This window comes from Candidatus Litorirhabdus singularis (genome assembly GCF_026262625.1).
Lineage (GTDB): Bacteria > Pseudomonadota > Gammaproteobacteria > Pseudomonadales > Halieaceae > Litorirhabdus > Litorirhabdus singularis.
Genome location: NZ_SHNN01000006.1, coordinates 57,672 through 115,342, shown reverse-complemented (window position 1 = coordinate 115,342; position 57,671 = coordinate 57,672). Strand labels below are relative to the sequence as shown.

The 57,671-nt window shown below is 53.0% G+C and carries 42 protein-coding genes (2 of these 42 cut by a window edge); 29 read left to right on the top strand and 13 right to left on the bottom strand.

Translation table 11 applies throughout. The annotated features are described in order from the left end of the window. The 7 genes from hrcA to epmB form a co-directional block, all read left to right on the top strand. On the top strand, nucleotides 1-653 hold the 3' portion of the coding sequence (hrcA, locus tag EYC98_RS20710) for a heat-inducible transcriptional repressor HrcA (protein ID WP_279247317.1). The gene continues 382 nt to the left of window position 1, outside the view; the window shows 653 of its 1,035 coding nt (coding positions 383-1,035); its start codon lies beyond the left edge, outside the window; it ends in the stop codon at nucleotides 651-653. A gap of 195 nt (nucleotides 654-848) precedes the next feature. Continuing rightward, on the top strand, nucleotides 849-1,463 hold the full coding sequence (gene grpE, locus EYC98_RS20705) for a nucleotide exchange factor GrpE (RefSeq protein ID WP_279247316.1): 615 nt from the start codon (nucleotides 849-851) through the stop codon (nucleotides 1,461-1,463). 104 nt (nucleotides 1,464-1,567) lie between these two features. After that, nucleotides 1,568-3,502, top strand: a complete 1,935-nt coding sequence (dnaK, locus tag EYC98_RS20700; protein ID WP_279247315.1) for a molecular chaperone DnaK — start codon at nucleotides 1,568-1,570, stop codon at nucleotides 3,500-3,502. Nucleotides 3,503-3,663: 161 nt separating this feature from the next. Beyond that, entirely contained in the window at nucleotides 3,664-4,794 is a 1,131-nt protein-coding gene (gene dnaJ, locus EYC98_RS20695) for a molecular chaperone DnaJ (protein ID WP_279247314.1), read from the top strand. Then, complete coding sequence (dapB, locus tag EYC98_RS20690; RefSeq protein ID WP_279247313.1) at nucleotides 4,791-5,603, top strand: 4-hydroxy-tetrahydrodipicolinate reductase; 813 nt, start codon at nucleotides 4,791-4,793, stop codon at nucleotides 5,601-5,603. Before dnaJ ends, dapB begins: the two co-directional genes overlap by 4 nt. Then, nucleotides 5,596-6,450 carry a thioredoxin gene (gene trxA, locus EYC98_RS20685; protein WP_279247312.1) on the top strand — a complete coding sequence of 285 codons (855 nt, stop codon included), beginning with the start codon at nucleotides 5,596-5,598 and terminating at the stop codon, nucleotides 6,448-6,450. Before dapB ends, trxA begins: the two co-directional genes overlap by 8 nt. A gap of 15 nt (nucleotides 6,451-6,465) precedes the next feature. Beyond that, on the top strand, nucleotides 6,466-7,470 hold the full coding sequence (gene epmB / locus EYC98_RS20680; RefSeq protein ID WP_279247311.1) for an EF-P beta-lysylation protein EpmB: 1,005 nt from the start codon (nucleotides 6,466-6,468) through the stop codon (nucleotides 7,468-7,470). Here the strand turns inward: epmB and EYC98_RS20675 are convergent. After that, nucleotides 7,467-8,705: a cytochrome P450 gene (locus tag EYC98_RS20675; protein WP_279247310.1), complete on the bottom strand. Its 1,239-nt coding sequence runs from the start codon at nucleotides 8,703-8,705 to the stop codon at nucleotides 7,467-7,469. The genes epmB and EYC98_RS20675 overlap by 4 nt on opposite strands. A gap of 19 nt (nucleotides 8,706-8,724) precedes the next feature. Continuing rightward, on the bottom strand, nucleotides 8,725-9,204 hold the full coding sequence (locus EYC98_RS20670; protein ID WP_279247309.1) for a GNAT family N-acetyltransferase: 480 nt from the start codon (nucleotides 9,202-9,204) through the stop codon (nucleotides 8,725-8,727). 114 nt (nucleotides 9,205-9,318) lie between these two features. On the opposite strand from EYC98_RS20670, the gene EYC98_RS20665 reads away from it, so the two are divergent. The 6 genes from EYC98_RS20665 to EYC98_RS20640 all read left to right on the top strand — a co-directional run bounded on the left by EYC98_RS20665 (nucleotide 9,319) and on the right by EYC98_RS20640 (nucleotide 15,916). Then, nucleotides 9,319-10,500, top strand: coding sequence for an acyl-CoA dehydrogenase family protein (locus tag EYC98_RS20665; protein ID WP_279247308.1), 1,182 nt, complete (start codon nucleotides 9,319-9,321; stop codon nucleotides 10,498-10,500). Between the two features lie 9 nt (nucleotides 10,501-10,509). Next, nucleotides 10,510-11,646: an acyl-CoA dehydrogenase family protein gene (locus EYC98_RS20660; RefSeq protein WP_279247307.1), complete on the top strand. Its 1,137-nt coding sequence runs from the start codon at nucleotides 10,510-10,512 to the stop codon at nucleotides 11,644-11,646. Between the two features lie 96 nt (nucleotides 11,647-11,742). Beyond that, complete coding sequence (locus tag EYC98_RS20655) at nucleotides 11,743-12,783, top strand: LLM class F420-dependent oxidoreductase (protein WP_279247306.1); 1,041 nt, start codon at nucleotides 11,743-11,745, stop codon at nucleotides 12,781-12,783. Next, nucleotides 12,783-13,580 (top strand): SDR family oxidoreductase, encoded by a 798-nt coding sequence (locus EYC98_RS20650; protein WP_279247305.1) that lies wholly within the window; start codon nucleotides 12,783-12,785, stop codon nucleotides 13,578-13,580. The genes EYC98_RS20655 and EYC98_RS20650 overlap by 1 nt, the downstream gene beginning before the upstream one ends. Before the next feature lie 40 nt (nucleotides 13,581-13,620). After that, nucleotides 13,621-15,366 carry a bifunctional isocitrate dehydrogenase kinase/phosphatase gene (aceK, locus tag EYC98_RS20645; protein WP_279247304.1) on the top strand — a complete coding sequence of 582 codons (1,746 nt, stop codon included), beginning with the start codon at nucleotides 13,621-13,623 and terminating at the stop codon, nucleotides 15,364-15,366. A gap of 4 nt (nucleotides 15,367-15,370) precedes the next feature. Further along, nucleotides 15,371-15,916: a histidine phosphatase family protein gene (locus EYC98_RS20640; protein ID WP_279247303.1), complete on the top strand. Its 546-nt coding sequence runs from the start codon at nucleotides 15,371-15,373 to the stop codon at nucleotides 15,914-15,916. Here EYC98_RS20640 and EYC98_RS20635 read toward each other — a convergent pair. The 3 genes from EYC98_RS20635 to EYC98_RS20625 form a co-directional block, all read right to left on the bottom strand. Beyond that, a complete protein-coding gene (locus EYC98_RS20635) occupies nucleotides 15,913-16,764 on the bottom strand; it encodes an acyl-CoA thioesterase (RefSeq protein ID WP_279247302.1) in 852 nt (283 codons plus the stop codon). The two genes, EYC98_RS20640 and EYC98_RS20635, sit on opposite strands and share 4 nt — an antisense overlap. A 43-nt stretch (nucleotides 16,765-16,807) precedes the next feature. Then, nucleotides 16,808-18,091: a TetR/AcrR family transcriptional regulator gene (locus EYC98_RS20630; RefSeq protein WP_279247301.1), complete on the bottom strand. Its 1,284-nt coding sequence runs from the start codon at nucleotides 18,089-18,091 to the stop codon at nucleotides 16,808-16,810. A gap of 97 nt (nucleotides 18,092-18,188) precedes the next feature. After that, a complete protein-coding gene (locus EYC98_RS20625; RefSeq protein WP_279247300.1) occupies nucleotides 18,189-18,764 on the bottom strand; it encodes a DNA-3-methyladenine glycosylase I in 576 nt (191 codons plus the stop codon). Between the two features lie 58 nt (nucleotides 18,765-18,822). On the opposite strand from EYC98_RS20625, the gene EYC98_RS20620 reads away from it, so the two are divergent. Further along, nucleotides 18,823-19,581, top strand: coding sequence for an enoyl-CoA hydratase/isomerase family protein (locus EYC98_RS20620; RefSeq protein ID WP_279247299.1), 759 nt, complete (start codon nucleotides 18,823-18,825; stop codon nucleotides 19,579-19,581). A 56-nt stretch (nucleotides 19,582-19,637) separates the two neighbouring features. Here the strand turns inward: EYC98_RS20620 and EYC98_RS20615 are convergent, their stop codons facing one another. Further along, nucleotides 19,638-20,153 (bottom strand): TlpA family protein disulfide reductase, encoded by a 516-nt coding sequence (locus tag EYC98_RS20615; RefSeq protein ID WP_279247298.1) that lies wholly within the window; start codon nucleotides 20,151-20,153, stop codon nucleotides 19,638-19,640. Nucleotides 20,154-20,198: 45 nt separating this feature from the next. Further along, nucleotides 20,199-23,417 carry a ligand-binding sensor domain-containing protein gene (locus EYC98_RS20610; protein WP_279247297.1) on the bottom strand — a complete coding sequence of 1,073 codons (3,219 nt, stop codon included), beginning with the start codon at nucleotides 23,415-23,417 and terminating at the stop codon, nucleotides 20,199-20,201. Nucleotides 23,418-23,668: 251 nt separating this feature from the next. Between EYC98_RS20610 and EYC98_RS20605 the strand changes: the two genes are divergently transcribed. Both EYC98_RS20605 and EYC98_RS20600 read left to right on the top strand, forming a co-directional pair. Further along, nucleotides 23,669-26,653 (top strand): S8 family serine peptidase, encoded by a 2,985-nt coding sequence (locus tag EYC98_RS20605; protein WP_279247296.1) that lies wholly within the window; start codon nucleotides 23,669-23,671, stop codon nucleotides 26,651-26,653. A 181-nt stretch (nucleotides 26,654-26,834) separates the two neighbouring features. Beyond that, nucleotides 26,835-31,370 (top strand): hybrid sensor histidine kinase/response regulator, encoded by a 4,536-nt coding sequence (locus tag EYC98_RS20600; protein ID WP_279247295.1) that lies wholly within the window; start codon nucleotides 26,835-26,837, stop codon nucleotides 31,368-31,370. A gap of 1 nt (nucleotide 31,371) precedes the next feature. Here EYC98_RS20600 and EYC98_RS20595 read toward each other — a convergent pair whose 3' ends face one another. Further along, nucleotides 31,372-33,186, bottom strand: coding sequence for a two-component system response regulator (locus EYC98_RS20595; RefSeq protein ID WP_279247294.1), 1,815 nt, complete (start codon nucleotides 33,184-33,186; stop codon nucleotides 31,372-31,374). A 103-nt stretch (nucleotides 33,187-33,289) separates the two neighbouring features. Between EYC98_RS20595 and EYC98_RS20590 the strand changes: the two genes are divergently transcribed. Beyond that, nucleotides 33,290-34,534, top strand: a complete 1,245-nt coding sequence (locus EYC98_RS20590; protein ID WP_279247293.1) for a GGDEF domain-containing protein — start codon at nucleotides 33,290-33,292, stop codon at nucleotides 34,532-34,534. Here EYC98_RS20590 and EYC98_RS20585 read toward each other — a convergent pair. Continuing rightward, nucleotides 34,531-36,243, bottom strand: coding sequence for a putative bifunctional diguanylate cyclase/phosphodiesterase (locus EYC98_RS20585; RefSeq protein WP_279247292.1), 1,713 nt, complete (start codon nucleotides 36,241-36,243; stop codon nucleotides 34,531-34,533). The two genes, EYC98_RS20590 and EYC98_RS20585, sit on opposite strands and share 4 nt — an antisense overlap. 265 nt (nucleotides 36,244-36,508) lie before the next feature. Between EYC98_RS20585 and EYC98_RS20580 the strand changes: the two genes are divergently transcribed. Genes EYC98_RS20580 through EYC98_RS20570 form a run of 3 tightly spaced genes read left to right on the top strand, consistent with a single transcriptional unit; the run spans nucleotide 36,509 to nucleotide 40,317 of the window. Then, complete coding sequence (locus EYC98_RS20580; RefSeq protein WP_279247291.1) at nucleotides 36,509-37,321, top strand: enoyl-CoA hydratase/isomerase family protein; 813 nt, start codon at nucleotides 36,509-36,511, stop codon at nucleotides 37,319-37,321. A 3-nt stretch (nucleotides 37,322-37,324) separates the two neighbouring features. Further along, nucleotides 37,325-38,341, top strand: a complete 1,017-nt coding sequence (locus EYC98_RS20575) for a TIGR03617 family F420-dependent LLM class oxidoreductase (RefSeq protein ID WP_279247290.1) — start codon at nucleotides 37,325-37,327, stop codon at nucleotides 38,339-38,341. Then, nucleotides 38,338-40,317 (top strand): DUF3604 domain-containing protein, encoded by a 1,980-nt coding sequence (locus EYC98_RS20570; RefSeq protein WP_279247289.1) that lies wholly within the window; start codon nucleotides 38,338-38,340, stop codon nucleotides 40,315-40,317. The genes EYC98_RS20575 and EYC98_RS20570 overlap by 4 nt, the downstream gene beginning before the upstream one ends. Before the next feature lie 32 nt (nucleotides 40,318-40,349). Here EYC98_RS20570 and EYC98_RS20565 read toward each other — a convergent pair whose 3' ends face one another. Continuing rightward, nucleotides 40,350-40,841 carry a nitroreductase family deazaflavin-dependent oxidoreductase gene (locus tag EYC98_RS20565; RefSeq protein WP_279247288.1) on the bottom strand — a complete coding sequence of 164 codons (492 nt, stop codon included), beginning with the start codon at nucleotides 40,839-40,841 and terminating at the stop codon, nucleotides 40,350-40,352. Nucleotides 40,842-40,962: 121 nt separating this feature from the next. Between EYC98_RS20565 and nadA the strand changes: the two genes are divergently transcribed. Further along, on the top strand, nucleotides 40,963-42,036 hold the full coding sequence (gene nadA, locus EYC98_RS20560; RefSeq protein WP_279247287.1) for a quinolinate synthase NadA: 1,074 nt from the start codon (nucleotides 40,963-40,965) through the stop codon (nucleotides 42,034-42,036). Nucleotides 42,037-42,039: 3 nt separating this feature from the next. On the opposite strand, the gene EYC98_RS20555 is transcribed toward nadA, so the two are convergent. Further along, nucleotides 42,040-43,494: a M48 family metalloprotease gene (locus EYC98_RS20555; protein ID WP_279247286.1), complete on the bottom strand. Its 1,455-nt coding sequence runs from the start codon at nucleotides 43,492-43,494 to the stop codon at nucleotides 42,040-42,042. A 139-nt stretch (nucleotides 43,495-43,633) separates the two neighbouring features. On the opposite strand from EYC98_RS20555, the gene EYC98_RS20550 reads away from it, so the two are divergent. The 5 genes from EYC98_RS20550 to aceF all read left to right on the top strand — a co-directional run bounded on the left by EYC98_RS20550 (nucleotide 43,634) and on the right by aceF (nucleotide 52,367). Further along, the gene (locus EYC98_RS20550) at nucleotides 43,634-43,867 is read left to right on the top strand and encodes a sulfurtransferase TusA family protein (protein WP_279247285.1); all 234 of its coding nucleotides are present in this window, start codon (nucleotides 43,634-43,636) and stop codon (nucleotides 43,865-43,867) included. Nucleotides 43,868-43,878: 11 nt separating this feature from the next. Beyond that, nucleotides 43,879-44,931, top strand: coding sequence for an AI-2E family transporter (locus tag EYC98_RS20545; protein ID WP_279247284.1), 1,053 nt, complete (start codon nucleotides 43,879-43,881; stop codon nucleotides 44,929-44,931). Nucleotides 44,932-44,941: 10 nt separating this feature from the next. After that, a complete protein-coding gene (locus tag EYC98_RS20540; RefSeq protein ID WP_279247283.1) occupies nucleotides 44,942-47,818 on the top strand; it encodes an insulinase family protein in 2,877 nt (958 codons plus the stop codon). A gap of 226 nt (nucleotides 47,819-48,044) precedes the next feature. Next, complete coding sequence (gene aceE, locus EYC98_RS20535) at nucleotides 48,045-50,696, top strand: pyruvate dehydrogenase (acetyl-transferring), homodimeric type (protein ID WP_279247282.1); 2,652 nt, start codon at nucleotides 48,045-48,047, stop codon at nucleotides 50,694-50,696. Between the two features lie 21 nt (nucleotides 50,697-50,717). Next, the gene (aceF, locus tag EYC98_RS20530; RefSeq protein WP_279247281.1) at nucleotides 50,718-52,367 is read left to right on the top strand and encodes a dihydrolipoyllysine-residue acetyltransferase; all 1,650 of its coding nucleotides are present in this window, start codon (nucleotides 50,718-50,720) and stop codon (nucleotides 52,365-52,367) included. Nucleotides 52,368-52,377: 10 nt separating this feature from the next. Here the strand turns inward: aceF and EYC98_RS20525 are convergent, their stop codons facing one another. After that, the gene (locus EYC98_RS20525) at nucleotides 52,378-53,682 is read right to left on the bottom strand and encodes a glycosyltransferase family protein (RefSeq protein ID WP_279247280.1); all 1,305 of its coding nucleotides are present in this window, start codon (nucleotides 53,680-53,682) and stop codon (nucleotides 52,378-52,380) included. Nucleotides 53,683-53,697: 15 nt separating this feature from the next. Next, the gene (locus EYC98_RS20520) at nucleotides 53,698-54,273 is read right to left on the bottom strand and encodes a tRNA-(ms[2]io[6]A)-hydroxylase (RefSeq protein WP_279247279.1); all 576 of its coding nucleotides are present in this window, start codon (nucleotides 54,271-54,273) and stop codon (nucleotides 53,698-53,700) included. Nucleotides 54,274-54,341: 68 nt separating this feature from the next. Here EYC98_RS20520 and fabV point away from each other — a divergent pair, with 68 nt between their 5' ends. The 3 genes from fabV to EYC98_RS20505 form a co-directional block, all read left to right on the top strand. Then, complete coding sequence (gene fabV, locus EYC98_RS20515) at nucleotides 54,342-55,532, top strand: enoyl-ACP reductase FabV (protein WP_279247278.1); 1,191 nt, start codon at nucleotides 54,342-54,344, stop codon at nucleotides 55,530-55,532. A gap of 4 nt (nucleotides 55,533-55,536) precedes the next feature. Beyond that, entirely contained in the window at nucleotides 55,537-56,361 is an 825-nt protein-coding gene (locus tag EYC98_RS20510) for an MBL fold metallo-hydrolase (protein WP_279247277.1), read from the top strand. A 121-nt stretch (nucleotides 56,362-56,482) separates the two neighbouring features. After that, nucleotides 56,483-57,671 carry the 5' portion of a long-chain-fatty-acid--CoA ligase gene (locus tag EYC98_RS20505; protein ID WP_279247276.1) on the top strand. The gene runs 437 nt beyond the window's last position, so the window shows 1,189 of its 1,626 coding nt (coding positions 1-1,189); it begins with the start codon at nucleotides 56,483-56,485; its stop codon lies beyond the right edge, outside the window.

Sequence of the window (57,671 nt, the reverse complement as noted above, 5' to 3'; positions counted from 1 at the left end):
CCGTGCCGCGGCAAAAGGCTAATCAATTACGTCAGGTCGAATTTCTGCCCTTGTCGGGAGACCGGGTGCTGGTCATTCTGGTGGTGAACGAGCGCGAAGTACAAAACCGCATTATTCATACCGAGCGACCCTACACCGAAGAGGAATTACGTCAGGCCGCCAATTTGCTAAATCAGCGTTTTGCCGGGCAACCCCTGAGTCGGGCCAAACATCAGATACTGGCTGAGATGGAAGCAGACCGCGCCTCCATCGACGGCTATTTGCGTGATACGTTGGTGTTAGCCAGCCAGGCCTTTGTGGAAGATGAGCCCGAAGAAGACTATGTGGTGGCCGGTGAGTCACAATTACTCGGCAGCACCACACCCGAGGAACTGGACCGGCTGCAGGAGCTGTTTTTTGCTTTTCAACGCAAGAAGGACCTGCTGCATCTGCTAGAGACCTGTACCCGCGCCGATGGTATCCAAATATTCATTGGTGACGAGGCTGGTTTTCAGGTGTTGGACGGCTATAGCGTCATCACTGCCCCCTATGGCGATGGTGACGGTACCGTGGGCGTATTGGGGGTTATTGGCCCCACGCGTATGGCGTATGAGCAGGTGATACCTATTGTGGATGTGACTGCCAGAATGTTGAGTTCTGCACTCTCTCGTTGAGTGCTCCGTTAAGCCTCTGATTGCTTAAAAAACGACCAAATTCTGCGCGAGTGCTGACATTTTTCAGCACTGCCTTGAAAACCGTCTACACTGTCCCCATATTACCCCAAACCAGAGTTTATGCGGTCTGGAACCTAGCTAATACAGGTTCACCGGGGCCGTTTTTGTTCAAAAAATGATCACAGGAGCACGGGTGTGGCAAAAGAAGGTGAAACCAGATCTGAATCTGAAGCGGCAGCAGACGCCGCGGCAGAGTTAGCGGCCGAGCATGGCGAAGACAGTGCACAAGCTGCGGCTGAGCATGCGGCGGAAGCGGCAGCAGAAGCGGCCGAAGATATTGCTGATGCTGAGATAACCCTCGACAGCCTGCAGGACGAGCTGGAGGCCGCACGCGACGCGGCATTGCGGTCACAGGCCGAGGCACAAAATGCTCGCCGCCGTTCAGAACAGGACGTTGAAAAGGCGCGCAAATACGCGCTAGAGCGTTTTGTCGGTGAGTTACTGCCCGTAGTAGACAACCTGGAGCGAGCGCTGGAGTCCAGTGCAGACGCCTCTGACGAGGTGAAAGCCGTAGTCGATGGTGTCGAACTGACGCGGAAGAGCCTGATGGACGTTTTGGGTAAATTCAACGTTGAATCAGTTGATCCGGTGGGCGAGCCGTTTGACCCGCAAGTACATCAGGCCATGTCGATGATAGAAAGCCCTGATGCGGAGCCCAATAGCGTGCTGCACGTGATGCAAAAGGGCTACACACTTAATGGTCGATTGATCCGTCCGGCCATGGTTATGGTCAGCAAAGCCAAGGAATAACGAATTTACAGCACCGGGGCCTTGAATCGAGCGCAACCGGACCCATATACAGAAGCAAGTGATTATATAAGCAGCCTGAAGCGGGCTGCCAAGAGGAGAAAACAATGGGCAAGATTATAGGAATTGACCTGGGCACTACCAACTCATGCGTCGCAGTACTGGACGGTGACAAGACGAAGGTTATCGAGAACGCTGAGGGCGATCGTACGACTCCGTCCATCATCGGTTACACCGAAGACGGCGAAGTATTGGTAGGCCAATCGGCCAAGCGCCAGTCGGTCACCAACCCCACTAACACCGTGTATGCGGTGAAGCGTCTGATCGGTCGTAAGTTCAAGGACGATGTGGTTCAAAAAGACATCAGCATGGTGCCTTACAAGATTGTTGAAGCCGATAACGGTGACGCCTGGGTTCAGACCCGTGGCGAAAGCATGGCGCCTCCGCAGGTGTCAGCGCAAATACTGATGAAGATGAAAAAGACGGCTGAAGAATTTTTGGGTGAGCCGGTCACAGAAGCTGTTGTGACTGTGCCTGCATACTTTAATGATTCCCAGCGTCAGGCTACCAAGGACGCCGGTAAAATTGCCGGGCTTGAGGTCAAGCGTATTATCAACGAGCCGACTGCGGCGGCGCTGGCTTACGGTATGGACAAAGCCAAGGGCGACCGCACTATTGCAGTGTATGACCTCGGCGGCGGTACCTTTGATATCTCTATCATCGAGATTGCCGAAGTAGACGGTGAGCACCAGTTTGAAGTGCTGTCGACCAATGGTGACACTTTCCTCGGCGGTGAAGATTTTGACATGCGCCTGATCGAGTATTTGGCAGCAGAGTTCAAGAAAGAAAGCGGTATTGATCTGCATAACGATCCGTTGGCACTGCAGCGACTGAAAGAAGCTGCAGAAAAAGCCAAAGTCGAGTTGTCCTCCAGTCAGCAGACTGAAGTAAACCTGCCGTATGTTACAGCGGATGCTTCTGGCCCCAAGCACCTGGTCGTGAAACTGTCACGCGCCAAGCTGGAGTCGCTGGTTGAAGACCTGGTCGCACGTACTATTGAGCCGCTGAAAATTGCATTGAAAGATGCCGACCTCAGCCCCAGCGAAATTGACGACGTTATCCTGGTCGGTGGTCAGACTCGTATGCCGATGGTACAGGCCAAAGTGGCTGAGTTCTTTGGTAAAGAGCCACGCAAGGACGTGAACCCTGATGAAGCAGTAGCGATGGGTGCGGCCCTGCAGGGCGCGGTACTGAGCGGTGACGTTAAAGACGTGTTACTGCTGGACGTGACTCCGCTGAGCCTGGGTATTGAAACTATGGGCGGTGTGGCCACTCCGTTGATTGAGAAGAACACTACGATTCCTACCAAGAAGTCGCAGATCTTTTCGACAGCAGAGGACAACCAGTCTGCGGTGACTATTCACGTGGTACAGGGTGAGCGTAAGCAGGCAGCCTCGAATAAGTCGCTGGGCCGTTTTGATCTGGCAGATATTCCGCCTTCGCAGCGTGGCATGCCACAAATCGAGGTCACCTTTGATCTGGATGCTAACGGTATTCTGAACGTGTCGGCGAAAGACAAGGCCACTGGCAAAGAACAGTCTATTCGCATCACCGCGTCGGGTGGTTTGAGCGATGACGAGATCGAAACCATGATGGCTGACGCCGAAGCTAATGCTGAAGCTGATGTGCTGTTTGAAGAGCTGGTGACTGCGCGCAACACCTGTGAGGGATTGATGCACGCTACTCGCAAGACTCTCGAGGAAGCCGGAGACAAGGCGACTGAAGAAGAGAAGACCGCGATTGAAGCAGCGCTGGCAGAGGCTGAAGAAGCACTGAAAGCGGATGACAAAGCTGCCATTGATGCGGCAACTGAGAAGCTGACTGAAGCCTCTGGTGGGTTGGCGCAAAAGTTGTACGCCGAGCAGGCAGCGGAAGCTGAGGCGGCCAGTGGTGAAGGTGCACAAGCGCAGGCAGAACCCGCTGACGATGCGGTGGATGCTGAGTTTGAAGAAGTGAAGGACGAAGACAAGAAAGCCGGCTAAACAGCGGTTGGCGGCCCTAAGCGGCCGCCAGCTTCTCATACAGTTGGGCAGGGGCTACGCTTACTGCAACATTGCGCGGACCCTGGTGGTCCGCGAAGTTCGTTAAGAGACACTGCAATTTGGCACGACGCCAAGCGCAGGCAGCAAGAGAACACTGAAACATGTCGAAACGTGATTATTATGAAGTTCTTGGCGTCGCCAAAGGTGCCGATGAGAAAGAGGTTAAGAAGGCTTATCGCCGTATTGCGATGAAGTTTCACCCTGATCGCAACTCCGATGATCCCGATTCAGACGACAAGTTCAAGGAAGCCAGTGAGGCTTACGAGATACTGTCTGACCGCGAGAAGCGCGCCGCTTACGACGCGCACGGACATGCCGGCGTTGACCCGCAGATGGGTGGCGCTGGTTTTGGTGGCGGCAACTTCAGCGATATTTTTGGCGATGTATTCGGAGACATTTTTGGCGGTGGTGGCGGCGGTCGTGGCCGCGGCGGCCCACAGCGTGGTTCAGATCTGCGCTATACCCTGGACATAAGTCTGGAAGATGCCGTGCGCGGCACGCAGGTGAAAATTCGTGTGCCCACGTTACAGCACTGTGGTACCTGCGACGGCAGTGGCGCCAAAGCGGGCAGTAAGCCTGTCAACTGCGATACCTGTGGTGGTGTTGGCCAGGTACGTATGCAACAGGGCTTTTTTCAGGTGCAGCAAACCTGTCCAGCCTGTCGTGGTGCCGGTCGTATCGTATCTGACCCCTGCACCGACTGTCGTGGCCAGGGCCGCGTAGAAGAGACCAAGACCCTGTCGGTTAAAGTACCCGCCGGCGTTGATACCGGTGATCGTATTCGCCTCAGCGGCGAAGGCGAGGCTGGCCCCGACGGCGGTCCGCCGGGTGATTTGTTTGTGCAGATGGATGTGCAGCGTCACCCCATTTTTGAGCGCGACGGTAAGAACTTGTACTGCGAGATGCCTATTACCGTAACGGATGCGGCACTGGGCGGTGAACTGGAAGTACCGACGCTGGATGGCCGGGTCAAATTGAAAGTGCCCGCCGGTACCCAGACCGGGAAACTGTTTCGACTGCGTGGCAAAGGTGTGAAGCCGGTTCGCGGTGGCAGCGAAGGCGATCTGTTGTGTCGAGTAGAAGTCGAAACTCCGGTGAACCTTAACAAGCGTCAGCGTGAATTACTGGAAGAGCTGGCATCGACTCTGCAAGACTCCGGAGATAAAAATTCCCCGCGCCAGACCAGCTGGTTTGAGGGCGTAAAAAGCTTTTTTGATGATATGAAACTATGACAACACGTATAGCGATTACCGGCGCCGGTGGGCGTATGGGGCGTACCCTGGTAGAGGCCGTGGCCGCTACCGAAGGTCTTGAGCTCACAGCAGCCTTTGAACAACCAGACAGCAGTCTGCAGGGCACCGATGCCGGTGAACTGGCCGGTCTGGGCGCCAATGGCGTGATTGTCGGTAGCGATGTTAGTGCTGCGTTGAATGACTTTGACGTGCTCATCGACTTTACTGTGCCGCTGGCGACGCTGGCGAATGTGCGCGCTTGCCAGAGTGCTGGTCGTGCCATGGTTATTGGTACCACGGGTTTCACCGCTGAGCAGCAGGCGGACATTGATGCTGCTGCGCAGTCGATTTCCATTTGCAAAGCAACCAACTTCAGCACCGGCGTTAACCTGTGCTTTAAGCTGCTGGAAATGGCTGCTGCAGTCATTGGCAACGATACTGACATTGAAATTTATGAAGCCCATCACCGCCATAAAATTGACGCGCCCTCGGGTACCGCGTTGACCATGGGGCAGGTTGTAGCGGATACGCTGGGTCGAGATCTAGACAAGGTGGCCGTTTATGGTCGCGAGGGCCAAACTGGTGCGCGCGGTAGCGACACTATTGGTTTTGCCACTGTGCGCGGGGGCGATATTGTGGGCGACCATACGGTAACGTTTGCCGCCGACGGTGAGCGGGTAGAGATTACCCACAAGGCCAGTAGTCGTATGTCTTTTGCCCGCGGCGCAGTGCGTGCCGCCGGTTGGCTAGTAATGCAAAATCCGGGTTTGTACGATATGCGCGACGTATTGGGGTTCAATGATGAGTGAATTCAGTGTTGATATAACGGTCGAAAACGCACAGCAGATACTCATCGAAGAGTCGATGACGCGGCCGGTAGTGGTCGATGTCTGGGCGGAGTGGTGTGAGCCCTGCAAAACCCTGATGCCGTTGCTGGATAAGCTGGCTGACGAATACCAGGGTCAGTTTCTGTTGGCCAAGCTGAATGCCGATGACCATCAGGACATTGCCCAGCAGCTCGGCGTGCGCAGCTTGCCCACGGTGCTGGTGATTAAAGAAGGACAGCCGGTAGATGGGTTTGTGGGCGCGAAGCCCGAATCAGAAATTCGCGAGGTGTTGGACAAGTATCTGCCCAAGCCCTGGGACCTGATGTTGCAACAGGCGCAGGCCGCCATGGAAGCGGGTGAGCTGGAAACCGCGATGGAAATTTTGAAACAGGCCTATGATGACTCCAACCACCAGCTTGATATTACGCTGAGCTATGTGCAGGTGTTGATTGAGTTGAACCGACTGGACCAGGCTGAACTGGTGTTGGGCGACATACGCATGGCAGATCAGGACGCCATCTACGAGCAGCTCAAAGCGCAGATCGAACTCAAACGTGAGGCGGCACGATCGCCAGAAATGAAGGCGCTGGAACAGCAGTTGGAGCAAAACCCTGATGACGCCGAATTGCTGAGCGCTGTCGCTGTGCAATACAGCGACGCCGGGCTGCACAAAGAAGCGATGGCGTCGTTAATTAAGGTTCTGGAGAAGGACCGCGACCACGCCGATGGTAAGACCCGCAAACTGTTGCTGGATATTATTGCCAGCCTGGGCAAGGGTGATCCGCTGGCGGTGGAGTTTCAGCGCAAGCTGTTTGGCCTGATGTACTAGGTCGGGCGCTCGACTGTGACTAGCATTATTAGCGCAGTCGACGTCAGCACCAGTTGGCAGACACTGCTGGCGCAGGCGTTTACTTCGCCGCGTGAACTACTCAAATTTGTTTCGATAGATCCCGATCAGCTAGCGCTACCGGCGCCTGATGCACTGGATTTTGCGTGTCGGGTGCCACTGCCCTTTGCGCGCTTGATGCAACCGGGTGATATCAATGACCCGTTGTTACGTCAGGTGCTGCCGCTATCGGTGGAGCTCGAGCCGGTGCCCGGTTATTCCGCGGATCCGCTGGACGAGGCGCACGCTAGCCCGCAGGACGGGATTATTCAGAAGTACCATGGTCGCGTATTGCTGGTTGCCGCCAGCGCCTGCGCGGTGAATTGTCGTTACTGCTTCAGGCGCCATTTTCCCTATCAGGAACAAACTGCGGCAGGCACCGAACTGCAGGAGGCCTTTGACTTTATTGCCAGTCATGACGACATCAGTGAAGTGATTCTTTCCGGTGGTGACCCGCTGGTACTGGGTGAGCGCCGCTTTGCTGAGTTGGTGACGCAGCTCGAACATATTCCCCATGTGCGGCGCCTGCGTATTCATAGCCGCCTGCCTATCGTTTTGCCACAGCGGATAACCCCAGAGTTGTTGACTGTGTTGCAAGAGACCCGGCTCCAAGTGGTGATGGTAGTGCACAGCAATCACGCCAACGAAATCAGTACCGAGGTGCGCGACGGTTTTAGGCAGTTGCGTGCGGCGGGTATCACCTTGTTTAACCAGAGTGTCTTATTGGCAGGGGTTAACGATACCGCCACGGTACTGGCTCAGCTCAGTGAAACGCTGTTTGATGCGGGCGTCACGCCGTACTACCTGCACCAGTTAGATCCGGTGGCCGGTGCTGCACATTTTGCCGTGCCGCTGACGCGGGCGCGGCGTTTGCATCATGAGCTGTTGGCTTTGTTGCCAGGGTTTCTGGTCCCCAGACTGGTTAGCGAGCTGCCAGGGCAGGTGTCTAAAACCCACCTCTAGGCAGAGCGGGTGTCCACCCAGAATTCACTAAAGCCGCGAAACGAAGGAATGGAGTGATACACATGCCCGCGCTCGCTGTGACCGAGAGTGGGGTAGCGTTCCAGCAGTGCCAGTATGGCTTCCTGCGCTTCAAGGCGGGCCAAATGAGCGCCCAGGCACAAGTGACTGCCGCCACCAAAGGACTGGTGGTGGGTATCTTCGCGTTGAATATCGAAGCTGTCCGGGTCCGGGTAAAAATCCGGATCACGATTGGCGCTTGCCAAAGACACGGTTAAAGAATCCCCCTGATGCGCGGGGCAGCCGGCCAAGGTTGTATCGGCATTGACGACGCGGCCAGAGTTTACGACAGGGGAGTCATAGCGCAATATTTCTTCTACGGCGTTGCCAATCAGGTCGGGGTTGGCGCGCAGCTTGGCCAATTGCCGGGGGTGGTCCAGCAGCGCCTTGATGCCATTGCCTATCAAGTCAGTAGTGGTGACGTTGCCGGCAATCAGCAGTAAATTGCACTGGCGAATGATCTCATTGCGGGTGAGCTTCTCACCGTCTTCTTCGGCCCTGATCATGTCACTGAGCAGGTCGTCGCCCAGATCCTGTGAGCGGCGCTCTATCTCCGAACCGAAAAAATCCATGAGTGTATTGTTGGCCGTCTCGGCCGCGGCCTGCTGCTCGGGGGTTGGAAACGGATTGAAGCTGATTTGTACCGATGTGTCTGACCAGCGTTTGAAATCGGCGTGCAGTGCAGCGTCAATACCCAGTAGTTCGGCAATCACCACGGTAGGGATAGGGCCGGCAAAGGCTTCTATCAGATCAAACTCGGGCTCTGTTATGGCATTGAGTATGCGCTGCACCACTTCGCGGGTGCGCGGACGCCAGCGCTCTACGGCGGCCGGGGTAAATGGTGCACTGACCAGACCGCGCAGTCGTCGGTGGTCCGGCTCGTCCATCAGCAGCATTGGCATGTCTTCTTCATCGCCGAATCCTTTAGCGAGGAATTCTTTGCTAAAAGTCCCCGGCCGTGCCTTTCTAGGGTCGGCGTAAAAAGTTTTACTGCGCAGTATTCCCTTAACATCATCGTGGCGGGTATACATGCGGCGCTGAAGTTCCTTGTCCAGCAGCATGGGGGCATCTTCGCGCAAACGCTTGAGCAGGGGGTAGGGGTCTGCGCGAAAATCTTCATCCAGTGGTGTCAATTGCATGCCCTGGGGTAAGGTTTCGTCCTGCGTTGTGTCGCTCATGGGTATAGCTCCTGCCGATTTATGTCGCCAATGCCTTCAAGGCTGCGCCGGTCATGCGATAGCCTACCCATTCACTCTGGGGGCGGGCGCCCAATGCTTCGTAAAACTCTATCGAAGGTTGGTTCCACTTTAGTACATTCCACTCAAAACGACCGCAGTTTTTGTCTACTGCGATGCTCGCCAGACGCCGCAGCAGCGCTTTGCCGCCGCCGCTGCCGCGATGCTCGAGTGTTATATAAAGGTCTTCTAGAAACAATCCCGGTTTGGCCAACCAGGTGGAGTAATTGTAGAAGTAGACGGCAAAACCGATGGGCTCACCGTCGAGTTCGCAAATGAGCGCTTTGACCTGCGAGTCAGCGCCAAAAATGCTCTCTTGTACGCTGGCTTCGTTGGCCTCGACCTCATGCTCGGCCTTCTCATAAACGGCGAGTTCTCTCACATAGTGCAGAATCAAGGCACTATCTGCCACGCAGGCTTCGCGGATTACCAAGTTGGACAAAACACCTACTCCCACAGGTCCGATAGATACAAGATAGCGTATTCTCTAAGACGGCGCCTACTTGAAAGCTAAGTAAACATACTGTAAGTTCAAACGCCGCAATTGGAGGTAATTATGGATACGCAATTTTCAGCGGAAGACTTGGTCTTTCAGGCCGAGGTACGGCAGTTTTACAAAGACAACTACACGGCCGAGTTACAGGCAAAACTCGCTAATCTGGACACTTATAAGCAAACCCAGATCGAATGGCAAAAGCTGCTGTTTGACAAAGGTTGGGTCGCGACTGGCTGGCCGCAAGAGTATGGCGGTACCGGTTGGACTGACACCCAGAAATTCATTTTCTCCACCGAGCGCTCCAGCGCTGGGGCGCCTGATGTGGTGCCGTTTGGATTGAAGATGGTTGGCCCGGTCATCTACGCGTTTGGTAACGATGAGCAGAAGCAGCGTTTTCTGCCGGGTATTCTTAACAGCGACGACTGGTGGTGTCAGGGCTACTCTGAACCAGGTGCCGGTTCTGACCTTGCCTCTTTGAAAACCAAAGCTGAGCTCGATGGCGATGAATACGTGGTCAATGGCGCCAAGATATGGACTAGCTACGCGCAGTATGCTGACTGGATTTTTTGCCTGGTACGTACCAACAATGAGGGTAAGAAGCAGCAGGGCATCAGTTTTTTACTGATCGATATGAACACGCCGGGAATCAAGGTCAATCCTATTGTCACCATTGACGGCCACCACAGTTTGAATGAAGTGGAATTCAATGATGTGCGGGTACCGGTCGCTAATCGTATTGGTGAACAGGACAAGGGCTGGACGTATGCCAAGGCGCTGTTAGCACACGAGCGTACATCGATTGCCGGTGTTGCTGATTCCAAGAAAAATTTGGCACAGGTCATTGAGCTTGCTCGCACCGAAGGTGGCTCTGGACGTTCGCTGATCAACGACCCGGCGTTTCAAAAGCAGGTATCTGATATTGAAATAGACCTGATGGCGCTGGAGTTTACTGAGTTGAGAGTGCTTGCGGCATTATCTTCCGGCGGAGCTCCGGGTCCTGAATCATCATTATTGAAGATTAAGGGTACGGAGATTCAGCAGGCCGTGCAGGAACTGCGGATGCAGGTTGCAGGTACCTTTGGCGGCGTGCTGAGCGATGAAAGCGGTGGCGATATTAGCGGCCATGAATTTGGCAGTGACGCGCGCAGAGCCTATATGTACGGTCGTGCAACCACCATTTATGGCGGTTCTAACGAGGTCCAAAAAAATATCATTTCCAAAGCTGTACTGGGATTGGGGTAGGTAAAAACTATGAATTTTGATTTTTCTGAAGAGCAGAATATGCTCAGGGACAGCGTGTCCCGTTTTGTAATGGATAACTATGACTTTGCCACGCGCAATGAGGTAGTCGCCAGCGAACTTGGTTATAGCGCCAGCAACTGGAATACTTTTGCTGAACTGGGCTGGTTGTCAGTACCTTTTAGTGAATCCGTAGGCGGTTTTGGCGGCAACGCTGTAGATACCATGGTAGTTATGGAGCAGATGGGTAAGGGCCTGGTGGCCGAGCCCTTTGTTGGGACTGTGCTGTTGTTCGGCGGGCTGATTGAAAAAGCGGGTAGTGCCGATCAGCGCGAGGCGCTGCTGCCAGACGTTATTGCTGGAGAGACGCAGGGCGCTTTTGCCTACCTGGAGCGCCAGTCGCGCTATGACCTGGCAGACGTCACCACCCGTGCGGAAAGCGCCGGCGATGGCTATACCCTAACGGGTAGCAAAGCCTTGGTGTTCAATGGTATGGCGGCGCAGACCTTGATTGTGGCGGCTCGCACCTCTGGCGAGCAGTACGACAGTGACGGCATTAGTCTGTTTCTGGTGGACGCAGCCGCGGGCGGCGTGACACGCACTGGCTACCGTCTGATGGACGGGCAATTGGTCGCCAATATTGAGTTTGATGGCGTGACCGTCGGCGCTGACGCACTTTTGGGGGCGGCTGGAGAAGCTCTGCCTGCTATGCAGGCCGTGGTTGACGATGTCACTCTGGCATTGTGTGCTGAAGCGCTAGGCATCATGGAAACACTCAACGCCACCACAGTAGAGTATGCCAAGACCCGACAGCAGTTCGGAGTGGCTATTGGTTCCTTTCAGGCGCTGCAGCATCGCATGGTAGACACCTTTATGGCCTATGAACAAACCAAGTCTATGCTGTATCGTACGGTCTGCAGTTTGGAGGCTGAGGCAGATGATGCCAGCCGCAACCTGCACGCACTGAAAGTGCTGGTGGCCAGATATGGCAAGCAAGTAGGTGACGAAGCCATTCAGATTCACGGTGGCATGGGTTTGACCGATGAGCTGGATGTTGGGCATTACGTGAAGCGCCTGATGACCATAAACACGCTGTTTGGCGATGGCGCTTTTCATCAGGCTCGCTTCAACGAATTGACATATAATTAGAACAGAGATTTCGGGTCGACCTAACAGAGGTCGACCCGCATATTCCAACACGAATTTCATATAAATAGCGGCCAAGCCGTAGAGGGAGACAGACGCATGAAACTAGGTATTTTGCTGGGCTATTCGGGTAAACAAATTCGCATTCCTATGGACACGGTCAAACTGGCCGAAAGCATGGGCTATGACTCAGTCTGGACCGCAGAAGCCTATGGTTCTGATGCCGTAACACCGGCAACCTGGATTCTGTCGCAAACCGACAAGATTCGTGTAGGTACTGCGATTATGCAAATGCCGGCGCGTACGCCTGCGATGTGTGCCATGACCTCTATGACGCTGGCTCAGCTGTCTAACAACCGCTTTATTGTGGGTTTGGGAGCTTCCGGTCCACAGGTTGTAGAGGGCTGGCACGGCGTACCTTATGGCAAGCCTATTACCCGCACCCGTGAGTACATCAAAATTATGCGCGCGATCATGGCCCGCAAAGGCCCGGTTGAATTCGATGGTGTTGAATACCAACTGCCCAACAAGAGCGAAGCCGCTACCGGTCTGGGTAAGCCGCTGAAGTCGATTCTTGACGGCAATGAGGACATTCCCTTCTACACCGCATCTATTACACCTGCCGGCCTCAGCTGCGCTGCTGAAGTTGCAGACGGCGTATTCCCCGTGTGGATGGACCCCGATAAATACAGCCTGTTCGAGGCTGATCTGGAAAAAGGCTTCGCCAAAGCTGGCAACGGCAAGAGTCTTAAGGACTTTGATATTGCGCCGTTTGTGAGCGTGGTGATGAACGATGACCTGGAAGCGGCTTACGCTGCTGCTGCTCCGATGCTGGCGCTGTATATTGGCGGCATGGGTGCCAAGGGTAAGAACTTCTATAACGACTACGCGACTCGCCTGGGTTACGGTGACGCCGCCGAGAACATTCAGGAGCTGTATTTGACCGGTAAGAAGGCTGAAGCCGAAGCCGCAGTGCCTCGTGAACTGATTGACGAAGTGGCATTGGTAGGTTCTGAAGGCCGTATTCGTGAGCGCCTGGATCGCTGGAAGACAGCCGGTGCTGCAGGTCATGTGGGTAGCATGCTGTTGGGTGTTAACGACCCCAAGGTCATGGAATTCCTGGCTAACGAGCTGCTTTGATGGACGTCGCCGGTAAAATCGTTGTTGTTACCGGTGCTGCTAACGGCATTGGCAAGGCGCTTGCAGAGCGCTTTGCTGCCGACGGCGCAGAGCTGGTTGTAGTAGCTGACCTTGAAGAAGAAAATGCGCGCGTCGTGGCTGAAGCCATTGGCGGGCGTGCTTTCGGCGTGAATGTGCGTGATGAAAGCCAGATTCAGGCGATGGTGGCCGAGCTAGAGGCAGAGTACGGTCGCATCGACTTGTTCTGTAGTAATGCCGGTATCATTGCTGGCGACGGTCCCAGCTGGATGGCGACCGGCGCCGACAATGCCGTGTGGGCAGCCATGTGGGATATTCATGTAATGGCCCATGTATATGCCGCCCGCGCCTGTCTGCCAGGCATGATTAAGCGTGGAGAGGGTTACTTCCTCAATACGGTATCAGCGGCGGGATTACTTAATCAGATAGGTGATGCGCCTTATTCCACCACCAAGCACGCGGCGGTTGGTTTTGCCGAGTCACTGGCTATTACCCACGGTGATGAAGGTATTGGCGTGTCGATGTTGTGTCCGCAGGCAGTCGACACCCGCATGATCAAGCAAATTGGTGACGGTGATGGTGGCAGTGCTGCCGTGGATGGAGTGTTAACCCCTGAGCAGGTTGCTGAGTCTGTCGTGCAGGGTCTAAAGGACGGTCTGTTTATGATTTTGCCTCACGAGCAGGTGGAGTCATACCGCCAGCACAAGGCGAGAGATTACGGCCGCTGGATTGGCGGAATGCGTAAATTACGTCGAACTATGGGCACTCCGTCACAGTAAGCGGGGGGCCTATCGGCCTTTGGCCGGTTATAATTTATAGATGGACACCTCCATGCGTTTTGCTCAAACCATATTGCACGGGTTTGAGTCCTACTTCGCCGACTTTCAGAACATCACGTTGGCCGCTCGGCCGCGCTTCGAAAACGCGGATTGGGCTGGCATTCATGCTGCGTCTCGCGAGCGCATTGATCTGTATAAAGAGAAAATTAACAAGGTCTCTGAGTTTGTAGAACTCATTGCCGGTGATCAGTTGCGCGATCTGGATTTTTGGTCAGCGGTGCGTGAGCATTACGCCGTGCTGATCAAAGGCCATAATAACTACGAGATAGCGGAAACCTTCTTCAACAGCATTTACTGCAGTGCCTTCAGCCACCGTAAGATTCGTGACGAGTACGCGTTTGTGTTTTCGCCTCACGGCGACATGCCTTCGGTGAGTAGCGGACGACTGTGGCGCAGCTATCAGTTGGAAGTAGGTCTGGAAGTATTCCTTGAGCAGATGTTGGACGATTATGCGCTGAATATTCCCTACGAAGATAAGCACCGGGACATTGCCAATATTGCCAGTGTGGTGCGTGATTTTCTTTTGCCCCGATTTGGTGGCGAACTGGAAAATACCACAGCTCAGGTGCTGGACTCCTTATTTTTTCGCAACAAGGGTGCCTATATTGTCGGCAAGCTGGTGTCGGGTAATAAGACCATGCCCTTTGTGCTGCCGCTGTTGCACACGGAGCAGGGCAGTGTCTACGTGGACACAATACTGTTTGGAGCTGACCGAGTTAGTGTCATATTCAGTTTTACCCGCACCTACTTTATGGTCGATGCCGAAGTGCCGTCACAGTATGTGATGTTTTTGCAAAGTCTAATGCCGGCCAAAGCCATATCAGAAATCTACAGCGCCTTGGGTTATTACAAACACGGCAAGACCTATTTCTACCGTTGTGCAGTACGTCATATGGAAGGCACGCGTGATGAGTTTATTCTGGCGCCGGGTATTAAGGGCATGGTGATGAGCGTTTTCACCTTGCCCAGTTACGACTTTGTATTCAAGATTATCAAGGATCGCTTTACCCCGCCCAAGGATATGACCCGGGCTCAGGTTATGGATAAGTACCGGCTGGTAAAGCGTTCTGACCGAGCGGGACGCATGGCTGATACTCAGGAGTTTACCAATCTGGCGTTTGACCGTAATCGCTTTTCCGACGAGTTGATGGAAGAGCTACACAAGGTTGCACCGTCACAGATAGAGGAAAACGGCAAGGCCCTGGTGATTCGTCACGTGTACGTGGAACGGCGGATGACGCCGCTTAATTTGTATTTGCGCAGCGCCACCGATGAGCAGATTCACTCGGTGATGGACGAATATGGCAACGCGATCCGCGAACTGGCGACGGCGAATATTTTCCCTGGCGATATGCTGCTGAAGAATTTTGGTGTCACCAGGCACGGCAGGGTGGTGTTCTATGACTACGATGAAATTTGCCCGCTGACCGATTGTAACTTTCGCACAATACCCGAGCCGCGCTGTGAGGAAGAAGAAATGGCTAGCAGCCCCTGGTATAGCGTGGCGCCGGAGGATATTTTTCCGGAGGAATTTCGGCTATTTTTCAGCGGCAATAGCCGTGCTCGAAAAGTGTTTGATCAACTACACAGCGATCTGTACAAAGCCAGTTTTTGGCAGGGTCTGCAGAGTGAAATTCGCGATGGCCAGGTGGAGGATTTTTTCCCCTATCGGCGCAAGCTGCGTTTTCCGCGGCAAGTTATGTTGCAACAGAGGCTGCAAGGATAGAGAAATGACAGAGATATTTTTGGTACGACATGGTGAGGCGGCTGCGAAGTGGGGCGAGTCTCCTGACCCGGGCTTGAGTCCGCTGGGGCACGAGCAGGCGGCTGCCGCGTCGCAGGCGTTGACCGAATACGGCGCGCTGCATTTGATTAGCAGTCCGCTGTTGCGAGCCAAAGAGACTGCAATGCCGCTGGCCAACGCACTGGGCGCTGGGGTAGAAATCGTGGACCTATATCGAGAAATCCCGTCACCGTTAGATTGTGATGATCGTCAGGGTTGGTTGTCGCAAATGATGAAGCAGTCGTGGCAGGAGCAGTCGGAGGTCATACGTGACTGGCGCGAAGCACTCTGGGACTCGTTGTTTGAGTTAGAGACATCCACCGTTATTTTTACCCACTTTATGGTGATCAACGCTGTAGTCAGTCGGCTGACGAACGTCGATGCCACAGTCTGTTGTGTACCCGACAACTGTTCTATTACGCGGTTGCACAAAGACGATATGGCGCTCAATCTGGTGGAAGTAGGGCGCCAGCACCAGACGCACGTTAACTAGATACGCATCAGCGCTTCCTGCGCGACCGAGGCTACCAGTTCGCCCTCACGGGTATAGAACGTGCCACGAGTGAAGCCTCTGGCTCCGGCTGCCGCCGGGCTGTCGTGGACATAGATGAGCCACTCATCCGCGCGCAGTGGGCGATGAAACCAGAGCGCATGGTCGAGACTGGCGAACATCATATTCTTGCTACGGTTGTTGATGGGATGTGGGCGCATAGCTGATCCCATCAGCGTCATATCTGACATATAGGTCAGTGCGGTCTGGTGCTGAATCAGGTCATCGCCCATGGTGCCGTTGGCGCGCAGCCAGCAGGCAGTATGCGGTGGCCCTATGTCTTGTTCTGGCGAGAGGTAGTCTGGCCGTACCACAGGGTTACGCTCAATGGGGTAGGCCGGCAGAGGATCAAAGCGGTCCGGGTGTTCCTCTGACATCCTTGTCCAGAAATTCAGGTCGCTTTCCAGGGATTCCGGTGCGGGGTAGTCGGGCGCCTCAAACTGATGTTCGGGACCGCTCTCCGGCACCTGAAAAGAAATAGAGGTGTTAAAAATGGCGCGGCCGTCCTGCTTGGCAACTACGCGGCGTGTGGTAAAGCCACGTCCGTCGCGAATTGGGTCCACCTCGTACACAATCTGCTTTTTGGGATTTCCCGGACGCAGAAAGTAAGCGTGCATAGAGTGAGCGATGCGTTCGGCATCAACGGTACGCAGTGCAGCATTCAGAGCTTGCGCCAGTACCTGGCCGCCAAACACCCGTGCCGGATAGCGCGGGCTTTGCCCGATAAAAAGGTACTTGTCGATTTGCTCTATCTGCAGATTGCTCAGCAGCTTGTCCAGATCAGTGGTCACGTCAAACTCCGGGTGTAATTAGGTAGGCCTTGGGGGGCCTGGCTTAGCGGGGCTTGAGGCCGCTGAAAAGGCAGTCGTAAAAATCAATGGATGCTTGATTCACGTCTTCTATATTGCGCCATGTAGGTAGGTCCATGCTGGCGTTTATGGCTCCTGAAATAAGCTGCTGGGCCACCTCTACGTTGATGGAGCGTACGCTTCCATCGGTAATCCCATCACGCATGAAGCCGCCAAACTCGTCATTACCCTTATCGGTAAGCGCCAGGATTTTCTTGCGGCGTTCGATAGGTAGTGCGGTGATGGTGTTGTAGCGAATCATCGGGCCATCGTCGGAGTTTTGGATAGTAAACGTGCCACGACAGACATAGTCGAGTCGCTCGATACCCCGGTTTAGATTATCGGCGTCGCGGCGCAGCGTCTCAGAAATGGCCAGAGAACGCTGGTAACAGCTATAGAGCAGGTCTTCCTTACTCTTGATGTGATAGTAGAAGGCGCCTTTAGTGACGTGTAGGGTTTCGGCAATCTCATCTAGCGACGTTCCGGCAAAGCCCTTCTTGTTAAAGAACCAGGTGCCGGTCTTGTGAAAGGCCTCCTGCTTCAAACGATTCTGCTCCTCCCGATTAAAGCCCTGTGGATTTTCGGCCGCCAGTTTGGGAAAACTAAAGTCCCGAAAGCGGTAGGCCTGCTCACCGCTGCTGAGGCCGTTCGTGACCAGGTCACAGGCGGCTCTGGCAATGTCGTCGATCTGTTCAATGGGCACGGTGCGCAGCCAGTTGAATGACCATTGCATGGAGCCAATCAATCCCAGCGTGGTGGCAGTGCTTTCGCAGTCGCGGATGCTGCCTTCAGCGATACCGTCTCTTATGTACTGGCGAATGCGCAGGAACATAGCGGTATAACGCTGCTCCACGTCAGCGCGGTGGACGTCGCCTAGTGAGGCGATCTCCAGCAGGGCTGCCGTGTGATTGCGGTGGCCCAATTGCGCCTCCCGCCAATCTATAAAGTGCGCGTGCAATACAGCGGTGACCCGGTCTAGTCCGGAACTCTGTTTGGACTCTATAGCGTCGAGCCCGGCGTTCAGGTGGTCCAGGGCGGCGACATAGCACTGATAGATGAGTTCTTCTTTGGTTTTAACGTAATAGTAGAGGCTGGTCTTGGTTAACCCCAGACTCTGAGCAATATCTAACAAGGTAGTGGAGCGAGAGCCGCGGCCATTGAACAACCGCGCCGCTTGCGACAGGATAGCCGAGCGCTTGGCGTCGTGCTGCGCGGTGCGGTTAAACGGAGAACCGCCAGTTTTGCCTGTACTGTCCTTGCTGTCGGTCATGGCCCCTGCGCGCCCCGGAAAGGCGTCAATACTTAAGATTCTAGAATTTTACTTTAGAGTATGTTTTTTGAAAGGGCAATAATAGCGTGGTTTGCGGTCACTGAGCCAGCTTTTTACAGGCCCTGTGGCGATAGCATTCGATCGTGTGATCATTCACTAGTCCACAGGCCTGCAGATAGGCATACATAATAGTCGAGCCCACAAAATTGAAGCCGCGCTTCTTCAGATCCTTACTGATGCGATCTGACAGCTCGGTACTTGCCGGCATATCAGCCATGCTGGTAAAGCGGTTCTGTAACGGCTTATGGTCCACGTAGGCCCAGATATAATCACTAAAGCTGCCAAATTCATTTTGTAGTTTTAGGAAGGCGCGGGCATTCTGGCGCGCGCTGTAGACCTTGAGCCGATTGCGAATTATGGCCGGGTTTTGCAGGAGTCTGTCCAGCTGGGCATCGGTGTAGCGGGCAACCTTGTTGACATCGAAGCCGTCGAACAACGCTCTATAGCCCTCGCGCTTGCGTAGCACGGTAATCCAGGCCAGCCCCGCCTGTGCCCCCTCAAGTATCAAGAACTCGAATAACTCTGCGTCATTGCGGCAGGGAACGCCCCATTCTTCATCGTGATAGCGCTGGTACAGGTCATCATCACCGCACCACTGGCAGCGTTTAGGCATGTGAATTCTCCCGGGGAGTTTTGCTGTGCATGATGCTATGAGTATAGAATGCCTGCCCATGACTGAGACAGTATTGTTTGAAAAAGATGGCCCCATCGCCCGCTTGGTATTGAATAACCCGAGCCGGCACAATTCGCTGGGCGAAGTCGAGTTAATGGCGTTGCAGCAACATATTGAGAGCGTGGTGGCAGACCCGCAATTGCGGGTGCTAATTGTCACCGGTAGTGGCAGCAAGACTTTCTGCGCCGGTGCAGCGCTTAATCAGTTGGGCGCGGGGCAGATAAGCGGTGACCTGTTTCAGCAAACTACTGACTGTCTGGCAGCCGTGCCAATACCTACAGTGTGTGCTCTTAACGGCAGTGTTTACGGTGGCGGTACCGAGTTGGCGTTGAGCTGCGATTTTCGGGTGGGAGTGCAGGGTACGCGGTTGCGTGTGCCCGCAGCCAGAATTGGATTGTGTTACCCGATTGGAGGTATCAACCGGTTTGTAGAACGTTTGGGCGTGAATATCGCCAAGCGGATATTGGTTGGTGCTGAAGAATTTGATGCCGAGGCGATGTTACATATTGGTTTTCTAGACCACTTGGTACCGGCCTCTGAGTTAGAGGCAAAGGTCAGTGATATGGCGCAATCCATGGCCGGACTGGCGCCGTTGGCCGTGCAAGCGATGAAGGCAATTCTGCAGCAGGCAGCCGCGGGTGCTATTGATCTGAATCAGGCCCAAGCGATGGCTCAGACCTGTACCGACTCTGAAGACTTGCAAGAAGGTTTTGCAGCGCAGCGAGAGCGGCGCGAGCCGGAGTTTAAGGGCCGTTAAGTGAACGTCAGCTGGCGCAGGACCATAACGCTGACATTGAATATCAGTCTAAGCGCTTACTGGTCCAGCATGGCCTCGACTTGATCGCGTATTTTCTCAGCGTCGCCTCTGCGAAAACCCTCATGAATAGCAACGATGACGCCATCCCGGTCAATTAGGAAGGCGGTAGGCATGCCCAGTACTCCGTAGGTGGATGGGCTGGTGCTATCAACGTCCGAAAGTACTGGATAGTCTACCGGCAGTTCTTTCAGGAACTCCAATGCATCCTCCTCGAAGGCATCAACGTTGATTGCCAGTACCTCGAAACCACGGTCTTTGAGCTCGTTGCGCACCGTATTCATCATGGGCAGAGACAGGCGGCATGGGCCGCACCATGAAGCCCAAAAATCAAGGTAAACCACCTTGCCGCGCAGGCTGGAGAGGCTAGTGGTGGCGCCGTCCGCTGGCAGGTTGGGTAGCTCAACCGCCGGCGCCTTGTCTCCCACGGCAACGTTCAGCGCTTGAACAGATAGGGGTAACGTCAGCAGCAAGCTGGCAAGTATGTATCTTATGAGTAGATGTGAAGGTTTCATAGCTTAGAAGACTAGCACGCTCAATGCGGTTTCTGCCATCGAGCTTCAGCGCGGTACCAGCATGGTTTTTGGGTCAATTGCCGGCCGCGGTATTTCAAAGACAAATTGGGTGCCGTTGGTGCGATCGATGGTCATTGCAGCGTTGATCGCCAGGGTAAATTGACGAACAACCTCGAGCCCAAACGTGGTGGGCTGGGCTGGGTCGACGTTGCCGGGGAGCCCTGAGCCACTATCAGATACTTCCAGTCGCCAGCCCTTAAGGTCGACATTTTCTTCCATCACAATGTTGACGTAATGTATTCCCAGTCCGTCCTGGAAAGCATGTTTGTAGCTATTGCTTAGCAACTCGTTAACGATAATCGCGCAGGGCACAGCAATGGCAGCTGGCAGTCCTGCGGTCGAGGTGCTGTTGCTCACCGCAACGCTGGCCTCATTAACATATAAGCTCGTAAAGCGAGCGGCGATAAGCTGTTCAACCAAGTCATGGAAGTTCACTTCAAGTCGGTCGGCGAGATAGTAAATATGATGATCCAGGTACTTTAAGGCTGCGAAGCGTTCTATGTTGTCCTTGAACAGCTCAAGTAGCGTTGGATCATCAATAACCTCTGCCTGCTTATCGAGCAAATCTGACACCACGTTCATGACTTGCTCTGTATGATCTCGAACGTTTTCTATTAGCAATTGCTGGATATCGAGTTGGTCTTCCAGGTCATCCATCGCTTGTTCGGCAGTGCCGTGCATAACGTCAGCCAGTTCGTTAGCGCGTTCTTTTAACATATAGGTGTCGTAGTAGCGCAGCGAGAACCAAATCAGCCAGAAAAGAAAGCCGAAGTAGATTGAGAAGGCCCACCATGTGAGCCAGGGTGCTGGAAATATTCGCAGTGCTAAAGCTTTACCGTCTTCATTCCAAACTCCGTCCGAATTGGCACCTTTCAAATGTAGACGGTAGTGGCCGGAAGGTAAGTTGGTGAAGCTGGCATTGTGCCTGGCACCAAGATCGATCCAGTCACGATCAAAGTTCTCGAGTTTGTAGCGATAGCGGTTCTTATGTGGCTCGGTGTAATCCAATGCGCTGAACTCAAAGTTGATGTAGTAGTCTTCGTGACCGATATCGAGACGATTAATATTGGCGTAGGCCACATCAACGGGTAACTCTTTGCCTGCTATGTCGATATTGGTGAGAACAAAGCGTGGAGGGGGGCGTTCCTCGACCACTCTGGCTGGGTCAAATCTGTTGAAACCTCGGTTACCACCAAAATAGAGCCGTCCCTTGCTATCCTTGAATGAGGCACCGAAATTGAATTCGTTATCCTGCAGTCCGTCGCTGTAGTCGAAGGTTTTGAGGGTGAGATCGTTGGGATTGAGGCGGGCAAGGCCACTTGCTGCGGACAGCCATAGCATGCCCTCCTCGTCTTTCTGCATTGAATATATTGTGGTCTTTGGCAATTTTGGATAGGTTTCGACGGACTCCACGTTCCATACCTTTAGATTTGGATCAGGTTCCCCGATTAATAGTAGCCCGCTATTTTGAAGGCTCAGCCAAACTCTGCCGCTGTCATCTTGAATTGCATCAATTATTATATGAGGCTGATCTTTCGCTGCCTTAGGACTGTATGTAAGCATTCTCCTGACTTTGAGGGTATCTCTATTCAAGAGGCTGATTCCTTTGGTTGTCGTAAAAAGGAGCCACTTCTCCGATAGTTCCAAGGTTTTATATACAACATTGGAACTTATGGTGTCGGAATCCGTATCAGAGTACGAGAGAGTTAGAGAGTTTTGATCATTAGGCCCAATGCTGGTCACCCCTCCGCCGAAGGTCGAGACCCAGAGCACGTTTCGGTCGTCAAGAAAAATGTCAACAATAGCGTTTGCGCCGATCTTACGCGAGGGGCTGGAGTCTTGCCTAAAATGTTTGATATTTTTTTCTTTGAGATCTAGTTGGGCAACGCCATTTGTTCTAGTGCCTATCCACAAATTGTCCCCATTCGCCTCTAGGCTCATTATTCTGGGAGGCGATTTTTCACTCGTAAAGAACCGGTCTTCAGCCTCTTCAAAAGTAGATTTACCGCGATTTTGGAAGTACAGAGTGTCGTAAGTACCAACCCAAAGCGTATTGCCAGCAGTTTCTGCAAATGAAGTAATCGATTCACTCTCCAAACCGTGGTGCGCGTTAAAGATCTCAAATCTTGAATGAAACCCAGCGTAGAGGCCATAGTGCGTGCCGATCCAGAAGTTACCCTCTTGATCCTGAAGAATGTTCATAATGAAATCTTCTTCTAGATTTGAGTTTTTGCTGTTGAAATTGGTGAAAGTTCCCTCAGCGTTAAATAGGCTAAGGCCCGCATCTGTGCCTATCCAAATACGATTCTCATGGTCTTCATATATCGTGTTTACTGCTTTGCTTAAAATGGAAGAATTGTCGCCAGATAAAGGGCGATAATTTTTCAGCTCGCCGCTCTCCAGGTTTACAGCGAACAGGCCGTCTGCCGAAGTCCCTATCCACAATGTCTGATCTGGTGCGATGTGAAGAGTGGTTATCTGACTTCTGACAATGTCGTTGATTGTCCCGGCAATTCCCGAGCTGCTAGAAATTGCTCCAGTATGCCTTTGATAGAGCAGCAAGCCTTCTTTAGTTGTGCCAACCCACAGCTGGAGAGGATTAGGTGCGGCTATCGCTGTTATAGCGCCATTTTTTGTCGCCAATCGGTTAAAAACTGTTCGATGCACGAAATCCTGAGTGTGAGGGTCAAACATCGATAGCCTTCCATCGAGATATCCTAACCATAACATCCCGATTTCGTCGCTTATTAGGGTGCTGATATTGTTAGAAAGTAAGGAGTTCGTTTCACCACCGCTTACCAGCGTCTTAAAACCCCGTGCTCCAGGGTCATAATAGTTTAAGCCGCCCCCTGTGGTTGCTATCCATAGCTTACCGCTGGTGTCCTGAACCATTTGTCTGACGTTGTTATGGCTGATACTGCCTACATTTTCTTCGCTGGCTTGATAAGTGCGCAACTCATAGCCGTCGAACCTATGCAGTCCCTCCTGAGTGAGAATCCAGATAAGCCCGGTTTCGTCCTGAAATGTTTGTCTGACGGTCTGCTGCGTCAGGTCCTCGGATATTGCCGATCTTGTGATCTTGAAGTTGTGGCGTGAAACGGGGTCTTGCGATGCCAATAGTAGGCTTGGCGTCATCAGCACTAATATCAGGCCTATTATTAAGCGGTAGTTCCCCATCTTCGCCCCAATCCAGGTTAGCTCCATACCCTATTAGTCAGTCTAGCAAAGACCTTGTGATGCGCCAGAAACCATTACGTGGGCCTGAAGAAGAGCATTAACTCGTTTAGTGACCCATTCGGGTCATATGACTATCAACGCCACCCCTCAATAATCGAGGCTTGAAGTGCGCCTTGTGCAAGGGCGTTGGTTAGTCGTGGCTGAAAAGTGCACGACAGGTTCCTAGTAAACCGCAATTTGTAACGGCAAAACTAGCGGACAACAGTGGATAGAGTGAAATGAAAGTACTGACACAAAATGGTATTACTCGGATGGGCGCGATAGCTGCGGTAGTAGCCTTGGTGGCATTTGGGCCCTACGAATTGCAGTCTTCTAATCCGGATAAAGGTGAAGTTCGAAGCCTCCTTATTCAGGGCGATAATATTCCTGCACTGGTAGCAGTTGTAGAGGGTGTGGGCGGAACCGTCAGTCACAAGCTGGACACTTTGCAAGCAATAGGAGTCGATGTCTCACCGGAGCAACTGCGTTTGATAAGTCGCAGTGAGCACGTTCGCCGGATACTTGATGATTCCTCTGTTGCGTTAAATTCTTCGTCAGAGCAGTGTACTGTTGGCGGCGGACATCTGCTTCAGTTATCCGATGATGGCCAGGTCTCTTGGAAGATCAGTCAGCAGACAAATAGCGATACTGCGACCTTGGACTCACTATCACTGAGTTGGCCTTCTGAATTGGGCTCCTTAGAGGCTATTCGACTCGGCGGTAAGTTACTAACTACCGAAGTTGCGACAGGTACGCTCGAACTGCAGCTCGAAAGTCTTGGCCAGGTTGCGGAACTGGATTCGGATGCATCTGTACTTTTGGAAATGTCTTTCTCAAACACTCCTCAAAGCCAAAAAGACATTCGCCAAAGTCAATTCGATATCGAGATCGAGTACGCCGGAAACTGCAGTGTGGGGCTAGTAGCCGGATATGAGGATTATGAGTCAGATTCATATTTCCCGGGAATAGTTCGTGCCGATAAGCTACACCAAATGGGGATTACCGGTAGTGGAGTTACGGTAGCGGTAATCGATAGCGGATTGTCAAATAGCTTTGACGCCTTAAAATTGGACAGTGTTGGAAAGAATCGCATAATCGCTACCTACGACGCCGTTAACAATATAGTAGGCGGGGAGTTAATCGATACTAAAGGGCACGGGACTCATATCACGTCCATCTTGGCAAGCAGTGAGAAGGCTGATTCGTCGTTGTCTGATGGATTCAGCTATCAAGGGATAGCGCCTGATGCGAATATCATCGTGGTCAAAGCCTTTGACGGAGAAGGGCAGGGTTCCTACCTAGATGTGCTTCGAGCCCTTGAGTTCGTTTTAGAAAATCGAGAGAAGTACGATATTCGGGTACTAAATTTGAGCTTTGGCTCCAAAGCAAGAGGCGCTTACTGGGAAGATCCTGTTAACCGATTGGTTATGGAGGCTTGGCGGCAAGGTATCATGGTTGTAGCGTCGGCTGGCAATGCAGGGCCTGATCCACTTTCCATTACCGCCCCAGGCAATATCCCGTATGTACTTACCGTAGGGGCAGTTACTGACAACTACACGCCTAATGATAAGACCGACGATACATTGGTTGGATTTTCTAGCGTAGGACCTACTCGCGATGGTTTTATGAAGCCAGAAGTTGTGGCTCCAGGCGGTCATATGATCGGTTTCGCAGATAGTGATTCAGTATTGGTCAATGAGCGGCCGGAGGCGGTCCTTGATGGCGGCCGTTTTGTTATGTCTGGTTCATCTCAAGCTGCGGCACTAGTGAGTGGTGTAGCGGCATTAATGATACAAAATGACCCCAGTTTAACTCCGGATCAGGTGAAGTGCCGGCTGACAAGCACAGCAAATGCGGCTACCCAAGGTGATGGTAGTCTTGCATATAGCGTTTTACAGCAGGGGTTTGGCTATATTGATGCTTTTGATGCAGCACACGCCGTTGATAGCCTTTGCGCCGATAGTGGATTAGATATCGTTGCTGATTTAAGCGGGAAGGCTCATTTCAATGGACCAATTTCTTCGTCAATCGATGGTGCCTTCTCAATGGGCGATCGCGCAGTGTGGAACGGAGAATACGCTGCAGTTGAAAATGTGAACTGGAGCTACCCAACCGAATTTGCCGAAGTCGCGAGTGTAGCCACAGCTGTAGCTGGTTCGAATTATTTACTGGACAATGCTGGATATAGTACTGCCGGTAACTACTGGAATGCCGGCAACTACTGGAACGCGGGCAATTACTGGAACGCGGGTAACTACTGGAATGCCGGTAACTACTGGAATGCCGGTAACTATTGGAACGCGGGCAATTACTGGAACGCGGGTAACTACTGGAATGCCGGTAACTATTGGAACGCGGGCAATTACTGGAATGCCGGCAACTATTGGAATGCCGGTAACTACTGGAATGCCGGTAACTATTGGAATGCCGGTAACTATTGGAACGCGGGCAATTACTGGAATGCCGGTAACTACTGGAATGCCGGTAACTATTGGAACGCGGGCAATTACTGGAACGCCGGTAACTACTGGAATGCCGGTAACTATTGGAACGCGGGCAATTATTGGAACGCGGGTAACTACTGGAACGCGGGTAACTACTGGAATGCCGGTAACTACTGGAATGCCGGTAACTACTGGAATGCCGGTAACTATTGGAACGCGGGCAATTACTGGAACGCCGGTAACTACTGGAACGCCGGTAACTACTGGAATGCCGGTAACTATTGGAACGCGGGCAATTACTGGAACGCCGGTAACTACTGGAACGCGGGTAACTACTGGAATGCCGGTAACTACTGGAATGCCGGTAACTACTGGAACGCGGGTAACTACTGGAATGCCGGTAACTACTGGAATGCCGGCAACTACTGGAATGCCGGTAACTACTGGAATGCCGGTAACTACTGGAATGCCGGTAACTACTGGAATGCCGGTAACTACTGGAATGCCGGCAACTACTGGAACGCTGGCAACTACTGGAACGCGGGTAACTACTGGAATGCCGGTAACTACTGGAATGCCGGTAACTACTGGAACGCGGGTAACTACTGGAATGCCGGTAACTACTGGAATGCCGGTAACTACTGGAATGCCGGTAACTACTGGAACGCGGGCAATTACTGGAACGCCGGTAACTACTGGAATGCCGGTAACTATTGGAACGCGGGCAATTACTGGAATGCCGGTAATTACTGGAATGCCGGCGCGGACACCAATTCCTAGAAAAGCAGTGTTTCGAACTTTGTTTTCTCGGCATTTATGTAGTCAAGCGCAGTCTCCTCTTAAGAATTCACTATAACCGCTAGTGTCCACCTGTTGATTACGCTACTTCAGGTGGATGTTAGAGCCGTTTTCTGTGTACTAATAATCTTTTCTCATTCATGCCTGCGTATATAATGCAGGTATGAAATCGAAATTAGCCGTTCTGGCTCTAATTATTTTGCACCTGGGTGTCGCGGAATTTGTAGTCGCAAATGATATCCCCTACGTCTTCTCGCCGTCTGGTTTGACCAACGACCTCAGTCAACAGACAGTCCGACAGATTCATCAAGACAATAGAGGATATCTATGGATTCTTACTCAGGAAGGACTTAATCGTTACGATGGTCGCGCGATAAAAATTTATCGATCTGAGGCCAATAACCCAAATACCTTAAGCGAAAACTATACCAGGGGAATGCTCGAAGGTAGTAATGGCGATCTTTGGATCGCGACCTATGGAGGTGGGTTGAATCGGTATATTGCTGAGACAGATACCTTTGAGAGTATCCAAAAAAGCCGTCAAATAGCTCGATCTCCTTTGTCTGATCGTATTTGGACAATCAATAAGGGGCTAAATGACAAAATTTGGATAGGCTATAGAGATGGCGGGTTTAGTGCCTTCGATCCAGCAACTAGGTTGTTTCGGCATTATACCTCTGAGAAATGGCCGATCCTTGGCGATGCGCCAATTATCGACATTGAGCAGGACAAGGACGGAATCGTGTGGATAGCCACGCGGGGTAATGGCCTCCTAAAGCTTGATACTGATAGAGATTCTATAGAATTAGTGGCAGCTAAGTCTGGCGCAAAATACACGCTTTCATCAAATATGATCTCCGATGTTCATCGTGACAGAAGCGACTATCTCTGGATATCTACATTTGATGGAGGTTTGTACCGGATTTTCAGAGATGACGAGGTATTGCGACCAGTTCGGAATGTGCTGAACCCCTCCGCTATTGAGTTAGATCCGGATAAGGAAAAAGAGTCTCTCAAGGTGCACAGGATTTACGAAGATGCCCAGGACAGAATATTTTTGGCAACAAATAATGGCGTCGGCATATTCCATCCTGATATTCAAAGCATTGAAATGTTTACCCCTAAAAACTCGGAGCTCAGTCAGAACCGTGTTCTATCGATATACCAAGATCGCACCGGTAGATACTGGATTGGAACATTCTCTGGGCTTGATACTGGTTTTGAGTCAAACTTTTTTCTGGTTAACTCCGAACTTGGTCTAATAGAGGACACGGTCTTAAGTATTACCCAATCGGATGATGGGGCTACTTGGGTGGGTACTGCTGGGGGTCTGCATCGATTTGCTCCGAATGCTCGTTTCTCGACGAGAAATTTTGGGGAACTACAGTACTTTGAAGGTAGTAATCCACCGATTACTAGCCTTCTAGCAACAGACGGTTTCATTTGGGTCGGCACCTATGCAGACGGCTTGGATAAACTTGACCCTCGTACAGGAAAAATCGAAAGATATCGCTTCGATCCAAACGATAAAGACAGCATAAGTTCTAATGCAATTACGTCCTTACTAAAAGATAAGTACGGTAATCTCTGGGTGGGCACTTTTGGTGGTGGGATTAATGTGCTCGCTCCAGGCGCGGAGCACTTTAGGAGGTTGCGTCACGATTCAGATGATCCTTCCAGTTTAAGCAATGATACAGTTTATACGCTCTATCAAGAGCGAAGCGGGGATGTCTGGATTGGTACTGACAGAGGGCTTAACCGATACGACTACGATGTGGGTTCTTTCGACAGTTTCGGCCACAATAAGGCAGACTATAAATCCCTATCGAATGACATAGTATATTCGGTCTATGAGGATGACGATTCTAGGTTATGGGTTGGCACCGCAGGTGGCGGTCTGAATATGTGGGAGCCGTTTGATCGAAAACGCTCGATAAGTAACTTCCACCATTTCCAGCAAAACATTGAGCTGCCCAGCGGCACCGTATATGCGATTCAGGGGGACGATCAGGGGAATATTTGGTTGTCGACCACGGGCGGGATCACGCGGCTAGATTTTTTGACCAATGACGTAAAGCACTACACAGTAAGAGACGGTCTGCAAAGCAATGATTTTAATCTAGGTGCTTCATTCAAAGATGCAAACGGTCGCATGTACTTTGGTGGTTCCAAGGGCTTTAACGCTTTTCTGCCAGAGGATGTCAAAGATAATCGTGTGAGCCCTCCAGTGGCGCTTACTCGAGTCGCACTAGGCAACGAACAAGAATGGTTTGATGTGCCCTATGATGAGCTTGAAGAGCTGATGCTGGAGCACACCGACTACATGGTGAGCTTTGAGTTTGCTTCTTTAGATTTTAACGAACCCAGCAAGAATCGATATCGCTATCAGATGGTCGGGTTGAATAAGTCTTGGGTGGATCTGGGGAACAAGAATACAGTGGATTTCACCAACCTGCCGACAGGAGAATATGTTTTCCGCGTGGCTGGTAGCAATGCCGACGGTATGTGGAATGAAGATGGGGTGTCTTTGCGCATTGTAGTGAAGCCACCTTGGTATACGTCTATCTGGGCATTCATTTTCTACTTCTCGGTCCTGTTGCTATTAGTGCTTAACTGGTTCCGACGTGCCAAGGAAAGGGAAGCCGATCAACTCCAGTATCAGGCTAAGCTGGAATCCGACGTTCTCTCACGTACACAGGATCTAAAGCGTGCGAATGAGCAGTTGCAGGGCGCGGTTAATCAGATCGGTATGGCGCGGCAAGACGCGGTAGAGGCAAATCAGGCGAAGAGTGAATTTTTAGCTGCTTTGAGCCACGAGATCAGAACACCTATGCACGGTGTTCTGGGTATGACGGATTTGCTTTTGCATTCGGGTATGTCGGAGCGACAGACAGAGTTTGCTAAATCGGCACACGGGTCCGCTACAGAGCTGCTAGGTTTAATCGACAATATTTTAGATTTCTCGAAGATCGAAGCGGGTAAATTGGAGCTTGAAGAGACGACCTTTAACTTGCGTCAGGTTTCTGAGGATCTTTGCTACCTCTATGGTGAGATGGCGCAGGTAAAAAATGTTGAGCTCAATCTAATTTTCAACGCCAAATTGGATCGTCAGATGTACGGCGATCCGGTGCGGCTGCGTCAGGTAATGCAGAACTTACTAAGTAATGCGATCAAGTTTACCAGTCAAGGGTCGGTCACGGTTGTGGTTGATGAGTTGCAGCGTAATGATAAGAATTTGTTGCTACGGTTTTCTGTGGAGGATACCGGTATTGGAATGGATGCTGCCACTATTGAAAGAATATTTGACGCCTTTGCTCAGGCAGACTCATCTACGACACGCCAGTATGGCGGTACCGGGTTGGGTCTAAGTATTGCGCGTCAGTTGATCGGTTTGATGGGCGGTGAATTGAAGGTGGATTCTAAAGTCGGCATAGGGACAAGAATGTCGGTAGAGCTATCTATGAATGAATCGCCGATTTATACAGACAAAATTTCCACAGATACGTTTGAAGGGTATTTCGCAGAGGTGGTAGCTGAGAGTGCTGAAACTAGGGCGATGTTTAGCAGTCAGTTGCATGTTTTGCCCATGCGCGTGCGTCAATGCAAAGTGGTTGATGAACTTTCGATACACGCCAGTGATAAACGCTTGGTGCTGGTTGATGTTGGGGCGTTGCGTGCACCGGCTGCAGTCGCCAGGGTGCAGAGTCTTGCCGATGATGCCATGACGACTCTACTGCTAGTTGTGCCGCTGGACATGAGCGGAATACCAGAGGAGCTAGTGGCGATGCCACATACTACCAAGCCGCTTCGTTCGGTCTCGCTGGTAAATGACATTCTGGCTGCGTTATCACCTGGTAAGACAGCAACTACAATAGCTATGGAAGCGCCGGTCATGCGGTTCACCCAGCGCGTGCTTTTGGTAGAGGATATGGTCGCCAATCAGGAGATCGCTCGCGCCATGCTGGAGTCGTTTGGTTGTCAGGTTGATATCGCGAACAACGGCGATGTGGCATTGGAGATGTATCAGCACACCGCATACGACATCATCTTAATGGATTGCCAGATGCCGGTGATGGATGGCTTTGAAGCAACCCGCCATATCCGTCGTTCTGAGGCACAAAAGGAGAGCAACGAGCGCATTCCTGTGGTGGCGGTTACTGCGGGGAAAACAGAGGTCGAGAAGGACCGCTGTTATGGAGCCGGTATGGATCGGATCTTATTCAAGCCTTACTCAACGGCAGAATTGAACGGTGTGTTTGCACATTACTTCGAGACGGACGGCGAGGTTGAAGCCGAGGCTGTAGTCACAGCGGTTCCTGTACCTGAAGCCGTTACCGATATTCTGGATATAAAGGCAATTGACAATATTCGCAGTGTAGAGGTACGTAGCGGTAATAGTCTGTTGGCAGCGGTATTTGAGAACTTCAGGAAAGACACGTTGCTTAAAATTGACGAATTGCGTGGCAGTGTGGGTGACGCGACCGCACTGGCCTCGGCAGCGCATGCCATTGCCTCAATGAGTCTTAATTTGGGTGCTAAATCGTTGGCGGTTTATGGCCGCAAACTAGAGGCGGAGTGGAAGCAGGGTGACATCGATGATGCGGCGCGAGAAATTGAGGTGCTGCATGGGCACTATCTTGACGCTATCAAAGCGCTTGAGCCCTTGGTGCAGGAAAACATCGAGCAGTTTGAAGAGTGAGTTAGCCGGAGTTTTCGGCGCTTCTAAAGTAGTCCAGATAGTTCTGGTCTAGCATGGTCGGTACGTCATCCGGGTAGACCGGGCGGCTAAAGTAGTAGCCCTGTAGCAGGTGGCAGTTACGCGTCAGCAGAAACTTAAGCTGCTCCTGCGTTTCCACACCCTCGGCAATAACCTGCAGATTAAGGGTCTTTGAAAGCGCCATAATAGCGTCGACAATGGCTTCGCCGTCAGGGCTTGCCAGATCGGCGACAAAGCTTTGGTCAATCTTCAAGGTATCAATCGGAAATCGCTTCAGATAATTAAGCGATGAATAGCCGGTGCCAAAGTCGTCCACAGCTAGAGCCAATCCAAGTGCTTTAAGCTCGCGCAATTTCGCTATATTGGTTTCTGCATCGGTCATAATGGCCGATTCGGTGAGCTCCAGTTCCAGGCGTCCTGGGTGGATGCCGGATTGCTCGAGAAAGTCTGCTACTTTTTGAGTGAGGTTAGGCTCATTAAATTGCAGAGGTGAAAGGTTCAAACAGATTCGAAACTGTGGCAGACCCCTTTCATCCCAGAAATGGCAATGTCTGGCAGCTTCGTTAAGAATCCACTCACCCAGCTCCACAATCAAGCCCGTGCGTTCCGCCACAGGGATAAATTCACTCGGCGGTATCATGCCGCGCACCGGGTGCTTCCAGCGCACCAGTGCCTCCATGCTAACCACAGCGCCTGTTTTTGCATCTACCTGTGGCTGGTAACGCAGTTCCAGTTGATTGTCGGCAATAGCTTCACGTAATTCCTCTTCCAACTTAAGGTGCTCAACCGCCTTGGCATTCATTTCTTCGTTATAGAAACGATAACAGGCTCGGCCCTCAGCTTTAGCTGCGTACATGGCGGTGTCGGCATTACGAATAAGGGTGTCCGGGTCTTCTCCATCATTGGGGTAAAGCGCAATGCCGATACTCGGTGTTACTACCGGGTTGTGCGACTGCAGTGCAATCGGCTGTGATAGCTTTACCAGTAGGCGCTTGGCTACGCGCTCTACGTCGCTAAGATCGTTGATGTCAGAAAGGACTACGGTGAACTCATCGCCGCCCAGACGTGCGATTTCCGTTGAGCCGTCATGCTCTTCTTCATCTTGCATGTCGTCATGGGTGATATAACTAATGGCGTCGTCTTCGCGCAGTTCCAGCGTGAGGCGACGGGCAATCTCTACCAGCAGCTTGTCGCCCCGGCCATGACCGATGGAGTCATTGATGCGCTTGAAGTTGTCCAAATCGATGAACAGTAAGGCGGCAGATGAATCATGCCGGCGGCTACGCTTGAGAATTCGGGTCAGCTGTTCGTTAAAGCTGCGACGATTAGGCAGGTTCGTCAGAGGGTCAAAATAGGCCAGGTAGCGGAGCCGGTCTTCCTGCCTTTTCAGAGCATTGAAGGCGTTGCTGGCTCGGAGCATGTACTGTACATCGCGCCCCAGCAGTGACCAGTTGACAGGTTTGGTCTTATATTGAGTGGCGCCGGCGCTAAAGCCCTTGTCGATGGACTCGCGATCATCGGACCCGGTCACAATCATAATGGGAGTGGCTTCACCCTGCGGTAGCCCTCTGATGTGCTGGCATACCTCGAGTCCGGACATGCCGGGCATTTCCACATCCAGGAATAACAGGTCTGGCCTTTCCTTGATAAACTGCTCTATAGTTTCAGGGCCAGAGGCGGCTTCTACGACGATCATGTTCTCTGCTTCCAGGCATTGCCGGGTTAGCATTCGAACATTTGCGTCATCGTCGCAAACAAGTATTTTGGGTTGGGATCCGATATCCCCTCTGGATGACATAAGTGTTGATAGCCGATGCTGAAAAAGTGATAACAAGGCTATCATTACTAAGGGGCATACTCCAAAAACGTTTGGCTAATTTGTGGACTGACGCATCATTTTTATGAACTCCTTTATTTCTGCGCTCTACAGGCTGTCGATACCCGTCATATTGCTGACTATTGCGCTGATTTTACGACCCAGGGTTTCACAAATTGGGGCGGAACCTCTCACCTTGTTACAGTACCTGCCCTATGTTCTGGCCGTGATCTCTGGCCTCCTTGCCATGCAGTTCAACCGTAGTCGGTTTTTACTATTGGCCGTCGTTACCGTCGCAGTCTACTGGTTAGTGCAGACGCGACTGCAGGTTTCGCTGGATGATGTGGGTGCGGCGCAGGTTTTCAATACCTTGGCGTTTGGCCTTCCGGCGATCATATTGGCGCTAGTGCTGTTTGATGAGCGCGGCATTTTTAACCCTTACGGGCTTATTTATGGGGTTGTGCTTTGTGTATTGGCTTGGGCCGCTTGGCAATACGCGGAGTTGGTCGCTCAATACGTGCAACAAGGGTCCCCCTGGTTTGTGCTCTGGCCTCGTGACGGTTATGTGTTGTCATGGGCTGCAACGGTATTGAATTTGCTAGTGGCTGCTGTGGCTTTGGTGCTGGTGTTCATTCGCCGCGATCAGTGTGAAGTGGCGCTGCTGGGAACGTTGGTTGCTGTGTGGGCTTTACTGGGCTGGTTTTACCTGCCGCAGGCATCCATAGCATTGTTTGCTGCCACCGGCGTGCTGCAGATTGTTGCCTTACTACGCGCCTCGCACGCCATGGCGTACCAGGATGAGCTGACCGGCCTGTTGGGTCGTCGCGCGCTTAATGAGCGGTTACGCGGTTTGGGCGGTCGTTATGCGCTTGCTATGGTTGATGTAGACCATTTCAAGAAGGTCAACGATACCCACGGTCATGACGTTGGCGACGATGTATTGAAGTTGGTCGCGAGTCAGTTGTCCCGCAGTCGCGGCGGTGGTACTTGCTTTCGTTACGGTGGCGAAGAATTTTGTGTGCTATTTCCGCGTCGCAATATCGAGGAGTGTTTGGACACAGTGGAGCACATGCGTGAGGCAGTGGCGGGGTATGAGATAACGCTGCGCGACAAGTCCCAGCGTCCGCGACGATCGGTTGATGGTGCTAAGCGCAGAAGCAGTAAGCCGCGAGGCGCTGTGAAAGTGTCGCCTAACAACTTGTCGGTAACTGTCAGCATAGGTCTTGCAGAAAAAAGTGAGGAGTTGCGATCGCCCGAGGAGGTGATAGCAGCGGCGGATCAGAAGTTATATAGCGCGAAAAAGAAGGGGCGTAACCGCGTCTGCGCTTAGTCTACAGTGTGGCTAAAAAGAGATTCCTTGAATAATTGCTCTTCGGCGAAGCGGGGTATTTGTGTTAAGGGAATTGCAGGGCTGTAGTAAAAACCTTGCACTTGATGGCAGTTTACACCCTTTAGAAAATCAACCTGTTCCTGCTCCTCAGCACCCTCGGCTATGACCAGCAGGTCGAGGCGCTGCGCCATATCGATAATCATCATGCAAACTGCTTCTTGATGACGGTTGGTCGGAATATCTTTAACAAAACTCTTGTCTATTTTTAGTGCGGAGATCGGCAAATCCGTCATATGCGACAGCTGCGAAAACCCGGTACCAAAATCGTCGAGCGAGAAGGAGTGCCCCATACGCCGTAACTCTTCCATGCGATGAGTGACTTCGTCCGGGCTTTTCAGCACCACACTCTCGGTAAGTTCAAATTCCAGTCGACGGGGATCAATACCTGATTCACCGACAATATCCTTAACAATGTCGGTAAAACGCTCGTCCTGAAACTGAGAAAACGATACGTTAACGGCTACATCGACATCCGCGAGCCCTTGAGTATCGAGCCAGTTGATAGCGGAGCAGGCCTTTTCAATGACCCGGTGCCCAACAGTTTTCATTAGGCCCATGTTTTCACAAAGGGGTAGAAACTCATCCGGGCGAATCATGCCGCGCTCGGGGTGATTCCAGCGCAGCAATGCTTCCAGTCCCACCACTTTCTCAGTTTTAAGATTAATGCGTGGCTGATAGTAAAGTTCAAACTGGTCATTGCGCACGGCCTGCCGTAACTCAGCCGAAAGGCTGGTACTGCCGCCCGAGTTAAAGGTCAGCTGATCATTAAAGCGGAAATATTTGTTACCTGGGACCGCCTTGGCCTGAGTCATGGCGTTGCGGGCCGCCTCAACCAGATCTTCAAAGCGAACACCATTGTCCGGGCAGACTGATGCACCTACTGATACCTCGATGCTGACCTGCTGTTCGTTGAGTCGCATGGGTTCGGTAATCGACATCATCATTTTTTCTGAAACCATGTCCACATTGGTCTCTGCGCTGACATCCTCCAGTACTACTGCAAACTCATCACCACCCAATCGCGCCACGCTGTCAGTATTGCGCTTTTTGTTGGAAAGGCGTCGGGCAATCATCTTAATGGCCTGATCGCCAGCGCCTTCACCATACTGGTCATTAATATTGGTGAACTGGTCTATGTTGATATAAATGAGTGCAGTATTAGTCTGGTAGCGCTCAGAGCGAGCAATAGCACGCTCAACGTGAGCTCTGAAGCCGGTCCGGTTGAGTACGCCGGTGAGCGCATCGCGGTTCGACAAGCTCTGTATCTTTTGTTTGGCATTGCCCAGCTCAATCGAATAATCGAGGATTCGGTGTAGCAGGTCATCCTGAATGTTGCTGCGCAGCAGGAAGTCTCTGGCGCCAAGTCCTTTGACGCGCGACACGGTGGCAGCACTGGCTTCGGCAAGCAGCACAATAATAGGGACGGTAACGTCATTTTTTTGTGCCAGACGCAGTAAATAGTCTGTTTCAGGCGCGTGAGCCAGGATGACCGCATCATTGTTACGGTCCATCAGGGCATCAAGGGGGCGTTCCAGGGAGGTAGCGATAGTGACGTTGAAGCGTGATGGCACCGCACGCTGCAGCGACGAAGACAGGACCAATTGATCGGTCTTATCTTCTGAAATAATCAATATGTTCTTCAGGCCCACAGGGTGCCTCTAATGGTGATAGCCCAGTTTCATACTCGATACATGCTCGCTTTCAACGCGTTTATGTATCGAAATTTCGATTTATTCTTTTAATTACATGCAGTTATACGGGAATACTAAGACTAATTCTAGTGAATGCACGTTTTTTTTCTCAAAGCGGCAATATTACCGGCCCCAAGTGACAGTTCAGGTTGGCCGCAGCTGTTATTGCACCGTAGCGAAGTCAGTCTATGCTTAATATCCGTTAACGAGGAAGCAATAAGTAATGAGTGATGCGATTTTGCTGGATATTCATGATGGGGTCGCCACGATTACCTTCAATCGGCCCGATAGTCTGAATACCTTTACCGCGCCCATGATGGATGGGCTGGGTGATGCTTACCGTGAATGTGATGAAAATGATGCGGTGCGCGCTGTCGTAATCACAGGCGCTGGCAAGGCATTTTGCGCAGGCGCTGATATGAGCGCAGGCGGCAAGACCTTTGCGGCGGAAGACGTTGCTATGGACTTTAGTTCCTGTCCGCTTAGCTTTCAGGCTTGGGACGTTCGTAAACCTGTTATAGCAGCCTGTAACGGACATGCGGTTGGCGTCGGTCTGGGTATTGCATTGCAGGCTGACCTGAGGATTTTTGCGCAAGATGGCAAGTACGGACTGCTACAGAACCGGCGTGGTGTTATAGCTGACTTTGCGGTGGAGCACGTGCTACCGCGGTTGGTTGGCTTTGAGCGCGCCTTTGAGTTAATAGTGCGGGCGGTTCGCCTTGATGGGCGTGAGGCAGCCGATTGGGGCCTGGCAAGCCGGGTACTGCCAGCGGACGAGGTATTGGCTTGCGCACAGGAAATTGCTCTCGACATGGCGCAAAATTGCTCGCCGTTGATTATGGGAATGCATAAACGCATGCTTTGGAAAGCGTTGGATATGAGCCTGCCAGATACTATTGAAATGGAAACCAAGGCTCTGCATTACAGCATGACAGGACCCGACGCCGCCGAGGGTGGTATGGCTTATTTTGAGCGACGTACGCCGCAGTGGAAGAGCAGTGTTAATGCCGATTGGCCGCAGTGGATGGATAAATAGCCTATGTTAAAGATCGATTGCTCGTTGATGTTCGACCCAGTGAAAGTGGGTGAAATGGCCGCGCAGTTGGAACAGGTAGGCTTTGATGGTGCCTATACCTTTGAGGGGCAGAACGACCCTTTCATCGGATTAGCGGCTGCTGCCATGCGCACCCAACGCATGGACCTGATGACGTCGATTGCGGTAGCGTTTGCGCGTAACCCCATGAGTCTTGCCTATCAGGCTAACGATCTGCAGTTGCTCTCCAATGGACGTTTCATTTTGGGGCTTGGCACGCAGGTCAAAGCGCATATAGAGCGACGCTTTAATATGCCCTGGTCAAAGCCGGCGGCGCGGATGCGCGATATGGTGGGTGCAATAAAGGCGATCTGGCACAGTTGGGAGACTGGAGAAAAGCTTTGTTATGACGGTGAGTTTTATCAGCATACTTTGATGTCGCCGACGTTTTCTCCATCGGCTAACCCTCATGGAATACCAAAAATTTATATCGCTGGGGTCGGACCTTTGATGACCCAGGTGGCCGCGGAGGTTAGCGAGGGTTTGTTTGTGCACCCCTTTCACACGCCTCATTCGTTAGCCAGTGTGACAATGCCGGCGGTAGCGGCGGGTCTGGAGGTAGCAGGCAAGCAGCGGGACCAATTCGACATTTCTGCACAGGCGATAACTGCAACAGGGCTTAACGAGGAGCAGTTGCAGGCAGCGACTTTCTCTGCCCGAAGTCAGATCGCCTTTTACGCTTCTACGCCTGCTTATCTGCCGGTATTGCAGGCTCACGGTTGGGAAGCGATGCAGCCTGAGGCTAACAAGTTATCGCGCGAGGGCAAGTGGGCCGAGATGGCTGAGCTGGTCGATGATGATATTTTGCATACGTTTGCCCTAGTGGGTGAGCCGGACAGCGTTGCCGCGCAGCTGCTAGAACGCTTCGAAGGTAAGGTGGAGCGGGTTAGCCCAGTGATCTATGCGCCGGATGGTGCTGTACTCACAAGCTTGCTGGAAGCCATTAGAGGACGGCAGGGATGAAGAATAGAGTTGCTATCATAATCCTTGGTCTAGCCTTGCTGGGAGGTTGCGGTACCGAAGCACCTCCCGAGACTGTGTTTGATGCCGTTGATTTGCGTGCCGACAAGCACAAACAGCCGCGACCGCGTTGCCATCAATACAGCGAGCAGCGCAATGCCTATTTTGGCGATTTGCATGTCCACACATCTGTGTCCAACGACGCATGGTCGTTTGATGTGCGTGTGGATCCGGATGGCGCCTATGGATATGCCTTTGGCGATAGCGTGAAACTGCCACTGGGTGATGACTACGCAGCCCGAGAAGTGCGCATTGATCGACCGCTGGATTTCGCCGGTGTCACTGACCACGCAGAGTTCTTCGGCGAAGCAGAGTTATGCAAGGAGCAGGGTGCTAGCGCACCGGAATTTTGCCAGGTTTTTGGGTCCGGCGCGGGTCGTAATCCAAAGCTGGTTATGCGAATTACCGCGCCTTTTCAGCTGCGCCCCAAGGATCTGTGCGGCGCCGACGGTAAACTCTGTGGTGCTGCTGCAGAGACTGTTTGGCATAGAGCGGTGGCGACGGCTGAGCGCTGGAACGACACTACGGCGGACTGTAAGCGCACCACCTTTGTCGCTTATGAATACAGTTCTTTCCGCATGGGTTCCAATCTGCACCGCAACGTGATCTTCCGTAATGCGGTGGTTCCTAATCGACCGATTTCTTACCTCGATGCGATTCGTGAGTGGGATATGTGGCGGTTGCTGAAAGAAAAATGTATCGACGGCAGTGACCTGTGTGACGTTCTGGCGATTCCTCACAACTCCAATATCAGTAATGGGCGCATGTTTAATGTGACCTACCCCGGCGCCAACAGTGTTGAAGAACAAGTCGCACGCGCCAAGCTGCGCATGGAAATAGAGCCGATTATCGAAATCATGCAGCACAAAGGCGATTCTGAGTGTCGCAATGGTCTCAATGGTGTTTTGGGTGGTGTTGATGAACTTTGTGATTTTGAGAAATTCGAAAATCTGGCTTTCACCTCGATCACCGGCAGTCCTGAGGTCGACGACTGTTACGCAGGACCGTTGTCAGATTGGGTGCCGCATTTGGGTCCCAGTTGTTTGGACCGCAATAGCTACGTGCGGTATGCGCTGACGGAGGGTTTGAAGGAAGAAGCGCGTATTGGGGTTAACCCTTTCAAATTTGGTATCAGTGCCAGCACCGATACTCATAACGGTTTGGCCGGAGGTGTTCAGGAGCGCAATTACCCGGGCCATTTAGGCAATGGTGATGCCACTGAGCGAGATCGTGTGCGCTATACCGGCGAGGTAGCCGGCAATACCAGCAACGGCCCCGGCGGATTGATCGGCATCTGGGCAGAAGAAAATACCCGCGATTCTCTGTTTGACGGGATGCGTCGTAAAGAGGTGTTTGGCACCAGCGGCCCGCGAATTCAGCCGCGCTTCTTTGGCGGCTGGAAACTCCCCAAAGACCTCTGTTCGGATCCGGCTATGGTCAGCAAAGCCTACGCCAGTGGCGTACCCATGGGCGCTGACCTGCCAGGCAAAAGTTCCGCCAGCCCCACCTTTTTGGTTAGCGCTGCAGCCGATGCTGGCAGTGCTGAATTTCCAGGGATGCCTTTGCAGCAGTTGCAGGTGATCAAGGGTTGGTATGACGACAATGGTGATCATCAACAACGAGTGATTACGGTTGCTGGCGACGCCAATAATGGTGCTACCGTAAACTTGGACAGCTGTGCCCCGCAGGGCGAAGGTTTTGCCCAGCTCTGTAGCGTTTGGCAGGACCCTGACTTTGATGCCAAGCAGCGCGCCGTCTACTACCTGCGCGCTGTAGAGAATCCGAGCTGCCGCTATAGCGCTTGGCAGTGTCTGGAGTTACCCGAGAACGAGAGACCTGCCGATTGTGCCAGCGCGCAAGTGCCAAAGCTTATTCAGGAAAGGGCCTGGTCATCGCCTATTTGGTATACGCCAAGCTGATTCAAGGCAGATATCTGTGACAGCGGTTCGACTTATACCGGCTCGCAGCTAAAAACGGGTATGTTGCGATCGGTGCGTGCCTGATAGTCGTCAAAGTCGGGATATAGCGAGCATAGATGTGGCCACAGTTCGGCTTTCTCCTCATCGCTGACGCGACGGGCGTTGTATGTTTTTTCCTCAGCGCCAAACTGAATAACCACTTCCGGGTTGGCTTTGACGTTGAAATACCACGCCGGCATTTTGTCCATGCCACCCTGTGAAGCGACCATGAGTTTATTGTCACCGTGCGGCAGATGTATTAATGCTATGCGGCGAATGGCGCCAGATTTGGCGCCCCGCGTAGTTACCACGCAAATCTTGTAACCGCCGGCAAATTTGGTGAGCAGGCGTCCGCCACTGAGGCGGTAGACAAATACTTGCACGCGCATGATGAAACGCAGTAGAACGCGTATCGCGCCCATGCCTTTTTCTGGGTAGGCATCTACTTCACTGCGCTTTTTGGTGACGTAGTCGTATTCGATCATGTTCTATTCCCAGTGTGCTGATTTGATGTGCGTCTAATGTAGCGATGTTCTCCAGCGCTGTCATTAGTTCGGGATAAATGTGGTAATATCGCTCACCCAATGACCACCCAGAAGTAGCACTATGAGTATCGCCGCCGACCGCCTGGAAACCATTCGTCACCAGGTGCAGCAACATCTTGATCACGCCGATCGCCAGCAGCTGTCGGAGGCACGAAAACTGACTCTGGTGGAGCAGATAAAGGAGCAGTTGGCGCGCGAAGACGCAGTATTGGTTGCGCACTATTACACGGCTCCAGAAATTCAGGCTCTGGCGGAAGAGACCGGCGGCTGTGTCAGTGATTCTCTTGAAATGGCTCGCTTTGGCCATGATCACAGTGCCTCTACCCTGATCGTAGCCGGGGTCAAATTTATGGGCGAGACTGCCAAAATTTTGACGCCGGAAAAGAGGGTGCTGATGCCGACGTTGGAGGCAACCTGTTCATTGGATATCGGTTGTCCGATCGACGAATTTTCAGCCTTCTGTGACCAGCACCCCGATCGTACCGTGGTGGTTTATGCCAATACCTCGGCGGCGGTAAAGGCACGTGCAGACTGGGTGGTGACATCGAGTATTGCACTAGAGGTTGCGGAGCACCTTGCCGATGAAGGTCGTAAGATTATCTGGGCCCCTGATCGTCATCTGGGCGACTATGTGCGCCGGCAAACAGGAGCCGATATTCTCATGTGGGACGGCGCCTGTATCGTGCACGAAGAGTTTAAGGTACGTGGGCTGCAAGACCTGAAGCAGGTGTATCCCGATGCTGCCGTACTGGTTCATCCCGAATCACCGGCTGAGGTAATAGCCTTGGCTGATCGGGTGGGGTCCACCACACAGATCATTCGCGCTGCGGTAGAGATGGAGCAGCGTCAGTTTATTGTTGCCACTGATCAGGGCATTTTTTACAAGATGCAGCAAGCGGTACCCGACAAGGAGCTTATTATTGCGCCCACCGCCGGCAACGGCGCTGCCTGCATGAGTTGTGCGAACTGTCCGTGGATGGCGATGAATGAGCTGGAGAGTCTGTCGCAGGTATTTGACCGCGATGATAACGAAGTATTTGTTGATCCTGCGCTGGGTGAGAGAGCGATGGTGCCGCTGCGCAGGATGCTGGATTTTGCCAACGATTTGCAGGTGAAGGTGCGCGGTAACGCCTGAGTTTTATAGATCCAGGCTGCGGCGCATATTGGACACGTCCAGTATTCGCTGGTTGACCAGAGCCGAGGTGTGATAGTCGTTCTGCGCCAGTTTCAGAGCATATTTCAGCTGCTTATCTGCTTCACTGAGGCCGCCGCTGAGAATAAAGTACTCCGCGCGTGCCCGGTGCAGGCCCAATATATTTCCCGACAGCCCCGCCACCTCCGCCAGCAGGTACCACATTCCAGGATCACCGGGGCGGCGGCGAGTCTGTGCCAGTAGTACTTCTTCTGCGATGTGGGCTTGGTTATCAGCCATCAGCGCCCGCGCATAGGCCATGGTAAGTGCATGATTGCCCGGGTAAATTCGCAGCTCCCGCTGCAGGGCTCGGACGGCTGCCTGCGCCTCACCTATTGCCAAATCTAACTCGGCGCTAGCGATAAGGTATTCCACCTGATCGGGATTGTGCTGCAGCAATTGGTCCAGCTCGCTGCGTGCCTCTACCGGCTGGCCGGCTTCCTTTAAAGCAAGTACCAGGCCGTATTGGCTGGCCTCGCGGGACAGCGGTTTGCCGGCCAGTGCGGAGCGAAACTCTGCTACTGCGCGCTGTGGTGAATCGGCGTGCAAGATCTGGACGCGGGCTCGGACCAGGTGAAACGCCAGACTTTCTTCTCGGAGAACCTTTGGATACTGACGAGCCCGGTTACGGGTGTCGGCAATTCGATTTTCAGACAGGGGGTGGGTACGCAGAAACTCCGGAACGCGGTTACCCCCAGAGTAGCGGCTGGCAGCTAACATGCGCTCGAACATGGCGGGCGCAGCATGTGGGTCCATACCGGCCTCTTCCAGTGTTTGCATCCCGATGCGATCAGCTTCTTGCTCGTTGGAGCGGCTGAAGCGCAGCTGCGAATCAATGGCAGCTGCTTGCGAGGCAGATAGAGCCGCCAGACCAGCCGAGCTGCCTGTCGTAGCGATCAGTACCAGTCCTGCCAACATGCCCGCATAAGTCAGTGGCTGCTGCTTTTTCTGCTGTTCGACTCCGCGTGAAAAGTGGCGCTGGCTAAGGTGCGCCAATTCGTGGGATAGCACAGTCGCCAGCTCATCTTCGGTTTGTGCGTACAATAACAGTCCGGTGTGGACTCCAATGACGCCACCGGGTACGGCGAAGGCGTTGAGTACCTGATTCTTGACTACTATCAGGTCCAGGCGCCGATCCTGCAGTTGGCTGTGTGTAGCGAGCCGGTAAATAAGATCTTCTAGATAATCGTGGACCAAGGGGTCGTCCAGAGTGGGAACTTGCGATCGAAACATGCGCCCCCAGGCGCGCCCGAGCTTATATTCTTGCTCGGCTGAGAACAAGCTGGTGCTGCTCTCACCGAGATTCGGTAGCTTGAGCTCCTGGCTATGGCTGACGCCGGTGCAAAACAGTGCCGCCGCCAACAAACTTTGGGCCAGAAATTGTCTGATTGAGTAGTTCACTTTGCGGCTGTAGGCACTCGTAAGTGGGTCAAATTTCGATACTGTAGGGTACATAATTAGGAGCCGCAAGTGGGCGGAAAGTTCCATTTTAGTGCTGTGTCTCGCTATACTTGGCAGCCTCGTAACTGGATGCCTACCTTTGACTGACCCAAGCATCACTGAAATAGACGCTCGGGAACTGCGCTGCCCAATGCCGCTGCTTATGGCCAAGCGTGGTCTTAATACGTTGCAAAGTGGTCAGCGGTTGAGAATATTGGCGACAGATCAGGGCTCGGTGAGGGATTTCCGGGTTTTTGCCGAGCAGTCGGCGCATACTCTGGTCAGTGCCGACGAGCAACAGGGTACTTATATTTACGTTTTGCAGAAGGGCTAGACGAACTACAGATGCTGGATATTTTTCAAAAATGGTACGAACGCTACTTCTTTGAAGAGGAGTCGATACTGCTGCTGGTCCTGCTGGGGGTGGCGCTGGCGCTGTTGCTGACGATTGGCGATATTATGTCGCCGATTCTGGCATCGATCGTGCTCGCTTTCCTGATGCAGGGTCTTGCTACCCGGCTGATACAGATGGGGTTGCCGCAGTCGCTGGCCGTGATTGCCTCTTATCTGGTGTTCGTGGGTTTCTTTTTCGGGTTCATGTTAGTGCTGATGCCGCTGGTCTGGCGGCAGTTGCTGAGTTTGTTCGCCGAGCTGCCGCGCATGGTTGAGCAGGGGCGGGCGCTGCTGCAGGTATTGCCAGAGCAGTATCCCCATCTTGTCTCAGCGCAGCAGATAGCCGATTGGGTGGCGCTGGCGCAGGCGGAAATTGGCCAGGTGGGGCAAACAGTGTTGAGCTTTTCACTGGCTTCAATTCCGCTGATGCTGACCATACTGATCTACCTGATACTGGTGCCACTGTTGGTGTTTTTTCTGCTGAAGGACCGTGAATTGATTCTCGGCTGGCTGGGAGGCTTTCTGCCGCATGAACGCCCCTTACTGACTCGCATCTGGCGCGAGATGAACGAGCAGGTGGCTAATTATGCTCGCGGCAAGGTGATAGAAATATTAATTGTGGGAGCGGTCAGTTATGTCGCCTTTACCTGGCTGGACTTGCGCTATGCGGCCTTGCTGGCGCTGCTTGTGGGCTTGTCGGTCATCATTCCCTATATTGGGGCTACCGTGGTTACACTGCCGGTTTTCTTCATCGGCCTGTTCCAATGGGGCTTTTCTACGGAATTATTTTACCTGATGCTGGTCTATGGAGTGATCCAGGCGCTTGACGGTAATGTACTCGTACCGCTGCTGTTTTCTGAAGCGGTCAATCTGCACCCTGTGGCCATAATTCTGGCTGTGGTATTTTTTGGTGGAGTCTGGGGCTTGTGGGGCGTGTTTTTCGCTATACCACTGGCGACACTGGTCAAGGCGGTCATTAACGCCTGGCCCAGACCTACTGAGTAACGGAGTTTTCATGTTGATATTCGAAACGCGGCGCCTATGGCTGCTGCCAACACTGGTTTGTACTTTATTTCTGGGTGCCTGTACTCCCACGGCGGAGCACAATGCTGCTGCCTTGGTGCCGGTGCAGAGTCCCAACGATGACCGTGAGTATCGCTATCTCGAGCTCGACAATAAGCTGAAGGTGTTGCTGATATCAGACCCCGACACCAAAAAGGGTGCCGCAGCACTGGATGTCTACGTCGGTAGTGCCCAAAATCCGGTAGACCGGGCTGGATTGGCACACTTTCTGGAGCACATGCTGTTTCTGGGCACAGACAAGTATCCTGATGCGGCTGAGTATGAAGAATTTATTACGGAACACGGCGGCTCGCGCAATGCCTACACAGCTTTTGAGCACACCAATTACTTTTTCGATATAAAACATACTTCGTTGGAGCCGGCGTTGGACCGTTTTGCGCAGTTTTTTATTGCCCCGCGGTTTGATGCCCAGTATGTCGACCGTGAGGTCAATGCGGTAGAGGCAGAATACCAGCTGGGTCTGAAAACCGACGGCAGACGTAACCTCGACGTATTGCGTGAAGTCGTTAACCCTGAGCATCCGTTTAGTATTCTGGGTGTGGGGACTAAAGATACCCTGGCGGACCGCGCCGATGCGCCGATTCGAGAGTCGTTACTGGCCTTTTATGACCGCTATTACTCCGCAAACCTGATGACTCTGGTGGTATTGGGGCAAGAAAGTCTGGACGAACTGGAGGCGATAGTGCGGCCAATGTTCGGTGCGGTACCCAATAAAGAGCGTCAGGTCGAACGTATTGAGCAGCCGCTGTATTTGCCGCAGACGCTGCCTTCACTGGTCTACATCCGGCCTGAGGCGAGCCAGCGGCAGCTGCAGCTATCGTTCCCAATGCCTGATTACAGTGATCATTTCCGGCGCAAGTCGTTGGAGTTTGTTGCACATCTGATTGGGCATGAAGGGGAGGGCAGTCTGCTGTCTCTACTCAAGTCCAAAGGGTGGGCGGAAACTTTGGGTACCGGGGCGGGGCTTCGTTATCGGGGCGGCTCTGCCTTTGGCATCAATATAACGTTGACGGAACAGGGCATGGTGCAGCGTGAACAGGTGCTATACGCCGTGTTTCAATATATTGAAATGTTGGACCTGGCTGGGCCCTCAGAACAACTGTATCGGGAAGAGGGGCAGATTGCTGGCATACAATTCCGCTTCCGTGAATCCGGCGACCCCATAGGTTATGTCGCGGGTCTGGCTAATGATCTGCATCAGTTGCCGCCCGCAGAAGTGCTGCGCGGCAACTTATTGATGGACGAGTTTACGCCAGAGGAAATAAAGGCCATCACGCGCGAGCATCTCCGGCCCGAGCAGGCCTTGATTACTGTGATTGGTAAAGAGGTACCTGTAGACCGCCAGTCAGAGTTTTACTTTACTGAGTATTCGGTTACCCCGGCTCCGGCGGATAGTGCCTGGTTGGCAGTGGCGTCTGACGATATCGATGCCAGTTTGCACCTGCCGGCTCCGAATGCTTTTATTGCTGAAGACGTTAGTTTACGGCCACTGCCAGAGCAGCTGCCTGAGCTGCCTCAGTTACTTCGCGACAGTGGTAATCTCAAGCTGTGGTATCGGCAGGATGATGAGTTCAGAATTCCCAAAGGGGCGCTTTACACCAATTTTCGCTCTCCGGTTGTCAATAGCACTGTGGAGCAGGCCGCTGCTGTTCAGCTCTACGTTGGTCTGCTGACCGATGCGGTGAATGAATTTGCCTACCCGGCCCAGTTGGCAGGGTTGAACTTCAGTCTCTACCGCCACGCTCGAGGCATTTCCTTAAAGGTGAGCGGCTATAACGATAAGCAACTGGTGCTATTGCAGCAGATTGTAGAGGCTATTGCTGGCGCTGATCTGGATACTGATCGTTTTACCAATATTCGTGACGACCTGGTACGCAATCTGGAAAACGTCAAAACCCGACGACCTTTTTCGCAGGCCATTGGTGCTGCGCGGCAGCTATTGGTTTCAGGTGAGTACTCTGAACCCGCATTGATTGCTGAGTTGCAGGATATGACCCCGCAACAGGTGCAAGCCATGGCGGATCAATTCTGGGCGGACGTGCAGGCGGACGTGCTTCTCCACGGTAATTACAGTGAGCAGGCGATTGCAGGGGTGGAGCAGGCGCTAAGCCCTCTGCTAACAAATGGTCAGCCGCGGCCACCGGCAGCGTTGGAGGTAGTGCGGTTGCAGCCTGGTGACAATTTTGTGCACCCGGTAGCGGTAGAGCATGATGATTCCGTGGTGTTCTGGTACCGACAAGGACCTGATAACGGTTGGGGCAGCCGTGCCATGACTTCTCTGTCTGGTCAGATCACCAAATCTGGTTTCTTCCAGCAATTACGTACCGAGCAGCAGTTGGGCTACGTGGTCTCTGCCTTGTACTGGCCGCAGTACGATGTGCCGGCACTGGGCTTCGTTATACAGTCGCCCTCGGCCAGTGCGCCGCAGGTTGCAGTCGCGATAGACGCATTTCTGGAAGGGACCTTGAGCGGTGAGCAGGCCATTACTGCCGAGCAGTTCGAACGTCACAAGTTGGCGCTAATCAACGAAATCCAGCAACCGCATAAGAACCTGTGGGAAGAGTCTGAATACTTCTGGAGTGAGATCGCCAAGCGGGATTTGGATTTTGACGGCCGCGAGCAATGGGTTGCCGCTGTTGAATCTATTGAGTTTGATGCTTGGCAGGCCTGGTTCCAAACTCACATGGTAGATTCCTCTGCAGCCGTCCTGTTCACCACTGCCGGGCGCTGGGGTGAGGTGCCGGACGGGCAGGTAATTGATAGCCCTGAAGCGCTTAGATCACAGCGTGAAAGCTTCTTGGTGGACTAAAATGTAGTTTAATTACATACCTTTATTGTATTAAGTGGCTGAAATAGTTAGATAAATACGATTAATGTAAGGAGCGTGTCTTGAAATGACGGCATGATTCTGTAAAATAATTACCTACTTTCCCCGGTGTATCGTACGACGTCGCGGTGGCGTCCTAGGTCTATACTTGCAGTGACCGGCCCAATACTCCGCCCGGTTGCCCGCAGCGGCTGACAGGTAGCATGAGATGATTGACGACAAAGACCCAATTGAAACCAGAGAATGGCTGGAGTCTCTGGAAGCGATTGTTAAAAACGACGGCGCCGACCGAGCTACCTATATCTTGCTCAAGCTTGCCGAGCATGCGGTGCAGGAAGGGATACGCCTGCCCATGGCGATCACTACTCCGTTTCGAAACACGATTGACCCGACCGCTGAGCGGCGCATGCCGGGCGACCTCTTCATGGAGCGACGCATTCGTTCTCTGGTGCGCTGGAATGCTTTGGCGATGGTAATGCGGGCGAATGATAACAATGATGGCTTGGGTGGTCACATCTCCAGCTTCTCCTCCAGCGCTACGCTCTATGATGTCGGCTTTAACCACTTTTTCCGCGGGCCTGGTGACGGGCACAAAGGCGACATGATTTTTTATCAGGGCCACAGTGCGCCGGGTATGTATGCACGCTCGTTTTTGGAAGGGCGGCTCAGTGAAGAGCAGTTGGATAACTTTCGCCGTGAGGTGGACGGCAAAGGGTTGTCTTCATATCCGCACCCCTGGCTAATGCCAGACTATTGGCAGTTTCCCACGGTATCTATGGGCCTGGGCCCGATGCAGGCCATTTACCAGGCCCATGTTATGAAGTACCAGCAGAGTCGCGGGCTGGTTGATCACGGCGATCGCCGGGTCTGGTGTTTTATGGGTGACGGGGAGTGCGATGAGCCGGAGAGTCTGGGCTCCATTTCGCTGGCGGGTCGTGAGCGTCTGAATAACCTGACCTTTGTGGTTAACTGTAACTTACAGCGGCTCGACGGTCCGGTGCGTGGTAACGGTAAGATCATTCAGGAGCTGGAAGGCGTATTTCGCGGCGCTGGCTGGAAGGTCTACAAAGTAATCTGGGGGAGACTCTGGGATGCGCTGCTGGAGAAAGACGAAACCGGATTGCTGCAGCAGCGCATGGATGAAGTCTGCGATGGCGAGTTGCAGAACTACAAATTCAACGGCGGCGCCTATACCCGCAAACATTTCTTTGGCAAATATCCAGAGTTGTTGGAGCTGGTCAAAGATTTGTCTGATGATGACATCATGTATTTGAATCGTGGTGGACATGATCCCTATAAGGTTTATGCCGCTTACGCCGAGGCCGTGCGCAGCGATGATCGTCCTACCGTGGTATTGGCGATGACCGTGAAAGGCTACGGTACCGGTGAATCCGGTGAAGCTAACAATGAAACGCATTCTCTTAAGAAACTCGATCTGGAGAGCCTGAAGACCTTCCGCGACCGCTTTGCGATTCCGGTTGGAGATGATGAGCTCAAGGACGTGCCCTATTATCGTCCTGACCCGGACAGTCCAGAAATGCGCTATATGGCCCAGCAGCGAGATAAGTTGGGTGGTCAGATTCCAGTGCGTCTGCATGAGTTTGAAGCTCTGCAGGTACCTACATTGGAAGATCTGGGTGGGCAGCTAAAAGGCAGCGGGGAGCGTGAAATATCCACCACCATGTCGTTCGTGCGGACCCTTTCCAGCCTGGTTAAAGACAAACGCATTGGCGAGCGCGTAGTCCCTATCGTACCCGATGAGGCGCGCACCTTTGGCATGGAGGGAATGTTCAGGCAGCTGGGTATTTATTCCTCTACCGGTCAGCGTTACACGCCTCAGGATGCCGGTCAGATGATGTTTTATAAAGAAGACATCAAGGGCCAGATCATGGAGGAGGGTATTAACGAGGCTGGCGCGTTTTCAGCCTGGTTGGCAAATGCCACCAGCTATTCCACTAGCGGTTATCCGATGATTCCCTTTTTCATCTTTTACTCCATGTTTGGTTTTCAGCGGGTTGGCGATTTGATTTGGGCCGCCGGTGATTCGCAAGCGCGTGGATTTCTGATCGGTGCGACGGCAGGGCGAACTACCTTGAACGGCGAGGGTCTGCAGCACCAGGACGGCCATAGTCTTTTGCTGGCCAGTACGGTACCCAACTGCGTAGCCTATGACCCGGCTTACGCCTATGAGCTAACGGTGATTATTCAGGACGGCTTGCGACGCATGTTTGAGCTTAAGGAAAACAAGTTCTATTACATCACCGCTATGAACGAGAACTATCAGCAGCCAGTGATGCCTGAAGGTGTAGCAGATGGCATTATCAAAGGCATGTATCGGGTCCGTGCAAGCGCTAGCGAAAGTGCCAATAAGGTGCAACTGATGGGTGCCGGTACAATTTTGCGCGAAGTGTTGGCTGCCGCGGAAATCCTTGAAGAAGACTACGGCATTGCCGCTGATGTCTGGAGTATGACCAGTATTAATGAATTGCAGCGTGAAGGTAAGGCCGCGCTGCGCTGGAATCTGCTGCACCCCGAAGCTGAGCCTAAGGTGCCATGGGTAACTGAGTGTCTGGCTGACGCTGAGGGTCCGGTGGTGGCGGCCACAGATTACATCAAGGCGCATACCGACCAGATTCGAGAGTTTGTGCCGGGGCGCTTTTCGGTGCTGGGTACCGATGGTTATGGGCGCAGCGACACGCGCGCCCGGTTGCGAGAGTTTTTTGAAGTCAGTCGTGAGTTTGTCGTGTTGGCAGCGTTACGCGCGTTAGCCGACGAAGGACGTCTTTCCATGCAAGAGGTGGCAACTGCCATGACTAAGCTTGGAATTCACGAAGATAAAGTAGATCCCTTCAGTGTTTAGCGCGGTAGCAAGGAATATGCAGTGAGCAGGCAGACACTAAAAGTACCTGATATAGGCGGCGCCGAAGACTCGGAAGTTATTGAGTTGTGTGTCCAAGTGGGTGACCGGGTTGAGCTTGAGCAGGGTTTGATCGTGCTGGAGTCAGATAAGGCATCAATGGAAATTCCCGCTGATCAGGCAGGTGTGGTGGTTGAGATTCTTGTCAAGGAGGGCGACACCCTGGCTGAAGGCGCGGCTATCGTTGTGCTTGAGACTGAGGCCGCGACTGAAGCTAGTGCTGCAGCTGAAGCTTCAGAAGGCGCTGAGGAATCAGTGGAAGTCGCTCCCGAAACTGTCGCGGAACCCGCTGTAATCGCAGAAACGGTTATAGACAAAGAGCCAGCCCCAGACACGACGGCTGAGGTGATTGTTTCTGTGCCTGACATAGGTACTCCTGATGCGGTAGAGCTAATAGAGATATGCGTGGCCGTTGGCGATCACGTGGACGAAGGCGATTCGCTGGTTGTGTTGGAGTCAGATAAGGCTTCAATGGAAATACCCTCGCCGCAGTCAGGCGAAGTGTTAAGCCTGGCGGTAGCTGTGGGTGACCAGGTTACCGAAGGCGACAAGCTATTGGTGCTGGTTGGCAATGCTGTGGCTGTCACTGTCTCGCCATCAGAACCTGAGCCGAAAGTTGCAGATCCTGCTCCTGCAGAGGAGGCTGCGAAGGCACCTAAGAGCCCGCCAATAAATGCTCAGGCGGAGCGCAGTGAGGCAGTGCCGGTCGCGTCCGGTGGTGTCTACGCGGGTCCGGCGGTGCGTAAACTGGCGCGTGAATTTGGTGTGGGTTTGGAGCAAGTAGCTGGCTCCGGTCCAAGAGGCCGTATTGTTAAGGAAGATCTGCAGGGTTTCGTGAAGTCGGCTTTGGCCGGCGGTACGCAGGTAGGGACCGGTAGCGCGATTCCGCCTATACCCGAGGTCGATTTCGCTGCCTTTGGCGAGGTGGACATTCAACCATTGACCAAGGTGGACAAGCTTACCGCAGTCAATATGCAGCGCAGTTGGCTCAACGTACCCCATGTAACACAGTTCGACGAGGCGGATATTACTGAGCTGGAAGCGTTTCGCGCCGAGCTCAAGGCCGAAGCTGCTCAGCGTGAGGTCAAGCTGACCCCGCTGCCGTTTCTGCTTAAGGCCTGTGCGCAGGCATTGCGAGATAATCCGCGCATGAATTCTTCGCTGATCGGCGATGGGGAAAATATTGCTTTCAAGGGCTACGTGCATATTGGCATGGCGGTGGATACCCCTGCCGGTTTGGTAGTGCCTGTGATTCGCGACGTCGACAAGAAGAGTCTTTGGGAGCTGGCGGCAGAAACTGCAGAGCTGGCTGAAAAGGCCCGCAATCGAAAATTGCGGCCGCTGGATATGCAGGGTGGGTGCTTTTCTATCTCCAGTCTTGGTGGCCTGGGTGGTACCGGCTTCACGCCGATCGTTAATGCACCAGAGGTGGCGATACTGGGAGTCTCAAAGTTGGCGGTCAAACCGGTTTGGGATGGTGAGGCATTTGCGCCGCGTAAGATGCTGCCGTTAGCTTTGTCCTATGACCATCGCGTGGTTAACGGCGCCCTGGGCGGCAAGTTCATCACTGAAATTAGCGCGCTATTGGCGGATATCCGGCGCCTGCTGCTCTAATCTTCAGGGTTTATTGCGCTGCGCAAGTGTCTAGCAGCTGCTGCAGAGTCCAGTCGCGGTCAGTAGCTTGCGGCCAAATATTTTCCTTTTGTTGCAGACTCTCTGTCAGTGTCAGGTCCTGATACCCGGCTGTACGCAGGCCGTGAATGAATTTCAGAGTACGAAAACCATCAAACCATTGGTGAAAGTGGCGGCTGAAACCCTCACTAGTTCCACTGTGCTGCTGGCAATGTCTAACACATCTTTGTAGTCCCATTGCTTCGATCACATTTGCTGCAGCGTCAAAGTTTGCCAGTGCGTCGTGTATCAGTTGCACTGGCTCTGGATGGTTATATAGCGTGGGCACCACGTCTAATATGGCGCCCAGGGCGAGAAAGCTCCTCGGGTTATAAAACAAAGGCTTTTGTAGCGGATTGGCCTCTGCTTGCAGTGCCGCCACTGCCGGTCCTGTGCCAAACGGAACGCGCTGCGAAGGTCTGGCATCGAGTACGATAGGTGCACCGACCCCGTCCACCACGGGCCCGAGTTTGGCGAGTTTATTCAGCAGGTAAAAGTCTTCTGCAGCAGCGCGACGCGGAAACCCGCGCACTTGTTGATAGGCTTCAGTATCAATTGAGATACAGCTGCCCAAAGTCTGATACGCATAAGGTGAACCTGCCCGCCGCAGGCCTCGCACATAGTAATGTAGGCGCAGCTCGTAGAGTTGTGCGGCGTTTGAGGATGTTGCCGTCTCATGCATATGCCGGAACGGATGGCATACAGCAGTCACCTGCTGACTCTGCTTATCGCACTGGCTAAAGTAGTCGCCGGGAAGTGTGGCATCGGCATCAGTGCAATGCAGCCATCGGCTGCGCAAACGCTGCGCTGACTTTAAGCTGCAGGCAATGTCGGCGCCGATTTTTCTGGCCAGGCCAACGCCTTGATCGGCGGGTAGGCCATGGGCGCGCTCTACCAACAGAATGTCGGTATTCTCAAACAGAAAGTAGAGCTTCCCTACACCCGGTAGTACTTCTTTAGGCGGCAGTGCGGTCAAGGTGGCGCGCAGCGCCGCGTTGGTGTCGGCGCCAGCAGGTTCGCTGTTAATGGAGGCTGCACTGTCATTGTCTGCAGGGTAATTGAGAACCAGAATAATAAGAATGGAATGTGCGCAGTGCGTTAGTGATTGCCAGCGCTCAATGAGCTCAGGGGGTTCCGCATAGGCCGGGATGATTAGACATTCATCGTAAGTGCGCGCGGTAGGTTGCAAGCTAATATGGCGCGCTTCAGTCTCGGCGTAGTGCTGCAGATACTGTGAACTTTTGCGTGCGGTTGTCACTCTGTGGCAGCTTGCTTAATGCAGGGCAGCGCGTAAAGGCAGTTTGCGTACGATCTCGGCTTCTATCTCCAACAGTTCTTGCCAGCGCTGGTTGACTGCGTCTGCAGGCGAGTACAAGCGGGCCAGTTCCAGAAATAGCTCATAGTGGCGTTCTTCGCTGCGGGTAATGGACTGGTAAAACTTTTGCAGGGGGCCGGGTTCCAGCGCTGCTGCGACCAGGCCAAAGCGCTCAGCGCCCCGGGCTTCTATTGCACCTGCTACCAATAGCCGGTCCAGCAAGAATTCCTCGCGACCTGAGCGCAGGCAATGTCGAAACTCTATCACGTAGGGGTCTTTTTGATCAGCGCCGGTAATCAGGCCGCGTTGATGAATCCACTTAACCACTTCTCGGAAGTGGCTCAGCTCTTCCACTGCCAGCTCCGTCATTGCGGCTACCAGTTCGACCCGATCTGCATAATGTGACAGCATTGATATAGCCATGCCCGATGCCTTTTTTTCGGCGGCAGCGTGGTCCAGCAAAAACTGGTCAAAGTCCTGCATGACAGTTTCAGTCCACTGCGCGGGCGTGTTGTAGAGTAGCGGATTGCTCATAATCGCTATGATACAATCTTGCGGCGATAACCCCTAGATCTAATCATAAAAGAGGATTCACTCAGGCGATGATTATTAAACCCAAAGTACGCGGTTTTCTTTGCATTACCACTCATCCGGTTGGCTGTGAAGCCAATGTTCGTAAGCAGATAGACTACGTGCGTAAGCAGGGTGAAATCCCCAACGGGCCTAAGCGTGTGCTGATTATTGGCGCGTCCACGGGCTATGGCCTGGCGTCGCGCATTACGGCCGGTTTTGGCAGTGACGCATCCACGATCGGTATCTTTTTCGAGAAAGAAGGCACCGATAAAAAGCCTGGCACTGCCGGCTGGTACAACTCGGCTGCTTATCATAAGTGCGCTGAAGAAGCCGGGCTTTACGCTCGCAGTATCAACGGTGATGCGTTTAGCGATGAGATCAAACAGAAAACCATAGATTTGATCAAGCAGGATCTGGGACAGGTAGATCTTGTGGTTTACTCACTGGCCTCGCCGCGGCGACAACACCCGGTGACTGGCGAAGTGCATATGTCGACGCTGAAACCTATCGGTGGTCAGGTGCAGTGCACGGGTCTCAATACCGATAAGGAAGAGATCACCTCTGTGACCATGGAGCCGGCGACTGATGAAGATGTTGCCAATACGGTTGCCGTCATGGGCGGTGAAGACTGGCAGATGTGGATTGATGCGCTGGATGGTGCCGGGGTGCTCGCGGACGGTGCCAAGACTACGGCTTATACCTATCTGGGTGACAAGCTGACCTGGGACATCTACTGGCACGGCACCATCGGTGCTGCCAAGCAGGATCTCGATAAGCGGGTTGTGGATATCAGAAACAAACTCTCCGCGCGCGGTGGTGACGCCCGTGTGACGGCCCTCAAGGCCGTGGTGACTCAGGCAAGCTCGGCTATTCCGGCGATGCCTCTGTACCTGTCGATTCTATTTCGGGTCATGAAGGAAGCCGGTGTGCATGAAGGCTGTATCGAGCAGATAGATGGCCTGTTTCGAGACAGTATTTACGGCGATGATGCACACATTGATGACCATGGCCGCTGGCGCGCTGACTACAAGGAGCTGGAGCCGGTGATTCAGCAGCGTGTAGAGGAAATCTGGAACGCTATAACCACAGAAACCCTCAAGTCGGAAAGTGATTTTGTCGGCTACAAGCGCGAGTTTTTGCAACTGTTTGGTTTTGAAGTTGATGGGGTGGACTACGAAGCCGACGTTGACCCCAATGTCTCCATAGCGGGAATGGTGTAGTCCTATGTTTGAACCAGGAATTCCTTTTCGATTAGGACCGCGAGTGCAGCGGTTGGTAGCACCCAACCCCGGGGTTATGACCGGGCCCGGAACCAACACTTATTTGCTGGGCGACAAAGAAATTGCAGTACTTGACCCGGGTCCACTGCTGGATGAACACGTGGCCGCCATATTGGAAGCGGGAGCGGGGCGTATTCGCTGGATTGTCACGACCCACACGCACCCGGATCATTCGCCGGCCTGGTTGCCAATACAGCAGGCTACCGGCGCGCAGGTGATTGGCGCGCTGCCTTGGGACGACAAATTCCAGGACGATACTTTTGCGCCGGATGTGGAAGTAGAACACGACTATCTGCTGTCGACTGACGAGTTTAATCTGCGCGCGGTTTATACACCCGGTCATGTTGGTAATCATTTCTGTTACCTGCTGGAAGAGGACGGCATGTTGTTTACCGGTGATCACATCATGCAGGGGTCTACCGTGGTGATCGTGCCACCGAGCGGTGATATGAAGGCTTATATCGATTCCTTGCGACTGCTGCTGGACTACCCGCTGAAGGCATTGGCGCCAGGACATGGCTCAGTGATCGACGATCCGGCCGGTGCGGTTAACTGGCTGGTTAATCATCGCCTGAAGCGAGAGCAGAAAGTAGTGGATAGCCTGCAACAGACTGGGGCGGCAGATCTGGATACGTTGGTGCTTGTGGTTTACGACGATGTTGATGCCAGCCTGCACGAGATGGCAAAGCTGTCTATGACTGCGCATCTGATTAAACTGCAGCAAGAGTCACGCGCTCATCTTGACGGTGATCACTGGTCTTTGGTTTAGTCTTCTAGTGCCGCTTGGGCGGGTCTCAAGGAGACTGCCCAAGCCCTTTTCTGTAAGCTCTTTTGAAGCGATAATTACAACTCTCTCTTACCGCCATAACCAGTACCGGAGCCCCTAGACTATGAACGGTCTTATGATGAATCAGCCGTTGCTGATCAAATCGATTATTGAATTCTGCGACAAAGTTAATCCCGACGTTGAAATAGTATCAGTAACTGCGGATAACCCGCGTCACCGCTATACCTACCGCGATGCATTTGCACGCAGCCGTCAGTTGGCCAATGTCATAGCCGGGTGGGGCTTGCAGCAGGGTGATCGGATTGCCACGCTGGCCTGGAACGATTATCGCCACTTCGAAGCCTATTACGGTGTCTGTGCCAGCGGCTATGTGTGTCATACGATTAATCCTCGACTTTTTCCCGAGCAGGTCGAATACATTATTAATCACGCGGAAGATCAGTGGATTTTCATTGACCGGGATTTCCTGCCGTTGGCCGAGGGCGTGGCGGCGAGCTGCCCCACCGTTAAAGGCTGGGTGGTAATGACGGATCGTGAGCACATGCCAGATACCAGCTTGGATAACGTGTTCTGTTATGAAGAGTTATTGGAGGGTATGAGCGACCAGTTTGACTGGCCGGAGCTGGATGAAAATGCCGCCTGTGCGCTGTGTTACACCTCGGGAACCACAGGTAATCCCAAGGGTGTTTTGTACTCCCACCGGTCTACTATTATTCATGCCTATGCTTCGGTGATGCCGGATCTGCTGGGCTTGTCCTGTCAGGATGTGGTGCTGCCGATAGTGCCGATGTTTCATGTTAATGCCTGGGGTAATCCTTATGCCTGCCCAATGGTCGGCGCCAAGCTGGTATTCCCGGGTTCCAAAATGGGGGATGGTGCGGAGCTGACGCGGTTGATTAACGAAGAAGGCGTGACCATGTCTGCTGGTGTCCCCACCGTATGGTTGGGGCTGCTTGCACACTTACGCGATACCGGCGAATCGATTGAATCCCTCAAGCGTATTATCGTCGGCGGAGCTGCTTGTCCGCCCTCATTGATGCACGCGATGGATGAACAGGGGGTAGAAACACGAATTGGGTGGGGTATGACTGAAATGAGCCCACTGGGTTCGGTTAACTCGCTAACACCAGCAGTGGCTGCCTTGCCTACGGAGGAACGCGATCGCATGCGGCTCAAGGCGGGGCGACCGGTGTTTGGCGTAGAGATGAAAATTACTGATGATAAAGGCAATGAGTTGCCTTGGGACGGTGTGGCGTTTGGCTCACTTAAAGTCAGGGGTCCCTGGATTTGCA

What these genes read in the sequence shown, in the direction of transcription:
- EYC98_RS20665 (WP_279247308.1), top strand. Translation starts at nt 9,319, where the DNA reads ATGGATACGCAATTTTCAGCGGAAGACTTGGTCTTTCAGGCCGAGGTA.
- dnaK (WP_279247315.1), top strand. Translation starts at nt 1,568, where the DNA reads ATGGGCAAGATTATAGGAATTGACCTGGGCACTACCAACTCATGCGTC.
- EYC98_RS20660 (WP_279247307.1), top strand. Translation starts at nt 10,510, where the DNA reads ATGAATTTTGATTTTTCTGAAGAGCAGAATATGCTCAGGGACAGCGTG.
- EYC98_RS20520 (WP_279247279.1), bottom strand. Translation starts at nt 54,273, where the DNA reads ATGAGCAATCCGCTACTCTACAACACGCCCGCGCAGTGGACTGAAACT.
- nadA (WP_279247287.1), top strand. Translation starts at nt 40,963, where the DNA reads ATGAGTATCGCCGCCGACCGCCTGGAAACCATTCGTCACCAGGTGCAG.
- EYC98_RS20545 (WP_279247284.1), top strand. Translation starts at nt 43,879, where the DNA reads ATGCTGGATATTTTTCAAAAATGGTACGAACGCTACTTCTTTGAAGAG.
- trxA (WP_279247312.1), top strand. Translation starts at nt 5,596, where the DNA reads ATGAGTGAATTCAGTGTTGATATAACGGTCGAAAACGCACAGCAGATA.
- fabV (WP_279247278.1), top strand. Translation starts at nt 54,342, where the DNA reads ATGATTATTAAACCCAAAGTACGCGGTTTTCTTTGCATTACCACTCAT.
- EYC98_RS20620 (WP_279247299.1), top strand. Translation starts at nt 18,823, where the DNA reads ATGACTGAGACAGTATTGTTTGAAAAAGATGGCCCCATCGCCCGCTTG.
- EYC98_RS20610 (WP_279247297.1), bottom strand. Translation starts at nt 23,417, where the DNA reads ATGGAGCTAACCTGGATTGGGGCGAAGATGGGGAACTACCGCTTAATA.
- EYC98_RS20625 (WP_279247300.1), bottom strand. Translation starts at nt 18,764, where the DNA reads ATGCCTAAACGCTGCCAGTGGTGCGGTGATGATGACCTGTACCAGCGC.
- EYC98_RS20605 (WP_279247296.1), top strand. Translation starts at nt 23,669, where the DNA reads ATGAAAGTACTGACACAAAATGGTATTACTCGGATGGGCGCGATAGCT.
- EYC98_RS20675 (WP_279247310.1), bottom strand. Translation starts at nt 8,705, where the DNA reads ATGAGCGACACAACGCAGGACGAAACCTTACCCCAGGGCATGCAATTG.
- EYC98_RS20650 (WP_279247305.1), top strand. Translation starts at nt 12,783, where the DNA reads ATGGACGTCGCCGGTAAAATCGTTGTTGTTACCGGTGCTGCTAACGGC.
- EYC98_RS20540 (WP_279247283.1), top strand. Translation starts at nt 44,942, where the DNA reads ATGTTGATATTCGAAACGCGGCGCCTATGGCTGCTGCCAACACTGGTT.
- EYC98_RS20600 (WP_279247295.1), top strand. Translation starts at nt 26,835, where the DNA reads ATGAAATCGAAATTAGCCGTTCTGGCTCTAATTATTTTGCACCTGGGT.
- EYC98_RS20570 (WP_279247289.1), top strand. Translation starts at nt 38,338, where the DNA reads ATGAAGAATAGAGTTGCTATCATAATCCTTGGTCTAGCCTTGCTGGGA.
- EYC98_RS20655 (WP_279247306.1), top strand. Translation starts at nt 11,743, where the DNA reads ATGAAACTAGGTATTTTGCTGGGCTATTCGGGTAAACAAATTCGCATT.
- EYC98_RS20615 (WP_279247298.1), bottom strand. Translation starts at nt 20,153, where the DNA reads ATGAAACCTTCACATCTACTCATAAGATACATACTTGCCAGCTTGCTG.
- aceE (WP_279247282.1), top strand. Translation starts at nt 48,045, where the DNA reads ATGATTGACGACAAAGACCCAATTGAAACCAGAGAATGGCTGGAGTCT.
- EYC98_RS20640 (WP_279247303.1), top strand. Translation starts at nt 15,371, where the DNA reads ATGACAGAGATATTTTTGGTACGACATGGTGAGGCGGCTGCGAAGTGG.
- EYC98_RS20590 (WP_279247293.1), top strand. Translation starts at nt 33,290, where the DNA reads ATGAACTCCTTTATTTCTGCGCTCTACAGGCTGTCGATACCCGTCATA.
- dnaJ (WP_279247314.1), top strand. Translation starts at nt 3,664, where the DNA reads ATGTCGAAACGTGATTATTATGAAGTTCTTGGCGTCGCCAAAGGTGCC.
- dapB (WP_279247313.1), top strand. Translation starts at nt 4,791, where the DNA reads ATGACAACACGTATAGCGATTACCGGCGCCGGTGGGCGTATGGGGCGT.
- EYC98_RS20580 (WP_279247291.1), top strand. Translation starts at nt 36,509, where the DNA reads ATGAGTGATGCGATTTTGCTGGATATTCATGATGGGGTCGCCACGATT.
- EYC98_RS20595 (WP_279247294.1), bottom strand. Translation starts at nt 33,186, where the DNA reads ATGTCATCCAGAGGGGATATCGGATCCCAACCCAAAATACTTGTTTGC.
- EYC98_RS20565 (WP_279247288.1), bottom strand. Translation starts at nt 40,841, where the DNA reads ATGATCGAATACGACTACGTCACCAAAAAGCGCAGTGAAGTAGATGCC.
- EYC98_RS20630 (WP_279247301.1), bottom strand. Translation starts at nt 18,091, where the DNA reads ATGACCGACAGCAAGGACAGTACAGGCAAAACTGGCGGTTCTCCGTTT.
- EYC98_RS20510 (WP_279247277.1), top strand. Translation starts at nt 55,537, where the DNA reads ATGTTTGAACCAGGAATTCCTTTTCGATTAGGACCGCGAGTGCAGCGG.
- EYC98_RS20575 (WP_279247290.1), top strand. Translation starts at nt 37,325, where the DNA reads ATGTTAAAGATCGATTGCTCGTTGATGTTCGACCCAGTGAAAGTGGGT.
- aceK (WP_279247304.1), top strand. Translation starts at nt 13,621, where the DNA reads ATGGACACCTCCATGCGTTTTGCTCAAACCATATTGCACGGGTTTGAG.